General features: G+C 44.8%; 46 protein-coding genes and 2 riboswitches (1 of these 48 running past the window's edge). Of the genes, 41 read left to right on the top strand and 5 right to left on the bottom strand.

The genetic code is table 11. The annotated features are described in order from the left end of the window. Positions 1 to 249 carry the start of a methyl-accepting chemotaxis protein gene (locus KQI22_RS09885; RefSeq protein WP_216551910.1) on the bottom strand. It extends 1,527 nt beyond the left edge of the window, so the window shows 249 of its 1,776 coding nt (coding positions 1–249); its start codon is at positions 247 to 249; its stop codon lies off the left edge, out of view. Positions 250 to 411: 162 nt separating this feature from the next. On the opposite strand from KQI22_RS09885, the gene KQI22_RS09880 reads away from it, so the two are divergent. From KQI22_RS09880 to KQI22_RS09865, 4 genes are read left to right on the top strand one after another with little or no spacing between them, the layout of a single operon-like run. Then, the gene (locus KQI22_RS09880) at positions 412 to 1,770 is read left to right on the top strand and encodes an MATE family efflux transporter (protein WP_216551909.1); all 1,359 of its coding nucleotides are present in this window, start codon (positions 412 to 414) and stop codon (positions 1,768 to 1,770) included. Positions 1,771 to 1,825: 55 nt separating this feature from the next. Further along, positions 1,826 to 2,089, top strand: coding sequence for a sporulation transcriptional regulator SpoIIID (gene spoIIID, locus KQI22_RS09875; RefSeq protein WP_022003776.1), 264 nt, complete (start codon positions 1,826 to 1,828; stop codon positions 2,087 to 2,089). Beyond that, entirely contained in the window at positions 2,076 to 2,717 is a 642-nt protein-coding gene (locus KQI22_RS09870; protein WP_216551939.1) for a sce7726 family protein, read from the top strand. Before spoIIID ends, KQI22_RS09870 begins: the two co-directional genes overlap by 14 nt. Positions 2,718 to 2,738: 21 nt before the next feature. Further along, positions 2,739 to 3,626, top strand: coding sequence for an alpha/beta hydrolase (locus KQI22_RS09865; RefSeq protein WP_216551908.1), 888 nt, complete (start codon positions 2,739 to 2,741; stop codon positions 3,624 to 3,626). Between the two features lie 20 nt (positions 3,627 to 3,646). On the opposite strand, the gene KQI22_RS09860 is transcribed toward KQI22_RS09865, so the two are convergent. Beyond that, the gene (locus KQI22_RS09860; protein WP_216551907.1) at positions 3,647 to 5,023 is read right to left on the bottom strand and encodes a sodium-dependent transporter; all 1,377 of its coding nucleotides are present in this window, start codon (positions 5,021 to 5,023) and stop codon (positions 3,647 to 3,649) included. A 245-nt stretch (positions 5,024 to 5,268) separates the two neighbouring features. Between KQI22_RS09860 and KQI22_RS09855 the strand changes: the two genes are divergently transcribed. The 3 genes from KQI22_RS09855 to KQI22_RS09845 all read left to right on the top strand — a co-directional run bounded on the left by KQI22_RS09855 (position 5,269) and on the right by KQI22_RS09845 (position 9,062). Continuing rightward, positions 5,269 to 5,724 (top strand): Hsp20/alpha crystallin family protein, encoded by a 456-nt coding sequence (locus KQI22_RS09855; RefSeq protein WP_216551906.1) that lies wholly within the window; start codon positions 5,269 to 5,271, stop codon positions 5,722 to 5,724. A gap of 99 nt (positions 5,725 to 5,823) precedes the next feature. Continuing rightward, positions 5,824 to 6,819, top strand: a complete 996-nt coding sequence (locus KQI22_RS09850; protein WP_216551905.1) for a DnaJ C-terminal domain-containing protein — start codon at positions 5,824 to 5,826, stop codon at positions 6,817 to 6,819. A 341-nt stretch (positions 6,820 to 7,160) separates the two neighbouring features. Next, a complete protein-coding gene (locus KQI22_RS09845) occupies positions 7,161 to 9,062 on the top strand; it encodes an ATP-binding protein (RefSeq protein ID WP_216551904.1) in 1,902 nt (633 codons plus the stop codon). Between the two features lie 10 nt (positions 9,063 to 9,072). Here the strand turns inward: KQI22_RS09845 and KQI22_RS09840 are convergent, their stop codons facing one another. Beyond that, positions 9,073 to 9,483, bottom strand: a complete 411-nt coding sequence (locus KQI22_RS09840) for a MerR family transcriptional regulator (RefSeq protein WP_216551903.1) — start codon at positions 9,481 to 9,483, stop codon at positions 9,073 to 9,075. 161 nt (positions 9,484 to 9,644) lie between these two features. On the opposite strand from KQI22_RS09840, the gene KQI22_RS09835 reads away from it, so the two are divergent. The 18 genes from KQI22_RS09835 (at position 9,645) to galE (ending at position 30,544) form a co-directional block, all read left to right on the top strand. Beyond that, the gene (locus KQI22_RS09835; RefSeq protein ID WP_216551902.1) at positions 9,645 to 10,532 is read left to right on the top strand and encodes an aldo/keto reductase; all 888 of its coding nucleotides are present in this window, start codon (positions 9,645 to 9,647) and stop codon (positions 10,530 to 10,532) included. 19 nt (positions 10,533 to 10,551) lie between these two features. Then, positions 10,552 to 11,259: a flavodoxin gene (locus tag KQI22_RS09830; RefSeq protein ID WP_216551901.1), complete on the top strand. Its 708-nt coding sequence runs from the start codon at positions 10,552 to 10,554 to the stop codon at positions 11,257 to 11,259. 195 nt (positions 11,260 to 11,454) lie between these two features. After that, the gene (locus KQI22_RS09825; protein WP_216551900.1) at positions 11,455 to 11,916 is read left to right on the top strand and encodes an Hsp20/alpha crystallin family protein; all 462 of its coding nucleotides are present in this window, start codon (positions 11,455 to 11,457) and stop codon (positions 11,914 to 11,916) included. Between the two features lie 201 nt (positions 11,917 to 12,117). Then, positions 12,118 to 12,193: riboswitch (cyclic di-GMP riboswitch) on the top strand. Between the two features lie 103 nt (positions 12,194 to 12,296). Next, positions 12,297 to 15,131: a hybrid sensor histidine kinase/response regulator gene (locus KQI22_RS09820; RefSeq protein WP_253293594.1), complete on the top strand. Its 2,835-nt coding sequence runs from the start codon at positions 12,297 to 12,299 to the stop codon at positions 15,129 to 15,131. Between the two features lie 311 nt (positions 15,132 to 15,442). Further along, positions 15,443 to 16,351, top strand: coding sequence for a transporter substrate-binding domain-containing protein (locus tag KQI22_RS09815; RefSeq protein WP_216551899.1), 909 nt, complete (start codon positions 15,443 to 15,445; stop codon positions 16,349 to 16,351). Between the two features lie 39 nt (positions 16,352 to 16,390). Beyond that, positions 16,391 to 17,164, top strand: coding sequence for an amino acid ABC transporter permease (locus tag KQI22_RS09810; RefSeq protein ID WP_253293593.1), 774 nt, complete (start codon positions 16,391 to 16,393; stop codon positions 17,162 to 17,164). Next, positions 17,164 to 17,910 (top strand): amino acid ABC transporter ATP-binding protein, encoded by a 747-nt coding sequence (locus KQI22_RS09805; RefSeq protein WP_216551897.1) that lies wholly within the window; start codon positions 17,164 to 17,166, stop codon positions 17,908 to 17,910. The genes KQI22_RS09810 and KQI22_RS09805 overlap by 1 nt, the downstream gene beginning before the upstream one ends. 183 nt (positions 17,911 to 18,093) lie before the next feature. Continuing rightward, positions 18,094 to 18,849 carry a sugar phosphate isomerase/epimerase family protein gene (locus tag KQI22_RS09800; protein WP_330623339.1) on the top strand — a complete coding sequence of 252 codons (756 nt, stop codon included), beginning with the start codon at positions 18,094 to 18,096 and terminating at the stop codon, positions 18,847 to 18,849. Position 18,850: 1 nt separating this feature from the next. Then, complete coding sequence (locus KQI22_RS09795; RefSeq protein WP_216551895.1) at positions 18,851 to 19,837, top strand: sensor domain-containing diguanylate cyclase; 987 nt, start codon at positions 18,851 to 18,853, stop codon at positions 19,835 to 19,837. A gap of 16 nt (positions 19,838 to 19,853) precedes the next feature. Then, positions 19,854 to 20,783, top strand: a complete 930-nt coding sequence (locus KQI22_RS09790; protein ID WP_216551894.1) for a TIR domain-containing protein — start codon at positions 19,854 to 19,856, stop codon at positions 20,781 to 20,783. Beyond that, entirely contained in the window at positions 20,783 to 22,270 is a 1,488-nt protein-coding gene (locus tag KQI22_RS09785; protein ID WP_216551893.1) for an adenylate/guanylate cyclase domain-containing protein, read from the top strand. The genes KQI22_RS09790 and KQI22_RS09785 overlap by 1 nt, the downstream gene beginning before the upstream one ends. A gap of 8 nt (positions 22,271 to 22,278) precedes the next feature. Next, the gene (locus tag KQI22_RS09780; protein WP_216551892.1) at positions 22,279 to 23,241 is read left to right on the top strand and encodes a hypothetical protein; all 963 of its coding nucleotides are present in this window, start codon (positions 22,279 to 22,281) and stop codon (positions 23,239 to 23,241) included. 1 nt (position 23,242) lies between these two features. Then, complete coding sequence (locus tag KQI22_RS09775) at positions 23,243 to 24,271, top strand: PIN domain-containing protein (RefSeq protein WP_216551891.1); 1,029 nt, start codon at positions 23,243 to 23,245, stop codon at positions 24,269 to 24,271. Between the two features lie 174 nt (positions 24,272 to 24,445). Continuing rightward, a complete protein-coding gene (asnS, locus tag KQI22_RS09770; protein WP_216551890.1) occupies positions 24,446 to 25,837 on the top strand; it encodes an asparagine--tRNA ligase in 1,392 nt (463 codons plus the stop codon). A 430-nt stretch (positions 25,838 to 26,267) separates the two neighbouring features. After that, complete coding sequence (gene asnA, locus KQI22_RS09765) at positions 26,268 to 27,275, top strand: aspartate--ammonia ligase (RefSeq protein ID WP_216551889.1); 1,008 nt, start codon at positions 26,268 to 26,270, stop codon at positions 27,273 to 27,275. A 48-nt stretch (positions 27,276 to 27,323) separates the two neighbouring features. Next, complete coding sequence (locus KQI22_RS09760; RefSeq protein WP_216551888.1) at positions 27,324 to 28,223, top strand: metallophosphoesterase; 900 nt, start codon at positions 27,324 to 27,326, stop codon at positions 28,221 to 28,223. Positions 28,224 to 28,251: 28 nt separating this feature from the next. Next, complete coding sequence (locus tag KQI22_RS09755) at positions 28,252 to 29,475, top strand: UTP--glucose-1-phosphate uridylyltransferase (RefSeq protein WP_216551887.1); 1,224 nt, start codon at positions 28,252 to 28,254, stop codon at positions 29,473 to 29,475. Positions 29,476 to 29,527: 52 nt separating this feature from the next. Further along, entirely contained in the window at positions 29,528 to 30,544 is a 1,017-nt protein-coding gene (gene galE, locus KQI22_RS09750) for a UDP-glucose 4-epimerase GalE (RefSeq protein WP_216551886.1), read from the top strand. Here galE and trhA read toward each other — a convergent pair. After that, a complete protein-coding gene (gene trhA / locus KQI22_RS09745; RefSeq protein ID WP_216551885.1) occupies positions 30,541 to 31,197 on the bottom strand; it encodes a PAQR family membrane homeostasis protein TrhA in 657 nt (218 codons plus the stop codon). The genes galE and trhA overlap by 4 nt on opposite strands. Positions 31,198 to 31,341: 144 nt before the next feature. Between trhA and KQI22_RS09740 the strand changes: the two genes are divergently transcribed. From KQI22_RS09740 to KQI22_RS09690, 11 genes are all read left to right on the top strand, one after another. Beyond that, positions 31,342 to 31,608 carry a hypothetical protein gene (locus KQI22_RS09740; protein WP_216551884.1) on the top strand — a complete coding sequence of 89 codons (267 nt, stop codon included), beginning with the start codon at positions 31,342 to 31,344 and terminating at the stop codon, positions 31,606 to 31,608. 226 nt (positions 31,609 to 31,834) lie between these two features. Further along, positions 31,835 to 32,542 (top strand): GTP pyrophosphokinase, encoded by a 708-nt coding sequence (locus KQI22_RS09735; RefSeq protein ID WP_216551883.1) that lies wholly within the window; start codon positions 31,835 to 31,837, stop codon positions 32,540 to 32,542. A gap of 485 nt (positions 32,543 to 33,027) precedes the next feature. After that, positions 33,028 to 34,215, top strand: a complete 1,188-nt coding sequence (locus KQI22_RS09730; RefSeq protein ID WP_216551882.1) for a hypothetical protein — start codon at positions 33,028 to 33,030, stop codon at positions 34,213 to 34,215. Further along, positions 34,215 to 34,781 (top strand): flavin reductase family protein, encoded by a 567-nt coding sequence (locus KQI22_RS09725; RefSeq protein ID WP_216551881.1) that lies wholly within the window; start codon positions 34,215 to 34,217, stop codon positions 34,779 to 34,781. The genes KQI22_RS09730 and KQI22_RS09725 overlap by 1 nt, the downstream gene beginning before the upstream one ends. 171 nt (positions 34,782 to 34,952) lie before the next feature. Then, positions 34,953 to 35,504 (top strand): helix-turn-helix domain-containing protein, encoded by a 552-nt coding sequence (locus KQI22_RS09720; RefSeq protein ID WP_216551880.1) that lies wholly within the window; start codon positions 34,953 to 34,955, stop codon positions 35,502 to 35,504. Between the two features lie 39 nt (positions 35,505 to 35,543). After that, a complete protein-coding gene (locus KQI22_RS09715; protein WP_216551879.1) occupies positions 35,544 to 37,124 on the top strand; it encodes a M23 family metallopeptidase in 1,581 nt (526 codons plus the stop codon). A gap of 156 nt (positions 37,125 to 37,280) precedes the next feature. Further along, positions 37,281 to 38,573 carry a UDP-N-acetylglucosamine 1-carboxyvinyltransferase gene (locus tag KQI22_RS09710; protein WP_216551878.1) on the top strand — a complete coding sequence of 431 codons (1,293 nt, stop codon included), beginning with the start codon at positions 37,281 to 37,283 and terminating at the stop codon, positions 38,571 to 38,573. Between the two features lie 86 nt (positions 38,574 to 38,659). After that, complete coding sequence (locus KQI22_RS09705) at positions 38,660 to 39,967, top strand: sensor histidine kinase (protein WP_216551877.1); 1,308 nt, start codon at positions 38,660 to 38,662, stop codon at positions 39,965 to 39,967. Continuing rightward, the gene (locus KQI22_RS09700; protein ID WP_216551876.1) at positions 39,964 to 40,746 is read left to right on the top strand and encodes a response regulator; all 783 of its coding nucleotides are present in this window, start codon (positions 39,964 to 39,966) and stop codon (positions 40,744 to 40,746) included. Before KQI22_RS09705 ends, KQI22_RS09700 begins: the two co-directional genes overlap by 4 nt. Before the next feature lie 122 nt (positions 40,747 to 40,868). Further along, positions 40,869 to 42,212, top strand: a complete 1,344-nt coding sequence (locus KQI22_RS09695) for an ATP-binding protein (protein ID WP_216551875.1) — start codon at positions 40,869 to 40,871, stop codon at positions 42,210 to 42,212. A 148-nt stretch (positions 42,213 to 42,360) separates the two neighbouring features. Next, a complete protein-coding gene (locus KQI22_RS09690; protein ID WP_216551874.1) occupies positions 42,361 to 50,097 on the top strand; it encodes a DUF1542 domain-containing protein in 7,737 nt (2,578 codons plus the stop codon). An 84-nt stretch (positions 50,098 to 50,181) separates the two neighbouring features. Here KQI22_RS09690 and KQI22_RS09685 read toward each other — a convergent pair whose 3' ends face one another. Then, entirely contained in the window at positions 50,182 to 51,246 is a 1,065-nt protein-coding gene (locus KQI22_RS09685) for an HD-GYP domain-containing protein (RefSeq protein ID WP_216551873.1), read from the bottom strand. A 560-nt stretch (positions 51,247 to 51,806) separates the two neighbouring features. Here KQI22_RS09685 and KQI22_RS09680 point away from each other — a divergent pair. The 5 genes from KQI22_RS09680 to metK all read left to right on the top strand — a co-directional run bounded on the left by KQI22_RS09680 (position 51,807) and on the right by metK (position 57,372). Further along, positions 51,807 to 52,766 carry an Rpn family recombination-promoting nuclease/putative transposase gene (locus KQI22_RS09680; RefSeq protein ID WP_216551872.1) on the top strand — a complete coding sequence of 320 codons (960 nt, stop codon included), beginning with the start codon at positions 51,807 to 51,809 and terminating at the stop codon, positions 52,764 to 52,766. Positions 52,767 to 53,083: 317 nt separating this feature from the next. Beyond that, positions 53,084 to 53,347: a hypothetical protein gene (locus KQI22_RS09675; RefSeq protein ID WP_216551871.1), complete on the top strand. Its 264-nt coding sequence runs from the start codon at positions 53,084 to 53,086 to the stop codon at positions 53,345 to 53,347. Positions 53,348 to 53,811: 464 nt separating this feature from the next. Next, positions 53,812 to 54,615 carry a PD-(D/E)XK nuclease family transposase gene (locus KQI22_RS09670; protein ID WP_216551870.1) on the top strand — a complete coding sequence of 268 codons (804 nt, stop codon included), beginning with the start codon at positions 53,812 to 53,814 and terminating at the stop codon, positions 54,613 to 54,615. Positions 54,616 to 54,715: 100 nt separating this feature from the next. Continuing rightward, positions 54,716 to 55,924 (top strand): GNAT family N-acetyltransferase, encoded by a 1,209-nt coding sequence (locus KQI22_RS09665; protein ID WP_330623336.1) that lies wholly within the window; start codon positions 54,716 to 54,718, stop codon positions 55,922 to 55,924. 99 nt (positions 55,925 to 56,023) lie between these two features. Next, a riboswitch (SAM riboswitch) is annotated at positions 56,024 to 56,121 on the top strand. Positions 56,122 to 56,184: 63 nt separating this feature from the next. Next, positions 56,185 to 57,372: a methionine adenosyltransferase gene (gene metK / locus KQI22_RS09660; protein WP_216551869.1), complete on the top strand. Its 1,188-nt coding sequence runs from the start codon at positions 56,185 to 56,187 to the stop codon at positions 57,370 to 57,372. The last annotated feature ends 299 nt before the right edge of the window (positions 57,373 to 57,671 follow it).

Below are 57,671 nucleotides of genomic sequence, written 5' to 3'. Positions count from 1 at the left end.
TTGTGCCTCTTCCTCTGTTAGTTCCCCTGCCTGTTCCCTGTCATAATAAGACTGGACGATGGAAATACCGGATTGTACCTCGGATTTCACATTTTCGTTCAGGACATCATTATAACGGATTTCCTCTACGACAGTATTGACCTTTGTGAAGATAGTAAGAGATGTGGTAACCAAAAGCGCACAGCTCAGTACTACGATCGCAGTAAATGTCAGGGTCAATCTTGCCGCGATAGAACGCTGCTTTTTCATGATAGGCCTCCTAACGATATAGTATTTAATTGTCCGTGCATAGTATAGCATGATTTGGAAAAAACAGATACGAAATTTTTCTTAATAATAACTAAATTCACCCAGATGTGCTATAATTCGATTGTTTGCAATAAGAATATTTCTGATGGGAACGAGCTGATAATGAAACAAAAAGAAAAAAAAGCAATGGATATGACACAGGGCAGTCTGTGGAAAAATATATTTCTGTTTAGTATGCCTCTGGTGCTGGCGCAGCTTCTGGAGGTTATGTTTAATTTAAGTGATGTAGCTGTTGTAGGGCAGTTTGCGGACTACAGAGCACTGGGAGCAGTGGGTTCCACTACCATACTTGTAACATTATTTACCGGTTTTCTGATCGGAATGGGAAGCGGTGTGAATGTACAGGTGGCACTCGGACTTGGGGCAAAGGATGATAAAACGGTTGAAAAAACGATCCATACAGCACTTCTGATCTGCGCGGCGATCGGTATTGTGATCGGCGTTTTCTGTATTCTGTTTGCACGTCCGATGCTGCAGGCACTGCATACCAAAAGTGATCTGATCGATGCAGCAGTTCTTTATCTGAAGATTTACGCACTGGGTATGCCAGCCATGGCTGTTTACAACTTTGGTAATGGTGTATTGAGCGCGAAAGGAGATACCAAGAGCCCACTGATCTATCTGGCGGTCGCCGGTGTACTGAATATTATTATGAATCTGATCTTTGTGATCGGCTTTCATCTGGCAGCGGCGGGTGTTGCCATTGCAAGTGCGATCGCGCAGTATGTTTCCATGCTGCTTGTGATGCGTAATCTCTTAAAACGCAGGGATGTCTGCAGATTGCAGATTCCCAAAATAAAGTTCCATAAAGATGTGGCAAAGGGCATTTTACTTATGGGTATTCCAACGGGAATGCAGAATGCGATATTTGCACTGGCTAACTTATTTGTACAGCGCGGTGTCAACTATTTCTACACGATCATGGTTTCTGGCAATGCAGCAGCAACGAATGCGGATGCCATCATCTTCAATGTCATGTCCGCCTTTTACACGGGCTGCGCCAGTTTTATGAGCCAGAACCGCGGCGCAGGCAACAGGGAACGGATGAAGAAAACCTATCTGGTAGCACTGACTTACTCCTTCCTGATCGGACTTTTCCTTGGCGCATGTCTGTTCTTTGGCGGCAGATATTTCCTGCGGGCGTTTGCAACCGACCGTGCGGTGATCGATGCAGGCATGGAGCGGATTAAGATCATGGCATTTGCGTACAGCATTTCCGCCTTTATGGACTGCACCATTGCTGCCTCCCGCGGTCTGGGAAAGAGCATCGGTCCGATGATCATCGTCATGCTTGGCTCCTGTGTATTCCGTATCATCTGGGTATACACGATATTTGCCCATTTCCATACGATCCCGTCCCTGTATCTGCTGTATCCGTTCTCCTGGACCCTGACAGCGATTGCGGAGATTGTGTACTTTATTGTGCAGTTTCGGAAAGTGATGCCAAAGAGCCGGATCTAAGACATACTTGTGAAATCCCATGCATAAACTGTAAAAAAGTTTAAGGGGATTTCCTTTGAAAGAATATATTGAAGAAAGAGCAATCAGTATTGCAAACTATATCGTGGAGCACAATGCAACCGTCAGACAGACAGCCAAAGCGTTCGGCGTGAGCAAATCTACGGTACATAAGGACGTAACAGAAAGGTTACCCGCCATTAACCACGCACTTGCAGGGGAAGCAAGAAAGGTGCTTGACGTCAACAAGTCGGAGCGTCACATCCGTGGTGGTATGGCTACAAAGGAAAAATATGCAAGAGAACATCATACTTTACGATAAGGATATCAGAGAACCGCTGTTTTCCTTTCTGGAGCAGCAGTACGGAAAGATGCGGATCTTAGAAGAGATTCGCATTACAAAGTCACGTGCGGATATTATCATGGTGCTGCCCGACGGCGTTGTGGGGATTGAGATCAAGAGTGATGCGGATACCTATGCAAGACTTGCCGGGCAGACAAAAGACTATGACAGGTATTTTGATTACAATTATGTGGTGGTTGGTTCTTCCCATGCAGCACACATTGAGGAGCATGTACCGGCGCATTGGGGGATCATCACGGTAGAGCCGGTGGGCGATGAAATCGATTTTTACGTGCTGCGGAAACCACATCTGAACATCAAAATGGAGATGGAGAAAAAGCTGGAGCTTTTGTGGCGGCCGGAGCTTGTGCATATCCAGCAGCAGACGCAGATGCCAGCCTATAAAGAGCGGAGCAAGGCATTTGTCAGGGAAAAGATCATCGAGAAGGTGCCTGCGCCCGTTCTGCAGCAGTTGATCAGTCAGGAATTGTTTGAGCGGGACTACACAACCATACTCGAAGAGATCAATGCCTTCCGGGCAGCGAATCACCAGAAACCGCGCAGACGTACCAAAAAACGGAGAAGGAAGCTGCGCCCTTCGGAATAAGACAGAATACAGGAGAAAAAGATGTCAACATACAGTGATCAGGTAAGAAAAGAGTTTGGGCAGGCGGATGAAAAACGTGACGCGGGACTGACAACACCCGCGGATATCATGCGCTTTGACGATATTTTATATGGAACGGATGAAATATGGCAGAAGCTGGATGTGTACTGCCCGCAGAAAGCAGTAGTGGAAGGAAAGAAACTGCCCGTTATTGTCAGCGTACACGGCGGTGGCTGGGTATATGGCGACAAGGAGCGTTACCAGTATTATTGCATGGATCTGGCAAGACGTGGGTTTACGGTTGTGAATTTTACCTATCGTCTGGCACCGGAGTTTCAGTTTCCTGTACCGTTTGAAGATACCAATCTGGTATTTACATGGGTAAAGGAGCATGGCGCAGACTACTTTATGGACACGGCGCACATATTTGCAGTTGGGGATTCTGCAGGTGCAAACTGCCTTGCGGTCTATGCGGCGATCTGTACCAATCCTGCATTTGCAAAGCATTTTTCATTGCAACTGCCGGACATCACGCTGCGGGCGATCGCACTCAATAATGGGATCGCAAGCATGAAATGCGAGGAAAAGCCGGAAGATCTGACGAGCAGACTGATAGCAGATTATATGCCGGGCGGCGGAACAAAGGAAGAACTCTGGCTGATCTCGCCGGTCTATCATGTGACGGCGGATTTTCCACCGACCTATCTGATGACAGCACCGGATGATTTCTTGAAAATGGAAGCACCGGAATTTGCCGGAAAACTGACAGAAGAAAATGTACCGTTTGTTTACCGGTTTTACAAAGCTGCAGATGAACAGCTTGGACATGTGTTTCATCTGAATCTGAGATCAAAAATGGCGACAATCTGTAACGATGAAGAATGTAGATTCTTTCAAAGCTACCTCTGATTGTCGCCGGCTGATTTTTCTTACATGGAGATCCAGCCAAATGCATTGGCAATGGAACTGATCAGAATGATCACAGCAAAGATCGGACACAGATACCGGATCATAATATAAAATACTTTTTTGCGGCGGAATTTTCCGCCGTTTTCTGTTACTTCTTCTTCAACGTGTTTCAGACCGACAACCTTTGTGATGAACAGACAGGTTGCAACAGCCGCGATTGGCATCATGACAGAGTTTGTCAGGAAGTCAAAGAAATCAAGGAACTGCATACCAAGGATCTTTACACTGCTGAGCGGGCCATAGCCAAGGCAGGAAAGACTGCCAAGCAGAAGCATGATGATGCCAAGTAAAATGGTTCCCTTCTTTCGTGACCAGCCAAATTCATCCTCAAAAGTAGATACAACGCTTTCTGTCAGCGCAATGGAGCTGGTGATCGCAGCGAAAAGCACAAGCAGGAAAAATAACATGCCTGCAACAGTACCAAAGCCCATGCTGGCAAATACCTTTGGCAGTGTAATGAACATCAGGGAAGGACCTGCCTGTAGCGTATCAGGATCACCGCCCGAAAAGGCAAATACCGCAGGAATGATCATCAGTCCCGCGATCATGGCGATCGCCGTATCAAAAATTTCTACATTTTCGGTAGATTCTTCTATAGAAACATCTTTCTTCATATAAGAACCGAATGTGATCAGAATACCCATGGAAATCGAAAGCGAATAAAACATCTGTCCCATGGCCGTTACAACGGTCATCCAGGAAAAATGCCGGATGTTTGGAACAAGAAAATAGGAAACACCTTTGAGCGCGCCCGGTCTTGTGACAGAATAAATCGTAATGATGACAGATAAGATCACGAGTACAGGCATCATAAATTTGGAAACACGCTCTATGCCGTTGCGTACACCTGCAAAAATAATTGCCAGTGTGATAAAACAGAAAATGATAAAGCACAGTTCTGTTGTGAATCCGTCAGAGATAAAGGAAGAGAAATAACCGTCCGCTGCAAGCTGCTGTCCATGCCCTGTCAGATAGCTGAACAGATATTTGATGACCCATCCGCCGATCACGGAATAATAAGGAACGATCAGCAGCGGGATAATGGCATTGAGCCAGCCACCCAGGGAACGCAGGCGGGTTTGCCCAAAAGACTGAAAAGCGCCGACAGGGCTTCGCCGCGTCATACGGCCGAGTGAACTTTCTGCCACAATCATCGTATAACCGAAGGTAAGTGCCAGCAGAATATAGATCAGAAGAAAAATACCGCCGCCGTATTTGGATGCCAGATAAGGGAAACGCCAGATGTTTCCAAGCCCGACAGATGCGCCCGCAGCGGACAGTACAAAACCGATCTTTCCGGAAAAAGTGCTTCTTTTTTTGTCATTTGAATGATTCATTATAATTAAACTCCCTCTTTACAAGATAAATCTAAGCGTAGCATATACTGCACAAAAATGCAATTCCGAAGAGTTCACAAAATCTTCACAAAAAATTAGCACTCACCTCTTGACAGTGCTAATGCTAGGTGTTATAACAGTTATAGAACAAAGGAAGAGGAACAAAAGGAAAGAAAGTTCCGAAGCTTCCGGTTCTGCTCTAACTTTAAAACAAATGGTTTCAATATAGAAAGGATGGATGACTTATGTTAATGCCTAGCATTTTTAGTAATGATTTATTTGGAGATTTCTTCGAGGATCCTTGGTTTAGTAAGGATTACGACAATGTAGAAAAGAAGCTGTACGGACACAGGGCAAAAAATGTGATGAGTACAGATGTGAAAGAAGTAGAAAACGGATATGAACTTGAAATGGATCTTCCGGGATTTAAGAAAGATGAGATCAAAGCAAGCGTTGAGAACGGTTATCTGACCATCAGTGCAGCAAGAGGTCTTGATGAGGATGAGAAGGATAAGAAATCCGGCAAATACATCCGTCGTGAGCGTTATGCCGGTGCGTGCGAACGTAGCTTTTATGTGGGCGAAGGAATCAGCCAGGATGATATCAAGGCTTCTTTCCAGCATGGTATTTTGAAACTCTTCATTCCGAAAGAACCGGAAAAACCTGTTGAAGAAAAGAAATACGTTGCGATCGAAGGATAACAACAAATGCCCCGGAGTGATCCGGGGCATTTATGCATGACGAGAACCCGGTGTATAGTATGAAATAAAGCGGAATGAACGGAAAAGAAGGTGAAAAGAATGGCTGGCAAGCGTGATTATTATGAAGTGCTTGGAATTGACAGAAATGCGGATGAAGCTTCCATAAAAAAAGCCTACAGAAAAATGGCAAAAAAATACCATCCGGATATGAATAAAGATAATCCGGCTGCGGAGGAAAAATTTAAGGAAGTTACAGAAGCCTATAATGTATTAAGCGATAAAGAAAAGAAGAAATTATACGATCAGTTCGGGCATGCGGCTTTTGAAGAAGGTGGAGGCGCAGGCACCGGTGGATATGGGCAGCAGGCAGGTTCCGGCTTTGGAGGCGGTTCTTTCCACTTTGGAGGCGGTTCCGGCGGCTATCAGGAATTCCATTATACCGGAGAAGATCTGGATGATATTTTTGATGGCATTTTCGGACAGGGAAAAGGCTTTGGCGGGTTCCACTTCGGTGGAGCAGATCAGGAAGAGAATATTTTTGGCCACAGAGGACGTGCAAGGCGCAGCAGAGAAGGGGAAGATGTTCTGGCAAAGGTGGATGTTACCTTTGAGGAGGCTGCACTTGGTGCGGATAAAGTGATCAGTTTCCGCTCGCCGGACGGTTCACAGCAGTCACTGAAAGTGCACATTCCCGCAGGAATCGATTCCGGACAGAAGATACGTCTGCGCGGAAAAGGAATGCCCGGTCAGAACGGCGGGCAGGCGGGAAATATGCTCCTTGAGGTCACAGTGCAGGATAAGCCCGGATTTGAACGAAAGGGAACAGATCTCTATACAACAGTGGAAATTCCTTTTGAAACAGCGGTTCTTGGCGGTGAGGCGATCGTACCGACACTGACCGGTAAAGTAAGCTGTAAGATCAAAGAAGGTACACAGTCCGGTACAAAGATCAGATTGAAGGGCAAGGGAATCGTATCGATGAAAAATCCGTCTCAGAAAGGGGACGAATATGCTGTCATACAGATCCATGTACCAAAACATCTGACACCGGATGCAAAGCAAAAATTATCAGAATATGCAAAAGCTGCTTCATAAATTGCTCGACAAATGTACTTTCCTGTGGTAAAGTATGAAATAAGTCATGATCTTACCCATATGGACAGGGTAAGAACGAAGTACAGCACCACAGAGCGCTGTCCTGAATTATGGGGAAGCTGAGTAGAAAGTAATAAGCTATCATAGTTATGATGCTTGGAATAATCCAGAATAGGGAATCGTTCAATGTGGATATTGTACGATTCCCTAATTTTTTAGGATGTTTATTTAAATCTTGAGAATGCCACTTAATCAACAGAAAATGCACACTTTTGTCAATTTTGTGTTGGGATAGACTTGTAGAAACTGTTCACGTGCGCAAAAGCTGCGGAGGAAAAATTATGTGGCATGTAGAGACCGATTTTTTTGCATTAGCGGTTTTCCTGATCATGTTTATCAAGGAATATGGACTGCGAAAAGAACGAAAATTAACACAAAGGGCGGGGAAGATCCCGCAGGACATCCGAAGTGATGCCTTTTATCTGGTTCTGATCTTCAGTATGATAAGTGCGCTGATCGATATCATATCGTCAGTCGCCATGAATGATGCGAAGAACTGGTGGTTTTATGAGATTTCAATGACGATCTATGTGATCAGTATGCCTTTGCTGGCAGCAACCTGGGTAGGGTATGCATACGTTCTGATCCATCAGGATGATACACCCGGAAAGCTCCGAAAAGGAATATCTGTTATGCTGATCCCTTATCTGTGCTATGCCTGTCTGGCGGTCAGCAATCCGGTTACCGGTCTTTTCTTTAAACTCTCCAAAACAATAGAATATGAACGGGGCATATTATTTATGTCGGTCGGAGTTGGCTCTATCATGCTGTATTCCGGTATGGGATTACTGCTTGTGCTTGTCTACTGGAAGCGGATCACCCCTCGGTTTCATGCCATTCTGCTTACGACATTTTTTGCCATCACAGCAGCCTTTACATGGGTACAGCTCGCACATCCGGGCTGGCTCATTATCAATGCAAGTTATGCTGTCATTTACGTCTGGTGTGATGTGGCGATCGAAGATCAGTGCAGAAGAGCCTTGTATCAGGAGATCCGACAGAAGAATGAAGAACTGAAAGTGACTGCGGATAAGGCAGAAGCCGCAGCGCACGCAAAAACAGAATTTTTATCCAGAATGAGCCATGATATCCGGACACCGATGAATGCGATCATAGGACTGACACATCTGGCAAAGAGCGAAGAAAATATACAGACGATCCGGGATGATCTGAATAAAATAGATTCTTCCAGTAAATTTCTGCTGGGACTGATCAATGACATACTGGATCTGAGTAAGATTGAAAACGGTGAAATGACACTGCATGAAGGGCCGTTTACCAGAGAGGAATTCCAGGATTCCATTCAGACGGTCATCAAGCCGCTGATCGATGAGAAACAGATCAATTTTGTATTTGATATGAGATGTGGCATAGACTGCATTAAAGTGGACAGACTGCGCTTTTCACAGATTTTCTTTAATCTGCTGTCCAATGCGGCGAAGTTTACACCGACAGGCGGAACGATCGAGTTTATATCAGAACGGTTTCAGCTTGAGGGAGAAACGGACGGGAAAGTCGGAATGCGTATGTATGTCCGTGATAACGGGATCGGTATGAGCAAAGAATTCCAGAAGCATATGTATGATCCGTTTTTACAGGAGCGGTCAGAACTGGGAGACCTTGTAAGAGGAACCGGGCTGGGACTTCCGATCGTAAAAAGCCTTGTGGAAGCGATGAATGGTACGATTGAAGTAACGAGTGAGCTGGGAAAGGGAACGGAGTTTGTCATAGAAATGCCGGTAGAACTTGCCGAAAGACCGAAAAAGGAGCAGGAGGTCAGCACCGGTAAGGATGGATTGAAGGATATGCACATTCTTCTGGTGGAAGATAACGAGCTGAATATCTATGTGGCAAAAGCAATCCTGGAACAGTTTGCCTGCGTGGTATATGTAGCAAACAACGGACAGGAAGCAGTCACAAAATTTGCGGAATCCACAGAAGCCTTTTATGACATTGTGTTAATGGATGTCCATATGCCTGTCATGAATGGAATGGAGGCAACAAAGCGGATCAGGGAGCTGAACAGAAAGGATGTGGGAACGGTTCCGATCATTGCCATGACGGCGGATGCGTTTGATGAAGAAAAAGAAGAGATCCTGCATGCAGGCATGACCTGCCACCTGCCAAAACCGATCGATCCGCCGCTTTTGTATCAGACCCTTTTGCAGTATAAGAAATGCTGATTGCGGGCGGCTAATCGGTATCTTTCATCAGCTCCGGGACAAGATTGCTGTAGTATGCTGTCCTGCCGGCTAAAACATCATCATAGAAGCTTTGCTTCCAGTCTATATAAGCAACTGATTTCTGCAGTTCTTCCATAGATGAAAGCAGGGCTTCTTTTTTCTTTTCTAAAATGACCTTGCGCTGCGGGATAGAGCGTTCGCCCTGCAGACAAAGTGCAAGGTATTCTTTCATTTCTGAGATACTCATGCCACAGCCCTTCAGACAATTCAGGCTGTTGATCCATTTGATGTCATGTTCATCAAAAACGCGGTAATTACGTTTGTCACGCTTCACATTTGGGATAAGTCCTTCATTGCAGTAAAATTTCAGATTTTCATAAGTCATTCCTGTCTGCTGGCAGGCTTCTTTCATGGAATACATTTCATTACTCCTTTCTGTGATAGAATCGGAAGCAGAATGTTTCTGCCAAGTTCACATTATTTTCACAACATTATTTTCACAAAACGCTTGACCGGTAGCTACTACCGACTGATATGATCGTATCATAAAAAGTAAACAATAGCAAGTAAGGAGGACAAACAATGGAATATGTAACTTTAAACAATGGCGTAAAAATGCCGATTTTAGGATATGGTGTTTATCAGGTAACCAAAGAGGAGTGCAAAAGATGTGTTCTGGATGCTTTAAAGGTGGGATACAGAGCGATCGATACAGCGCAGAGCTATTTTAATGAAGAAGAAGTTGGAGAAGCGATCGCAGAATCCGGTATTCCGAGAGAAGAGATCTTCCTGACAACAAAAGTATGGGTAGAACACTACGGATACGAACAGGCAAAAGCATCTGTTTTGGAATCCATGAGAAAACTGAAAACAGATTATCTGGATCTGGTACTGTTACATCAGCCATTTTCAGATGCATACGGTGCATATCGTGCATTGGAAGAACTGTACGAAGCAGGTAAGATCAGAGCAATCGGTATTTCCAATTTTTATGTAGACAGAATGGTTGATTTTGCATCCTTTAACCGGATCAAACCGATGATCAATCAGGTAGAAACGCATATTTTCAATCAGCAGAAGGAAATGAAAGAATGGGCAGACAAGTATGACATCCAGTTGGAAGCATGGGCTCCGTTCGGTGAAGGCAGAGGCGGTACATTTGATAACCCGGTCATTGCAGAGATCGCAAAGAAATATGGAAAAACACCTGCACAGGTGATGCTGCGCTGGCATATCCAGAGAGGCGTTGTAGTGATTCCGAAATCCACACATATAGAAAGAATGGAAGAGAACTTTAACGTCTTTGATTTTGATTTGTCCGAGGACGATATGCAGAAGATCGCAGAGCTGGATAAGGCAGAAAGCGCATTCTTCTCTCATCAGGATCCGAATATGGTAGAGTGGTTTGTGAAGATGGTAGAAGAAAGAAAAAAGAACCATGACAGTGCAAAAGAAAAGAAAAACTGGTAAGAGAGGCAGGTAAGAAATAATGAGAAAGTGGTTATGTACAGTGTTGGCAGTGAGTATGCTCGCAGGCATATTGACAGGCTGCGGCAGTACTTCCGATCAGGCGGAAGCGGATGCACCGGCAGTAGAAAGTCAGGATACAGAAACAGTAGCAGATGCTGCAGAAGTGCCAGATGATGCCACAGATGCAGTGACGGATACGACAGATACACAGGAAACGGAGGCGCAGACTGTTTCAGAAGGAAAAACACTTGTTGTATTTTATTCTGCAACAGGCAGCACAGCAGCAGTTGCACAGACGATCGCAGATACAGCGGGAGCAGATCTGTTTGAGATCACACCGGTGGAGCCATATACAGGGGATGACCTGAACTGGTCCAATGAAGACAGCAGAGTATCCAGAGAACATGACGATGAAAGCCTCAGAAACGTGGAACTGACACAGGAAACACCGGATCACTGGGAAGACTATGATACAGTTCTGATCGGATATCCGATCTGGTGGGGAACTGCTGCATGGTCTGTAAATAATTTTGTGAAGGACAATGATTTTACAGGTAAGACCGTAATCCCATTTTGTACATCAGCTTCTTCCGGTATCGGAGACAGTGGAAAGCTGCTGGCTGAAATGGCAGGAACAGGTGACTGGCAGGACGGACAGCGATTCAGCTCGGCTGCAGACGACCAGGATGTAAAGGACTGGGTATACTCTTTAAATATCACGGAATAAAGAGTAACAAAGCGCATAGCGTTCACAAAATCTTCACAAAAAATTAGCACTCACCTATTGACAGTGCTAATGCTAGGTGTTATAACAGTTATAGAACAAAGGAAGAGGAATAAAAAGAAAGAAAGTTCCAGATCTTCCGGTTCTGATTTGACATCAAAACAAATGGTTTTTAATGATAGAAAGGATGGATGACTTATGTTGATGCCTAGTATTTTTGGAAACGATTTATTTGGAGATTTCTTCGAGGATCCTTGGTTTGACAATAAGGATTTCAAGAATATGGAGAAAAAGCTGTACGGACACAGAGCTAAAAATGTGATGAGTACAGATATTAAGGAACTGGATGACGGCTACGAGCTTGAGATAGACCTTCCGGGATTTAAGAAAGATGAGATCAAAGCGAGCGTTGAAAATGGTTATCTGACCATCAGTGCAGCAAGAGGTCTTGATGAGGACGAGGAAGATAAGAAATCCGGCAAATACATCCGCCGTGAGCGTTATGCCGGTGCTTGTGAGCGTAGCTTCTATGTTGGCGAAGAGATCAAGCAGGAAGATATCAAAGCTTCCTTCCAGCATGGTATCTTAAAGCTCTTTGTTCCAAAGAAAGAAGCAAAGCCTGCTGTAGAAAACAAAGGTTACATTGCAATTGAAGGATGATAAGTTAGCGAAAAGTGCCCCGGAGCGATCCGGGGCACTTTTTATGTGATAGAATATTCCTATCACATAAAAAGATCTGCAAGGATGCACATTCATTATATTATATTCACTGAGCAATATATTGCAAAAAGTAAGCGATATTCTGTTAAAAAGAATCTTTACAGAAAAAAAGAAATTCTGTAAAATACCCCTGTATCACAAATGAATATTGGGCAAAGCAGTCGAAAGACTGTGACGCAAAGCTATAGGGCCTGTAAGATGGCAGCCAGTTGCCTTTTATTAAAAGATATTGTGTTCGAAGATCGAGCGTGCTGCTTTGCCTTTTATATGTAAAGTAGTACGCTTATATTTTTGTAAGGGATAATGCGATGAGAAGTGAAATGTTTCAAACGGAGTTTATACCGTTCGAGGAAGAAAATCTATATTCCGGGGATATCCGCGCAGTTGGAGAGGAAAGTCTTTCGGCGATGAGCCATGCCATTGAAAATTGTTATGCGGTCGGTGTTGTGAGCGGCTATTATGATGAGAAACTCTCTATTTTATCTGCCAGCCGTTTTTTTCTGAAAAATCTGGATTATGAATTTGAAGAAATGATGGAAAAAACAGGCGGATCACTGGTGGAGCTGGTCTGTGAATCGGACAGGGAATTGTTTTCTCTGGCACATTTTATGCAGGCGCAGGAACGTGGAGAGTGTCGGATGATCGCAAAGAACGGCGATCTTCTGGATATGCAGCTCTACAAGGAGGATTCTGTTGACACAAGTGGCAGACCAATCTGGGTGCTTGCGGTCAGACTGAATTGGGAAAGCTATAACATGACGCTGGTAAACAGTGTGATAAAATCCGGTTCCTGGTATTTTGACTGCGATGAAGAAGGCAGGATTACCAGAGTCGTCTGGGGACGTCGGTTCCGGGAAATGCTCGGTTATCACAGTGTGATCGACTTCCCGAATGAACTGTCTTCCTGGTCGGATCTTCTGCATCCGGATGACAAGGAACAGACGTTAAACGCTCTGATGTGCGCTATTGAGGATAAGACGGATTTTAAGAAATATAATGTAGAATACCGTATGAAAATGCAGGACGGGAGTTATGAATGGTTCCGTGCCAATGCGGAAGTCAGCAGACGTATCGATGGCAGCGTCCGCAGAATTATAGGTATTTTTGTCAATATCAATGCGGAAAAACAGGCAGAGATAGAAAGACAGAATTATTACAGCCTGCGTGCAAAAAATGAAGAGATGGATCAGGTCATCCAGTCTCTGATCCGGCTGGTGAATCGTTTTGTGATCTGTAATCTGGACACAGATACGTACCAGTATTATGAAATGGAGCATGCAGAGACCATTTTCGAAAAAAACGGTGGTTATACAAACTGGATCAGTCAGATTTCGGAATACTGTATTCCGCTGGCTGAGGATGAAAAACTGGAAGATTATTTGTCTATGGCTAACCTGCAAAGTGAGTTGAAAACAACGGATGATGCGATCCAGTTTGAATACAGCATGCCAAAAGAAAATAAGTATAAACAGATGGTAGTGCTTCCGCATGCATGGAAGGATGGCCGCCTGACACAGGTACTTCTGGTGTCACAGGATATCACGGCAGAAAAAGAAGCGGAGATCAAATCCAGACAGGCGCTCAAGGATGCATTTGATGCAGCAACAAAAGCCAGCAGGGCAAAGACGGAGTTCCTGGCAAATATGTCCCATGATATCCGGACACCAATGAATGCCATTGTCGGGATGACTGCCATTGCAGGCGCAAATATCGATCAGAAAGAAAAGGTGATCGACTGTCTTTCCACGATCACACAGTCCAGCAGACACCTGCTTGGACTGATCAATGAAGTGCTTGATATGAGCCGGATAGAAAGCGGTAATGTTTCTCTGACGGAGGAAGAATTTAATTTGTCGGAGCTGACCGACAATCTGATCGCCATGGTAAAAGACTCACTGGCAGCGCATCATCACCGGTTTGAGATGCATCTTCGCCGGATCGAGCATGAAAATGTACGTGGTGACAGCCTGCGGATCCAGCAGGTATTTACGAATATCATGAGTAACGCCATTAAATACACACCGGATGGCGGAACGATCCTCTTCTCAATTGAGGAAAAGCAGACGGGGCATAAGGACATCGGCTGTTACGAGTTTATCGTGGAAGATAATGGAATCGGTATGAGTGAGGACTTTTTGAAAGTCATATTTGAACCGTTTACCAGGGTGGATGATAAGAGAACTTCCCGGATCCAGGGGACAGGTCTTGGCATGGCGATCACCAAAAACATCGTATCCATGATGGGCGGTAATATCAAGGTGGAAAGTAAACCGGGAAAAGGAAGCCGCTTTATTGTCGATATTTTCCTGAAACTGCAGGAAGAACAAAGCGAAAAGATCGAAGAACTGGTGGATCTCCCTGTGCTGGTGGTGGATGATGATCATGTCTGCTGCGAAGGAACTGTTGCAATCCTGCAGGATATCGGAATTAAGGGAGAATGGGTGGATTCCGGTCTTCTGGCGATCGAAAAGGTAAAGGAACGCCATACACGCATGGATGATTACTTCGCGATCATTATGGACTGGCAGATGCCCGGAATGGACGGTATTGAGGCAACCAGACGGATCCGGAAGATCGTCGGACGTGAGGTTACGATCATTGTGATGTCAGCCTATGATTACGCGGAGATCGAGGAAGAAGCAAAGGCAGCAGGTGTTGATGCCTTTATTACAAAGCCGATGTTTAAGTCGAAGATTTCCAGAGCGCTGCATGATATTGTGCGGGGAACGCACCAGAGGGCAGATACCTATCTGGATGGGATCCGCAAGAGCAATTATACGGGAAAAAGAATTTTGTTAGTTGAGGACAACGAGCTGAACAGTGAAATTGCAAAAGAGATCATCGAGATGACCGGCGCAACGGTAGAAACAGTGGCGGACGGACAGGAAGCGATCACAAGAATAGAAACAGTGGAGGATGGTTACTACGCTCTTGTATTCATGGATATCCAGATGCCAAAGATCAATGGTTATCAGGCAGCAACTGCGATCCGTTCAATGGAAAGAGAATGGACCGGAAAGCTTCCGATCATTGCCATGACGGCGAATGCGTTTACCGAAGATGTGGTTATGGCAAAAGCTGCGGGCATGAACGAGCATGTGGCAAAACCGCTTGATATGAATAAGCTTTGCGACGTGCTGAAAAGATGGATGTAAGAGGCTTGTATTTTCAGACAATATATGATACACTATGGAAACAAAAGCGCATAAAGTATAAAATGAATTTCAAAGAGGAAATTCCCTTAGGGGAGTTTCCTCTTTTTTGTAGCGAGGAAGGAAATCAAGCATTGTCGTATATTTGCGTAGCAAATGTACGGCGAAATAACCTGCGTAGCAGGTTATAGAAGTGTTCACCCGAGCGTACAACGAGAAAATCCAGAGCACGAAGTGCGGATGCTGCGAAAGCAGCATGATTTTCGAGTAGTGAGTTCATTTAGATGCAGATTTGCGCAAGAAGGAGGAAAATTATGAAAAAGAAAGTACTTGGTTTATTATTGGCTGTTATGACAGCAGCAATGCTGACAGCCTGCGGAAGCAGCAAAGAGGCAGATACGAGTGCAGCAGCAGAAAGCACAGATGCGGCAACGGATGCAGCTACAGATGCGGCAGAAGGCAGCAGCGCAGAAAAGAAAGTATTAAAGGTCGCAATGGAATGTGGTTATGCTCCATATAACTGGACACAGGCAGATGATTCCAACGGTGCGGTAAAGATCAACGACAGCTCCGATTATGCATATGGTTATGATGTCATGATGGCAAAGAAAATTGCAGATGCACTTGGTTATGAGCTTCAGATCGTCAAGCTGGACTGGGATTCTTTAGTACCGGCTGTACAGTCAGGAACAGTTGACTGCGTCATTGCAGGACAGTCTATTACATCAGAACGTCTGCAGATGGTAGATTTCTCAGAGCCATATTATTATGCTTCTATTGTCGGTCTGGTAAAGAGTGACGGACAGTATGCGGATGCCAAGGGCGTTGCAGATCTTGCAGGTGCAACCTGTACTTCGCAGCTTGGTACGGTATGGTATGATGTCTGCCTGCCACAGATCAAGGATGCCAATATCCAGCCTGCACAGGAATCTGCTCCGGCGATGCTGGTTGCACTGGAAAGCGCACGTACAGACCTTGTAGTGACAGATATGCCAACCGCAAAGGCAGCAGTCGTTGCTTATCCTGATCTGAAGCTGCTTGACTTCACGGATTCCGATGATAACTTCCAGGTTTCCGAGGAAGAGATCAACATCGGCATTTCCGTCAAGAAAGGAAACACCGAACTTTTAGATGGTATCAACTCTGTTCTTTCCACGATGACAACAGATGATTTTGATGCCATGATGAATGATGCGATTTCTGTTCAGCCATTGTCTGAATAAGGGGATCGCCTTTAAAGGAGAAATATTATGATTTCCGAAATGAACTTTTTTGAACGTATTATTTATATTTTACAAAACTATGGAATCTCCTACTTAAAAGGGGCAGGCACAACACTGCTGATCGCACTTGTTTCCACGGCGATCGGCTGTGTGATCGGCTTTGCGGTCGGTATTGTACAGACGATACCTGTGGATAAAAAACGGGATGGGATCGGCAAACGGTTTCTGCTGGGGCTTGTCAAGGTAATTCTGAAAGCCTATGTGGAGATTTTCCGAGGTACACCAATGATCGTACAGGCAGTCTTCATTTATTTCGGGCTGTCACAGATGTGCAATATCCAGCTTGGTATGTGGCAGGCAGCTTTTCTGGTTGTTTCCATCAATACCGGTGCTTACATGGCAGAATCGGTCAGAGGTGGTATTATTTCCGTTGATCCGGGACAGATGGAAGGCGCAAAGGCAATCGGTATGACACATGTGCAGGCAATGCTCAAGGTCATTCTACCGCAGGCATTTCGGAATATCATTCCGCAGATCGGCAATAACTTTATCATCAACATCAAGGATACTTCAGTCCTGTCAGTCATCAGTATTGTGGATCTGTTCTTTGTTCATAAAAGCGTGGCTGGTGCTTTATACACTTATTTTGAATCCGCTACGATCGTCATGTGTATTTATCTGACGATGACGCTTGTATCCTCCAGACTTCTGGCACTCTGGGAAAGAAAGCTGGACGGTGATGACAATTACGAGCTGGTGGATGTCATGGATATCGGAAATCAGATGCGTGTTTCAGGAAGGGGGAGAGCATAATGGATACAGAAAAAGTACTGCAGATCTCTCATCTGGAAAAATCCTTCGGAACACATGAGGTTTTGCGGGATATCGATTTTACGGTCAATAAAGGCGAGGCAATTTCCATCATAGGACCTTCCGGATCGGGAAAATCCACACTGCTGCGCTGTGTCAACCTGTTGGAAACACCGACAGGCGGCAATATTTACTACCACGGAAAAGATATCACGGATGCGAAAATGAACATACCTTCCTACAGAGAACATGTGGGAATGGTTTTTCAGAATTTTAACCTGTTTGCCAATATGACGGTGCTGGAGAACTGCATGACAGGACCTGTCACCGTTGCAAAGAAAAGCAAAAAGGAAGCCAAAGAGCTTGCAATCAAATTTCTGGAAAAGGTTGGCATGGAGCAGTACATCAATGCCAAACCAAGACAGTTATCAGGCGGACAGAAGCAGCGTGTTGCCATTGCGCGTGCGCTTGCCATGGAACCGGAAGTGCTCTTATTTGATGAGCCGACTTCTGCTCTGGATCCGCAGATGGTCGGAGAAGTGTTGTCCGTAATGTCTAAGCTCGCAAAAGAAGGCATGACGATGCTTGTTGTCACACATGAAATGGCATTTGCAAAAGAAGTTTCCGATAAGGTCATCTTTATGGCGGACGGCGTGATCGTGGAAGAAGGCTCGAGCAGTGATATTTTTGAGCATGCAAAGCAGGAACAGACAAAGGAATTTCTGAACCGTTTTCATACAACGGTCTGAATTTGCGCAAATAAAATAAAAGAGTATAAGAGAAGGAGTTTTGCCGGTACATTTATCTGCCCGGCAAAGCTCCTTTTTCATGTGCTTATCTTGTGCGTGTGCGTGTTAGGTGTTATACTGGGACTGATATATTTCGGAATTTTTCGCGTGTAGAAAGGGAAAACGATGGGGCAGTTTTTGATCGTGTCAAAGGTGGACAATCTGGCAGACTATTGTCAGATCGCGCAGTCTTATCAGGTGGGCTTTGAATACAATGACTTTTATGATCCGGTTGTGTTGTCAGACGAGGCAAGTCTTGACGGGATCTGGCAGCAGTATGATGCCTGTCAAAGACCTGCGGTCTGTACAATGCATGGTGCTTTTCTGGATGTGACGGTGTTCAGTACAGATCCGAAGATCCGGGAGGTTTCCGAGCTGCGGATGCTGCAGAGCATGCAGCAGGCAAGAAGAGGAAAGGTGGCAGGTGTGGTCTTCCATACCAATATCAATCCGTTTTTGGATGCCCCGTCTTATATACAGAATGCAGTTTCCATGACCGGGGATTATGTGGAAAAGCTGCTTTTGCAGTTTCCGGATCTGTCGATCTATATGGAAAATATGTTTGATGACAGCCCGGATATGCTAAGGATGCTCTCCGAGCGCCTTTACAAGTATCCGAACTACGGCGTCTGTCTGGATTATGCGCATGCGTCTCTTTCCCGGACAAAGATCGATACCTGGGTGGAAACACTGGCGCCTTATGTCAGGCATGTACATATCAACGATCATGACGGAAAGCATGATCTGCATCTTGCCGTTGGCAGCGGCGTGACAGACTGGAAAAAGTTTGCGGTATTTTACGAAAAATACTTCAGCAGTCTGACTGTGCTTATAGAGACAACCAGACCGGACTGGCAGAGGCAGTCCCTTGATTATCTGATACAGCTTGGAGTGAAATAATATGAAGAATCAGAATGCAGATGCATTATTGGAAAGCATCTTTTATTATATGAACCAGCTCTTTGAAAAAAGAGATTTTACAAGTACGATTGAGATCCTCACAAACCTGGGACGTACGCTTGTGCAGTCGGACAGAGCCTCTTTCTGGTTCTGGGACCGCAAATCGCACCAGTACTGGACGCTTGCCGCAGTCGGAAATGAGAGGATCGTTGTACCGGAAAATACCGGAATTGTCGGCGTCACAATGCAGGAAAACCGCCCGGTCGTACTGAATGAGCCTTATGAGGATTCCCGCTTTAATCCGGCAGTAGATATGGAAACGGGCTATCGCACAAAGTCGATCCTGTGCATTCCGGTCACAAGTGAGCACGGCGAAATGCTGGGTGCTTATCAGGCACTCAATAAGCAGGGAGAGGACGGCGACTGCGCCTTTGATGAGAAGGATGTCAAGAGACTGTCACTCGTTGCTGTTTTCGGTGCCAAGACACTGGAATCGTATCTGCTGCACAATAAAGCTTTTTTCGATCAGCTTACCGGACTGAAAAACAGAAGCGGGCTGTATGAGGCGTTCCACACACGGATCCTCTCCGGGCAGAAGAAGACGTATTCCATTGTCATGGGAGATATCGATTATTTTAAGAAAGTAAACGACACCTATGGACATAATGCGGGAGATGCGGTGCTTGGGCATGTGGCAGAAGTCCTGAAAGAAAGTGTCGGTCTGGATGATGAGACTGTCCGCTGGGGCGGCGAAGAATTTATCCTGCTTCTGTGCGGTAAAGACCGCGGGCAGGCAAGAGAAGTGGCAGAAGAGATCCGCCGGAAAATGCTGCAGGAGGTCTGTCGTTATGAAGGGCAGGAGATCCGGGTGACCATGTCGTTCGGCGTGGAAGAGATCGACGAGATGCTCTCTGTGGAAGAAAATGTCAGACGTGCGGATGAAAAGCTGTACGAGGCGAAAAAGACAGGAAGAAATAAAGTAATTTGATCGGAGGCCCTGGAAAGTGAAGGAATCGGTTTTTATCAGTTACAGTTCCAAAGACAGTAAAATAGTGGAAAAGATCGTTGCGATGCTGAAGGAAGCCGGTATCAGCTACTGGAAAGCACCGGAAATGATCCCGGCAGGCTCCAATTATGCCCGTGAAATCCCGCGTGCGATCGCGCAGTGTCAGGTATTTCTGCTCGTGATCTCCCCGTATTCCCAGGAATCCATCTGGGTGGAAAAGGAGATCGACTGTGCGATCAATGACAGAAAGACGATCGTTCCACTGAAGCTGACAGAGGATGACCTGAGCGATATGTTCCGTTTTTATCTGAATAATGTGCAGACGATCTCCTATGCAGAAAACCCGGAGCAGGCATTCAGAATGACGAGGGAACGGCTGAATACGCTGTTATCGCTGCAGGCAGATCAGGCAGACACGGCGGCAGAAAAGCAGGCTGATCAGTCCGAAAAGCAGGAGCAGAAGAAACCTGTCAGCAGACAGAAAAGACCGGTGCAGGAGGGGCTTGCTCCACATCTGAAGCAGGCAATGCGGGGGAACGCCCTGAAGATGAATAAGACCCCTGTGGTATGCGAAAACTGTGGGGGAGAGCTTGTCATGGTATCGCGCGGAACCTATAAGTGCAGAACGTGCGGCACATACTGCTATGACACCTATCAGACGATTCGTAATTTTCTGGATGAGAACGGGCCGAGCCAGATCACGACGATTGCAAGAGAAACCGGTATTCCCCGGAAAACGATCGAATATTTCCTCTGGGATGACAGACTGGAAGTACCGCTTGGATCGTCTTTCCGACTGAAATGTGAGAAATGCGGAATGCCGATCCGTTCCGGGCATTTATGTGAGGCGTGCAAGGAGCAGCAGAGAAAAGAGAAAAGCACCGATCAGAAATACCATTATTTCGGATCACCGGAGAGAAAAGGGTAATGAAGAAGAATATCTGGGTATTGTCCGGCAACAGAACAGTTTTGGTACAGGTACAGAGGCAGATCAATCAGGGCGGGGGTATGCGTGCGGTCTGTCTGCTTTCTGATGCGGCAGTAGAGAAAGCAATGGAGCATCTCGGCGGCGAAGATGCTGTGGAAATGCCGTCTCTTCTTCTGGTCGATTATGAAGATGGCAAAAAAAACGGTTTTACGTCACTTTCCCGCATCAAAAATGCGCCTGCCTTTGCAGGTATTCCGGTCTTTTTCCTTTGCGGGAGCAGAACACAGGAAAAGGATGAGGAATGCTATGAGCTTGGTGGGACGGTCGTTCTGGTGCTTCCGTTTTCCGATGCAGCACTGCTCCGTATGGAAAAGGCAGCATGGCAGCACGAAATGACCAGAAATTATGAAAAGCTTCTGCAGAAGCAGGCAGTAGAGCTTGCCACGGCAAAAGAGATCAAGCGGCTGAACGAACAGCTTGCAGCCAGAAATGAGCTGCTACATCAGGTCTTCGGCAAATATTTTTCCGATGAAGTGGTGCAGGTGATCCTGGAACATCCCGAGGGTGCGGCGATCGGTGGACAGAAGCGGTATCTTACCGTCATGATGGCGGATCTGCGCGGCTTTACTTCATTATCAGACAGACTCCCTGCGGAAGTTGTCATTGAAATGATCAACCGTTTTCTGGGGGAAATGACCGAGGTCATCCAGAGCTATCGCGGAACAGTCATTGAGTTTATCGGCGATGCGATTCTGGCAGTATTTGGTGCGCCACTGGCTTCGGAATGCCCACAGGCAGATGCCATTGCTGCAGCAATCTGTATGCAGAATAAAATGCACGATGTCAATGCTTTCAATCAGGGAAAGGGATATCCCGCGATCGAAATGGGAATCGGTATTCACGCAGGAGAGGTGTTTATCGGCAATATCGGTTCGGAAAGCCTGATGCGCTATAATGTGATCGGGCAGGCGGTTAATCTGTGCTCCCGTGTGGAAAGCTACAGCGTTGGCGGGCAGATTCTGGCATCGATGGAAACGCTCAGACCGATCGAGCAGATCGTTACCTTCCATCGCAGCTTTGAGATCGCCATGAAAGGGATCCGGGAGAAAATTCCGGTCTGTGAGATCGCGGGCATTGCAGGTACTTATGGCTGCAGTCTGGTGCAGGAGCAGGAAACTCCGATGACGCTTCTGGAGGACAGATGCATTCTCAGTATGTATGTGCTTTTGGATAAGCAGATACTGGGCAGTGCCATTGGGGCAAGCGTGCATGCTATTTCTGACAAAGAAATTGTATTGCAGATCCTGCCACAGGAAAATGCGGAATACCCCAATGTATTCACAGATGTGGAGCTGGTACTTGATACGCAGGAAAATGCATATGCCAAGATCGTGGAAGCGGAGGGTAACAGATACAGACTGCACTTTACGTTCCTTTCCAAAGATTTCTTGCAGCTTGTAACAAAAGAAAATGCAGACAAAGGATGAGATGTGGCATGGGAAAATATGTACTGGTACAGGAAAATATACCGCAAAACGGAATCAACCGCATCTATCTGGAAACGGAGAACAGCGTGTTGATCGTGGATGCGATCAGAGGATTTTGCTGGGAGCGTGAGCAGATGGAAACATTGCTCCAGACATTTGATAAAAAAGTGCTCCTGATCGTGAGCAGACTGACCGACTGCGTACATGTGTGGTGCAGGAGCCGGGCAGAGCAGATCAGAGCACTGGAATTTCTGGATGCCCTGTTTGCAGATTACGGAATGCTGCGCGGGGATGCGGTATATGCAGAGGGGGAAATGTCGCAGGTCATTCTGGATGTGAGCATGACCGAGCAGGGCACGACAGATCTTCTTTCTTATTTCATGGAACAGACAGATGCGTATTTTGCTAAAACTGCGGTTATCTATGCGGACAAAGAGGCGGCGCAGGAAGAACAGATCAGACAGCTTCCCGTTTACTGCAAGAAGCAGATCCCATGGGCGGTTGTCGAAACACTGGATATTGCAAAGCCGGGAGAAGAGATCTGTATCAAAACGCTGGAAAACGATACCGGATTGACGATACGGGCAGACGCGGATCTGCTGATCATGATCGGCTGTCTGGGCGAAGTGTACGAGATCACCAGACAAAAGTTTGAAAACAGCTATGAGAAAAGCGATGAGCAGCTTGATATTTTTTCGCAGCTTCTGGACTTTATCCCGGCAGTGGAGCTCCCGCGGACGGGAGAATATAAAACGATCGATGAACTGGCGTATCTGTGCACGCCAAAGCCGGGCGGTATTTATGCAAAACAGCTTCAGGTGCGCACAAAGGTATTCGGAAAGGGAAGAGAGGATTATTTTATTGGAAAGGCGGGAGATTATCTGGCAATTCGTTTAGATGATCTGCAGGATATGTACATCATCCGCCGGGAAGTATTTGAACGGACTTATGAACTGAAAACAGGAGAATAATATGGCAACCTATTTAATTGATTATGAAAACACAGGTGTCAAGGGTCTGCTCGGGATCGAACAACTGAAAGAAGATGATCTGATCATCATTTTCTATGGACCGAAAACAGGAGCAGTTCCGTTTGACGAGCATGTGAAGATCTGTCAGGCAGCTTCACAGGTAAAATATATCAAAACAACAAAAACGGCAAAGAACTATCTGGATTTCCAGCTGACGACCTACTTAGGCTATCTGGTCGGACAGACTGATGTAAAAGAATATTATGTGATCAGCAAGGACAGCGGCTATGACAGCGTGATCGATTTCTGGAAGAAGTGGGGCATCCGCATTGTCAGAAAGGAAAATATCGCGGGACAGAAAATAGCTGCAAAGACTGCGGCGGGAAAGGCAGCAGGTAAGCAGAAGACAACTGCTAAGGCGACAAAGCAGGCTTCCAGAACGACAGGCGGAAAGAACCAGACAGCGCAGCCTGATAAGCAGGAAATGCAGGAAAACAGTCAGGCAGAAAATCAGATCGTACAGGATGAGAAACAGGCTGGATTTGAGAATGCGCAAAATATAGATGCGGTAACCACACATACTGCGGACAATGTAGCAGATAACAACACAGCAGATAACAGTGAGACAGATAAAAATGAGGCTGCTTTCGTACAAAAGGAACAGGTGAAGGTTGCGGTGCAAAATGTAGATACCGCAGAGCAACCTGATCAAGAAGTTAGTACTGGACAACCAAAAACAAGGCAGGAAAACAGTCGGAAAACAGATAAAGAAATCGCCCAAGCAAGCGTTGCACCGGAAAAACCTGTCCGCACGAATGTACCGGAATCCGTGAAAAAGAAAGTGCGCCAGAAGCTGAAAGGCGAAAGCCTGCACGCGGGCGTATACAGACAGATCTATGGCTGTATGCTGCAGGCACAGGACAAGCAGACACTGAATATGGCACTTGTCAAAACCTTTAAACAGGAAAACGGCAATCACTTTTATAAGCTGATCCAGCCGGTGTTTACGGAGTGGCTTAAAGCACTGTAAAGATCAATGCAGGCAATATAGCACACGAAAGGTGCGTTATGCTATTGCGAACGCGGCTGAAATGGAGTAAAATTAATATGTTTGTGGTCTGTGCGGCAAAGAATGTGAACTGCCGGATGCGCAGATGCAGGATCTATAGGATCTTACAGGAAAAGATATAAGGAGTAAACTATCATGGATTTAGTAAATATCAGAGATTTATACCGGGAGCAGAAGGAATATCTGGAAAAGGAAGTTACGATCGGCGGATGGCTGAGAAGCAAACGTGACAGCAAGAGCTTTGGCTTCCTTGTGATCAATGACGGTACATTTTTTGAACCGCTGCAGGTTGTATATTCCGACCAGCTTTCCAATTTTGAAGCGATCAGCAAGTTAAATGTAGGTGCTGCCCTGATCGTAAAAGGCGTTGTAACACCGACACCACAGGCAAAGCAGCCGTTTGAGATCCAGGCAACAGAAGTTGTGATCGAAGGACAGTCCGCACCGGATTATCCACTGCAGAAAAAGAGACATACTTTTGAATATCTGCGTACGATCTCTCATCTGCGTCCGCGTACCAATACATTTGAAGCTGTATTCCGCGTTCGTTCCCTGATCGCATATGCGATCCACAAGTTCTTCCAGGAGCGCGATTTTGTCTATGTGCATACACCACTGATCACAGGCAGCGACTGTGAAGGTGCGGGAGAAATGTTCCAGGTTACGACAATGGATCTGGCAAACGTACCGAAAAAGGAAGACGGCAGTATTGATTATCAGCAGGATTTCTTCGGAAAACCGACCAACCTGACAGTCAGTGGCCAGTTAAATGGCGAAACGTATGCCATGGCATTTAAGAATATTTATACATTCGGACCGACTTTCCGTGCAGAAAATTCCAATACCACAAGACATGCGGCAGAATTCTGGATGATCGAGCCGGAGATCGCTTTTGCAGATCTGAAGGACGATATGGTACTGGCAGAAAGCATGATCAAATACATTATCAGCTATGTACTGGAAAATGCGCCGGAAGAAATGAATTTCTTCAATCAGTTTGTGGATAAAGGTCTGATCGAAAGACTGGAGCATGTCCTTCATTCAGAATTTGGTCATGTGACATACACAGAAGCCATAAAGATATTAGAGAAGCACAATGATGAATTTGATTATAAAGTATCCTGGGGTTGCGATCTGCAGACAGAGCATGAACGCTATCTGACAGAAAAAGAATTTGGCAGACCGGTATTTGTAACAGATTATCCGAAGGAGATCAAAGCTTTCTATATGAAACTGAACGAGGATGGCAAGACTGTTGCTGCCATGGACTGCCTTGTACCGGGTATCGGCGAGATTATCGGCGGAAGCCAGAGAGAGGACAACTACGAAGTCCTTCTGCAGAGAATGCAGGAATGCGGTCTGAAACCGGAAGATTACCAGTTCTATCTGGATCTGCGTAAATACGGTTCTGCAAGACATGCAGGCTTCGGACTTGGCTTTGAACGCTGCGTCATGTACCTGACAGGTATGGGCAATATCCGCGACGTCATCCCATTCCCACGAACTGTGAAAAATTGTGACTTGTAGTATATGTAGTAAGGAGGGACCCACGAAGTGGGAGGATGCCTTACTACCCTGTGCAGCCCCATTCGAGCGGAGCGAGAATTTGAAATGGCTGCACATCCCGTGAGAGGGACCCACGAAGTGGGAGGATGCCTTACTACCCTGTGCAGCCCCATTCGAGCGGAGCGAGAATTTGAAATGGCTGCACATCCCGTGAGAGGGACCCACGAAGTGGGAGGATGCCTTACTACCCTGTGCAGCCCCATTCGAGCGGAGCGAGAATTTGAAATGGCTGCACATCCCGTGAGAGGGACCCACGAAGTGGGAGGATGCCTTACTACCCTGTGCAGCCCCATTCGAGCGGAGCGAGAATTTGAAATGGCTGCACATCCCGTGAGAGGGACCCACGAAGTGGGAGGATGCCTGTTAAGAAAGTAAAGAAGAGGAGCTGCACATGAGCATAATCATTCCGGAGGGTTACAAATCCGCCCTCAACATCAAAGACACCGAAAAAGCGATCAAACGCGTCAAAGACTTCTTCCAGCGTGAGCTGATCACACAGCTTAACTTGAGCCGTGTATCCGCACCGCTGTTTGTAGATGCATCTTCCGGTCTGAATGACAACTTAAACGGCGTGGAACGCCCGGTTGCATTCGATCTGAAAGAACAGAAAAACAGAGAAATGGAGATCGTACATTCTCTGGCAAAGTGGAAACGTATGGCACTCGGACAGTATGGCTTTTCCGTCGGAGAAGGACTGTACACCGACATGAATGCGATCCGCAGAGATGAAGATACCGATAATATCCATTCCATTTATGTCGATCAGTGGGACTGGGAAAAGATCATTGCCAAAGAGGACAGAACCGAAGAAACACTGCGTGATACGGTAAAATCCGTATACGAAGCACTTCGTGTGACTGAAAAGTTTATGGCAAACGAATATGATTATATTGAATGCATCCTGCCTGAGGAGATCACCTTTGTGACAACACAGGAGCTGGAGGATCGTTACCCTGAGCTTACTGCAAAAGAGAGAGAAAACAAAGCTGCAAAGGAATACGGTGCAATCTTCCTTGAACAGATCGGAGATAAACTGACAAGCGGTAAGCCGCATGATGGCAGAGCACCTGACTATGATGACTGGAAGCTGAACGGTGATATCATCGTTTACTATCCGGTCCTGGATATGGCACTGGAATTATCTTCCATGGGTATCCGCGTAGATGAGGATTCCTTAAAGGAACAGCTGAAAAAGGCAGGCTGCGAAGAACGTATGGAGCTTCCGTTCCAGAAAGCACTTTTAAATAAAGAGCTTCCGTATACGATCGGCGGCGGAATCGGACAGTCCAGAATCTGCATGTTCTTCCTCAGAAAAGCACATCTGGGAGAGGTGCAGGCGTCTGTATGGCTTCCGGAAGATCTGCGGAAAGCAGAAGAAAAAGGCGTTGTATTCTTATAAGGCCGGCAGTTATCACAGGAACAGAAAACAGAACAGGCAGGTGGAATTATGAAGTTTTCCTTTACATCCAAAGCTGACAGATCGCAAAGAAAAGTAGATGGACGAAAGAAAAAAGCATGCTTCTGCCTGCTTTTTTTCTGTCTGCTGGCGGCATTTTTATACTGGCAGAACAATGGCTTGACGGTCACGGAATATGATATTGTAAATAAAGATTTGCCACAAAGCTTTAATGGGTGTACAATAGTGCAAATATCAGATTTGCACAATAAATCCTTTGGCAGGGAGCAGAAAAAACTTGTCCGCAGGATCAGGGCGTGTAAGCCGGACGTGATCGTGCTCACGGGAGATCTGGTAGACAGTAACCGCCCGGATGTCGATACGGCACTGGAGCTTGCTTCTGCCATAGCGGCTCTGGCTCCTGTCTATTTTGTGACCGGCAATCATGACAACTGGCTGTCCGCAGAGAATACGGATCGCCTGATGCAGGGACTTGAGAATGCAGGTGTTCATATATTAAAGGATGAAGTGCGTATCCTGACGATGGGTAAGCCAAAGGAAACGATTTATATGGCAGGGATCGATGATGCATCGCTTGCTTCTACGGCGGAATGTGATAAGGCGCTGCAAAAGCTGACAGCCCGGAAAAAGCCGGATGATTTTATGATCCTTCTGGCACATGAGCCGCAGAGGCTGGAACAATATGCAGCATACGGGATCAGTCTGGTGTTGAGCGGGCACGCGCACGGCGGACAGTTCCGCATTCCGTTCATCGGCGGATTTGTGGCACCGGATCAGGGCTTTCTGCCTGCTTATACAGAAGGAGTTTTTCACGAAAAAGATACGGATCTTGTGATCAGCCGGGGACTTGGAAACAGTGTGATACCGATCCGGCTTCTGAACAGACCGGAACTGGTAAAAGTGACTTTATATCAGAAAAATGAGAAATAGCAATAAAGAAAGGGAAAGGGAAACGTATATGAATTATGAACAGGCGCTGGATAAACTGACAAAATACGGACAACAGCACTTGCTGCATTTTTATGGGGAATTAAATGAGGAACAGAAACAGATGCTTCTCTCACAGATAGAGGCAACAGATTTTGAAGTGCTTTCTTCCATGGATGCCACACATAAAATGGAACGTGGTAAGATCGCGCCGCTGGCTGCCATGCAGCTTCCGGAAATTGAGAAAAAGAAGGAAGAATTTCGCAGAACCGGACTGGATGCGATCCGTGCTGATAAAGTCGGTGCGGTTTTACTTGCCGGTGGAATGGGGACAAGACTTGGCTCCGATGCACCGAAAGGTGTATACAATATCGGTGTGACGAAGGATCTGTATATTTTTGAATGCCTGATCCATAATCTGCTGCAGGTAACAACACAGGCAGAGCATATGATCTATTTATATGTGATGACAAGTGATAAAAACCATGATCAGACAGTGGCATTTTTTAAGGAACATCAGTATTTCGGATATCCGCAGGATCATATTTTCTTCTTTATGCAGGAGATGGCGCCTGCTGTAGATCATAACGGCAAAGTCTATCTGGAGGAAAAAGGCAAGATTGCGACTTCCCCAAACGGAAACGGCGGATGGTTTGTTTCCATGGCAAGAAGCGGTATTCTGGATCAGATTCGCAAAACGGGTATCGAATGGCTGAATGTATTTGCTGTAGATAACGTATTACAGAAGATCGCCGATCCGGTTTTTGTAGGAGCCTGTATCGAAGAACAGTGCAATGTAGGCGCCAAAGTGGTAGCTAAGGCTAATCCGGATGAAAAGGTCGGTGTGATGTGTCTGGAAGACGGTAAGCCGTCGATCATTGAATATTATGAGCTGACAGAAGAAATGCGGCAGGAAAAAAATGACAGGGGAGAATACGCCTATAATTACGGCGTGATCCTGAATTATCTGTTCCGTGTCAGCGAACTGGAACGTACGATGTCCCACAAGCTTCCGCATCATAAAGTAGAAAAGAAGATCGCACATATCGATGAGACAGGTACAAAGGTAAATCCGCAGGAGCCAAACGGCTATAAGTTTGAGCAGCTTGTGCTGGATATGATCCATGATATGGATAAGTGTCTGCCATTTGAGGTCGTGCGGGAGCATGAGTTTGCACCGATCAAGAACAAAGAAGGTGTGGACAGCGTGGACACAGCAAGGGCGCTGCTTGTCCAAAATGGGATACAGATATAAGTTTTGTAAGAAAATAAAGAAATGAACCAACAGACAACAGGAGGAAATGAAAATGGCAATTTTAGTGACAGGTGGAGCAGGTTTCATCGGAAGCCATACAGTTGTGGAACTGCAGAATGCCGGATATGACGTAGTTGTTGTGGACAATCTGGTCAATGCAAGCAAAGAATCTCTGCGCCGTGTAGAGGAGATCACAGGAAAACCGGTTACTTTTTATGAAGCGGACATTCTGGACAGAGAAGCGCTGGAAAAAGTATTTACAGAAAACGAGATCGAGTGTGTGATCCATTTCGCAGGACTGAAAGCAGTCGGAGAATCCGTACAGAAACCATGGCTGTACTATTACAATAATATTTCAGGTTCTCTGATCTTATTTGATGTTATGAGTAAGCATGGGGTAAAAAATATTATCTTCTCTTCTTCAGCAACCGTATACGGAAAACCGGAAAAAGTACCGGTAACGGAAGATTGCCCGAAGGGTGAGATCACCAATCCATACGGACAGACAAAGGGCATGTTGGAGCAGATCCTGACAGATATCCAGAAAGCGGATCCCGAGTGGAATGTGATCCTGCTTCGTTACTTCAATCCGATCGGTGCACATAAGAGCGGTAAGATCGGTGAAAATCCGAATGGTATTCCGAATAACCTGATGCCATATATCACTCAGGTTGCTGTCGGCAAACTGAAATGCCTTGGTGTATTTGGTGATGATTACGACACACCGGACGGAACAGGTGTGAGAGATTATATCCACGTTGTGGATCTGGCGATCGGTCATGTGAAAGCGATCGCAAAGATCAAAGAAAATCCGGGACTGAAGATCTATAATTTAGGAACCGGAAAAGGTTACAGCGTTCTGGATATTGTCAAGAATTTTGAAGCTGCGACCGGTATTAAAATCCCGTACGAGATCAAGCCGCGCCGCGCAGGAGACATTGCAACCAATTATGCAGATGCCTCCCTTGCAAAGAAAGAGCTTGGCTGGGTCGCTCAGCGTGATATCAAAGAAATGTGTGAAGATTCCTGGAGATGGCAGCGCATGAATCCAAACGGATTCGCTGATTAGGAAAGTCCGATCACATACTGGTACATAAAGATGAAATGACAGAAGCTTCCGCCCATGACGAACAGATGAAATATTTCATGAGAACCAAAATATTGATGTCTGGCGTTAAAAAGCGGGAGCTTTAATGCATATATGATCCCACCGACCGTATAGATAATTCCGCCTGCGAGCAGCCAGCCAAAGGCAGCAGAGGGCAGACGATGGACGATCGGACTGAATACAAAGACGCAGATCCATCCCATGGCGATATAGATCACGGATGAAAACCATTTCGGGCAAGTGATCCATAGGAACTTAATGCCAATTCCGATCAGTGCAAGCGACCAGACTGCGATCAGCAGCGGATAGCCTCTTTTCGGATCGAGGACGAGCAGACAGACCGGAGTATAGGAGCCTGCGATCAGGACGAAGATCATGGAATGGTCGATCTTGCGGAATATTTTGATTACAGCCGCCGGTAAATTAATGGAATGATAAGTGGCACTTGCGCCATATAATAAGATCATGCTGATGATGAAAACAAGCATGGCGAGCAGGCAGACAGAGCCGTAAGATGCAGCTTTTAACAATAACGGAACAGCTGCGCCGACTGCCATAACCATGGCGATAAAATGTGTCAATGCACTTCCGGGTTCTCGTAATGTGATTTGCATAATAACAACCTCCTCAACACGTAGTTTTGAAAACTACTTACTACAATACAAATACTACATCAAGTATATGCAAAAGTCAACAGATTGATACAGACGATCTGAGACAAAAACCGGCAGAATGTACGGCAGAAAAGGAGAATTTCTATGTTTCGAATGTGGGCAAAGATTTGGAAAAACAATCATATGATCAAAGATACCGTTGTGGAGGATGCTTCTGATGCGGGCAGAACCCAGAAAGTGTTCCATGCAATGGATGAGATCATTTATACCTTTGATCTCGGAAAACCGATCTGGCTGGACAAAACGGTCAAGGAGTTTCAGGATCACAGCAGAGCCCGTTTTTACCAGGATAATTTTATTGAATCTATAGATTTCGACTATCTGGAGATCCAGATGATTGAGGAAGACTGATCTTTGAAATCTATTTCTTAAATATTAGTAAAATTCCACAAAAAATTAAAAAATGTGATATAATATATGTCATGAATTGCTAAATTCATGATGTAGCCCCGAGCCTTGTCGCATGTTTGCGAAGCAAATGTGCGATCAAATAAAAATGCGAGGGGTTCCCGAATGTCGTGATTTGACAAAATCACGATGCAGCAGGGATGTAGTAAAAAGGAAAGTTGGGGAATTTATGGAATTTGTACCAAATACGAGAAATGACATTGACAGCTGGAAGGAAGTCCAGCTTGTATATAATTCTGCGCTGAAGGAGATCGGGACAAAGCTGGAGATCTTAAATGATGAGTTCCAGCATGTGCACCAGTACAATCCGATCGAACATATCAAATCGCGTATCAAATCACCGGAAAGTATTGTCAAGAAGCTGAAAAAGCATGGCTATGAATCCAGCATCCAGAATATGGTAAAGTATGTCAATGATATTGCGGGAATCCGTGTTATCTGCTCTTTTACATCCGATATTTACAGGATTGCGGAAATGCTGATCAACCAGAATGACATCCGCGTGCTTTCCGTGAAGGACTATATTCTGAATCCGAAGCCGAGCGGATATAAGAGCTATCATCTGATCGTGACAGTACCGATCTTCTTATCGGATCGTATTGTGGATGCCAAGGTAGAGATCCAGATCAGAACGGTTGCGATGGATTTCTGGGCGAGTCTGGAGCATAAGATCCATTACAAATTTGAAGGCAATGCACCGGAGCATATTAAGAAAGAACTGGTGGAATGTGCCATGATGGTATCGGATCTGGATGCCAGAATGCTTTCCCTGAATGAGGAAGTACAGGAACTGATCGCCAAACAGAAGGCGGAGGAAGCGGCGAAAACAGAAGCTGCCAAAGCAGAGTCTGCTAAAACAGAAGAAGCGATTGTATAAAGGAATATATAAAAGAAAAGTGTTGCCAAATGGCAGCACTTTTTTGCTCTATAGGGCTACGAAATCCTTCCGGCAAAATAAAAAGTCCCCATAAAATGAGGAGTGCCGCGAAACCTTTCGGCCCCGCGGCTATTATGAAAAAATTTATCTTTCGGTAGATGTCTTTTGATGATAAAGAATTGTTTCCTTTGATTTAAGAAAAGTATACCAATCAAATATGAACAAATTATGAACGGCATATGAAATATAAGTGAATTTACACAAAGCATAAAAATGATGTATGTAAAATCTATGCAAAATGCACAAAAAATGTGCAACCACAATACGACCGGCGAGTGTTGTAAAAGGGCGAAAACAATGCTAAAATAGTAGTGAATCAGAGTTATTGCATCAAAAGAATACATTGGAGATGCGATTTTGCGAATGAGGTCTTAGTAATTAATTACGCATAAGTGCACGGATAATCAGGATGACGGAGGGTAAGCATGGATAATTTTATGGACAGGCTGACGAAGCGGTTTAATGCCGGTGAACTCATACAGGCAAACGGCGAAGCGGAAGCACGCGAAAACGAGAGACTGCGGAAACAGACTGCGGAATATGAAAAAATGATGCAGGAGATCCGGCGTCTGAATTTAAAAACAGTTGAAGTTTCCGAGCAGGTATCCCAGATGCTTTCCTGTGGGATCGAGCAGCTGGAAGAGTATGAGGCAAAACTTCATGCACTTGTGACGGAGGAAGCAGAAAATGATACGGAAGCCGCAGATGCACAGCAGCTGAATCTGGTGGTAACGCAGGAACTTGCGGAGCAGAAAAAGGCTCTGGATCTGCAGATTGCGGGAATGCAGGAGCTGATGGATGCACAACTGAAAAACATGCGGGACAGCATGGGCGTGCAGCTTTCCGATGCAGATGACAAGCTCGCAGGTATGAGTGACCGACTTTCCGATGTAGATGAGAAAATCACCGGTTTTGACGACCGACTTTCCGGTGTGGATGATAAGCTTACGGGCGTAGGCGACAGGATTTCGGTTGTAGATGAGAAACTCACGGGTGTTGACGGACAGATTTCCGCGGCGGTAGAGAAGCTTCTTGCAGAAAATGCACAGAGCCTAGCAATGCTCAGGGAGTGGGATGAGCAGAAGCAACAAGGCAATCAGACAGAAACGCTTGATACGGTCAGAGCAGTAGAGGAAAAGCTGGAACAGCTTTCCGGGAATATCGCAGATAATGCCATCAGACAGCACAGCCTTCTGCAGGATATGGCGGTCAATACGGAAAATGCATTGCAGGATCTGACACGGACAACAGAGGATGCGCTCCAGAATCTGCAAAATAAACTGGAACAGCAAAAGCCGGCAGACAATGCAGAGTTGATCGAAGCGACCAGTCAGATCAAGGAAATGATCGTCAACATCCGGTTATATCTGGATGATGTGCAGAAGCACATTGAAGACTATGTGCATAAAGAAGATGTTAAGGTATATCGAAATGTACAGGCTGTATTGATGGAGCAGCTCAGTAATAAAACAAGAGATTTGAACGATCATATGGATTCGCTTGAAAAATCCGTACAGAAAAGTAAAGGAACAAAGCCTCTGCTCGTATTTGCGATCCTGCTTTCAGCAGCGTCTCTTACGATCCAGATCCTGCAGATGCTGGGAATTTTATAATGGCTAAAATAGATTTTAAACCGGGTAATATGCTGTATCCGCTGCCTGCAGTACTTGTGACTGTGGCAGATAAGCAGGGAAAACCGAATATTTTTACAGTTGCCTGGGCGGGAACGGTCTGCACCAATCCGCCTATGGTAAGCATTTCCGTGAGAAAAGAACGTTTCTCACACGCGATGCTTTTGGAAACAGGAGAATTTGTTATCAATCTGACTACAGAGAAACTGGCATATGCGACCGATTATTGCGGTGTCAGGAGTGGCAGGGATGTGAACAAATGTAAAGAACTGGGATTGCATCTGATCCCCGGAAAGGAAGTAAAAGTACCGCGCCTTTCGGAAAGCCCGGTCAACATTGAATGCCGTGTCACAGAAGTAAAAGAGCTTGGCTCCCATGATATGTTCCTTGCCGAGGTAGTAGCGGTCAGCGTGGATGATGCCTATATGGATGAGAAGAATTCCTTCCATCTGGAGCAGGCGGATCCGATCGTCTATTCGCATGGCACGTATTATGCCATGGGAAAAGAACTGGGACGTTTTGGTTACAGTGTGAGAAAAAAGTCTTGACGAAGCAGATGAAAATCAGTATGATGATGACAAGAACAAAATAAAGCACAAGATAATTACTATAATAGAATAAACAGTAATTGCCACGAAGACGTAGCATCAGGATTTTTCCTGATGCTATTTTTTGTTAGCGGGAAGAAAACCAAGCACATGCGGAGGAAGGAAACGCTTATGGATACGATCGACAAAAACATTTCGATTAATTTAAGAAAGATCCGGAAAGAACAGAATATGAGTCTGGATATGCTTTCGGAGCGGACACTTGTCAGCAAGAGTATGCTCGGGCAGATTGAAAGAGGCGAATCCAATCCGACGATCACGACGGTTGCCAAAATCTGCGAAGGACTGAAGATCGGTATAGAAGATCTGCTTTACCGGGAAAAAGATCCGATCTCACTTGTGAAAAAGGATCAATGCCGCGTGACAAGAAGCGCACAGAGCCGCTATGCGGTCAGACTTGTTTTTCCGTTTGACAAAGACCGGAATTTTGAAATTTATACGATCAGTATTGAACCGGGAGCACAAATGCAGCTTCCGTCACATGGAGCGCATACGACGGAATATGTTACGGTCACACAGGGTACACTGATACTGCACCATGAAAATAAAGAACTGGAGCTGACCAGCGGAGACTCTGCATGCCTGTGTGCGGGCGGAGAATATACATGGAAGAATATGGGAGACGGACAGGCGCAGATGAGCGTTGTTATGACGGTGTCCTGACTTTACAATTAAACAAATAGCTGATAAAATAGACCTGTTATGAAAATTACGAAATACTACAGACATGTGAAAACCACATATTGGAAGACGGCTTTTCTGATCGCATTAGCAGGTCTTTTTTTGTTGCCTTCTTATACAAAGGTAGAAAAGACGGGAAATAATGTCTTTGAGATCACTTTGAATGGAGAGCAGGTCGGAATTGTTTCAGATACAAAAGAGGCGGAATCCCTCTTATGGCAGGCGAGGAAAGAAATCGCCCGGAGCGAAGATACACTGTTTTTGACAGATGCGGAGCTTTCCGTGACAGGACATGAAGCATATTTTGCCCGGTTTACGGGTGAGGATGAGATCGTTGCGAATATGAAAGAGGTGCTGACAGCATCCCAGATCAAGACGATCCAGCCGGCATTTACGATCAAGATCAATCAGCTTATGATCAATTTATCCAGTGTGCAGGAGGTTTCGGAAGCCCTGCAGGCTGCGCTTGACCAGTATCAGGAAGGGCAGCAGTTTGTTGCACAGCTCGGTCCGGATCAGACGAGAGAACTGAATGTACTGACAGTAGAGGCAAAGAGCGCGGTAGAGAAAAAAGCAGAAGAGGCTGAAGAACAGGACAGACCATTGATGGCAGGCTGTGCAAAGGCACTTGCCGATATGGTAAAAGATACACAGGCAGCAAAAGAACTGACCTTTGATGACTTCGATTACGGCCTGACCCGGCTTTCCTATGCGGATAATGTGGAGATCGTAGAATCCTATCTCCCGACAGATCAGATCCAGTCGCTGGCAGATGCGAAGGATCTTCTGACAAAAGAGCAGGATCAGCAGCAGATCTATGAGGTACAGCAAGGAGATACTCTTTCCGAGATTGCGATAAACTGTAATATCCCGCTGGACAAGATGATCGAGCTTAATGACAGCCTTGAGGATGAGAATTCCATGATCCGTGTCGGAGAAGAACTGGTGATCACTTCGCCGGAGCCGGCGCTTTCCATTGACAGGCAGGAAGAAGTTTATTACGAAGAAGATTATGAAGCGGATATCCAGTATGTTTACAATGACGATTGGTACACGACAGATACACAGGTTCTGCAGCAGCCATCTGCCGGCCATCGAAAAGTGGCGGCGCTGAAGTCTTACCATAATAAAAAGGAAACAGAGACGGAAATCTTAAAAGAAGAAGTCACAGTCGCCGCGGTTCCGAAGATCATTGAAAAAGGAACGAAGATTCCGCCGACTTATATCAAACCGATCTCCGGAGGTCGCTTATCTTCCCAGTTTGGCAGAAGAAAAGCCCCGACTAGAGGTGCTTCCACATACCATAAGGGAATTGACTGGGCAACACCGGTTGGCACCAAGGTTGTGGCATCCAGCGCAGGAACGGTTGTCAGAGCAGGCTGGGGAAGCGGTTATGGCTATGTAGTTTATATCAATCATGCGGATGGCAGACAGACAAGATACGGGCATCTGAGCAAGGTACTTGTACGCGTGGGAGATCAGGTTTCGCAGGGGCAGAAGATCGCGCTGTCCGGTAATACCGGCAGAAGTACAGGAGCGCATCTGCATTTTGAAATTCTGATCGGTGGTGCGCAGGTAAATCCGCTGAATTATTTAAACTAAGCAATTTTCTCCAATTTATGGAAGCGAATGCAATGGATTTACCGAATTTTGCGGGTAGAAATGCGTAAATCTGTATCAAAATAGACAATTTACAAACCTATATATTGTGTTATATAATTAGTAGATAAACAGGATACACTAAATTTGAGGTGTGACATGGAACAATATGTAATCAAAGGTGGAAATCCGCTGGTTGGCGAGGTGGAGATCGGCGGTGCGAAAAATGCGGCGCTGGCGATTCTGGCAGCAGCAACGATGACGGATGAGACCGTTACGATAGAAAATTTACCGGATGTCAGAGATACGAATGTGCTGATGCAGGCGATGGAAGAGATCGGTGTGCATATTGACAGGATCGACAGACATACCGTCAAGATCAACGCAGGCAATATCAATGACCTGGTTGTAGATAATGAATATATCAAAAAGATCAGAGCTTCTTACTATTTGCTGGGAGCTCTGCTCGGTAAATATAAAAAAGCAGAAGTGGCGCTTCCGGGCGGCTGTAATATCGGCAGCAGACCGATCGACCAGCATTTAAAAGGATTCCGCGCACTGGGCGCCAAGGCAGATATTTCGCACGGTCATATCTGTGTAGAGACAGAAAAGCTTGTCGGCAATCATATTTATATGGATGTGGTCACGGTAGGTGCAACCATCAACATCATTATGGCAGCAGCACTTGCCGAAGGGCAGACGATCATTGAAAATGCTGCGAAGGAGCCGCACGTAGTTGATGTGGCAAACTTCTTAAACAGCATGGGAGCCAATATCAAAGGCGCAGGAACGGATGTCATCCGTATCCGCGGCGTGGAAAAGCTTCATAAAACAGAATATTCCGTTATTCCGGATCAGATCGAAGCAGGAACATTCATGTTTGCTGCAGCAGCCACAAAGGGTGATGTGACAGTCAAAAATGTCATTCCGAAGCATCTGGAATCCATCAGTGCGAAGCTGATCGAGATCGGCTGTGAGATCAAAGAGTCTGACGATGCGGTTCGTGTGGTATCTTCCAAGCCACTGACCCATACCCATGTCAAGACACTTGCCTATCCCGGCTTCCCGACCGATATGCAGCCACAGATCGCTGTGACGCTGGCGCTTTCGGAAGGAACCAGTATCGTAACGGAAAGCATTTTTGAAAATCGTTTCCGTTATGTGGACGAGCTGACAAAGATGGGAGCCAACATCAAGGTAGAAGGCAACACAGCCATTATTGAAGGCGTTAAGAAATACACCGGAGCCCATATCGATGCACCGGATCTCCGTGCGGGCGCGGCGCTTGTGATCGCAGGTCTTGCGGCGGAAGGCATCACGGTTGTGGATGATATCCTGTATATAGAGCGTGGATATGAAGATTTCGATGCCAAGCTCAGAGGACTTGGAGCGCAGATCGAAAAAGCGACCGATGAGAATGAAGTACAGAAGTTGAAACTGAAGATTGGATGATACAAGGGCCTGTCCGGTCAACCTGGACAGGCTTTTTTTGAAATGTTATGCAGCTTTCAGGCATGATACGGTGAGGATGAGAGAACATGTTTAACCGACAGGGATTACACATTGCAATGCTGCTTTGGGGGAGTATTTTTTCACTGATCGCAGCAATTTGTATGTTTTTGAGCAAAAATTTTGAAAAAACAAAAAGAAGAGATATGCTGCATCTTTTGTTATGCAGCAGCTGTCTGTTATTCAGTGATGCTGTGGCGTGGGGGTATCGCGGTATCTCCGGCAGAACGGCCGGTTATGTTGTATTGGTCAGCAATTTTCTTGTGTTTTTTCTGAGCGATGTGATGTTGTTTTTATATCATGATTATTTATGCTATACCCTGTTCGGCAAAGATGACCGCCACGATAAAAGAATCCTGCTGGGCTATGGTATCGCCGTATTTGCCATGCTGCTCGTGATACTTTCGCAGTTTACACATTTGTACTATAACATTGATTCCAATAACCTGTATTATCGGAGACCGGGATATTTTCTTTCTGTTCTGCTGCCTCTTTTTGTGACGATACTGGATGTGACACTACTGGTTCAATACAGAAAACGTCTGGGCGTGCGGACCTTTGTTGCAATGCTTTCTTATATTGTATTGCCCATTCTGGCTATGATCGGGCTTTTGTTTTATTACGGTATTTCCCTGACCAATATTGCGATCAGTATTTCCATGATCCTGCTGTTCGCCGAGGCTGTGATGGAGCAAAATGAAAATCTGGCACAAAAAGAAAAACAGCTCTGGGAAAGTCAGATCGCCCTGACGATCAGCCAGATACAGCCTCACTTCTTATATAATACGCTGTCAACGATCGCGGAGCTTTGCCGAAAGGATCCGGAAATGGCAGAAGAGGTAACAAACCGGTTCGCCGGATATTTGCGCATGAATCTGGAGCATATGGGAGATCGGACTCCTGTTTCATTTCAGAAAGAACTGGCACATGTCAGAACTTATCTGTGGATTGAGAAGATCAGATTTCAGGATGCCATCCGGGTTGTCTATGATATCCGGACAGAAAATTTCAGACTGCCTGCACTTTCTGTACAGCCTCTGGTGGAAAATGCAGTCAAGCATGGTATGATGGGAAGCGAAAAAGTATGTACGATCACGATCATGGCAAGTCAGACAAAAACAGGATATCAGGTCGTGATACGGGATGACGGCTGCGGCTTTGATGTGACGCAGCGTATCAAAAATGACGGTAGAGACCACGTGGGGATAGACAGTGTCAGAAGCAGACTGGAAATGATGGTGAACGGAACATTGACGATCACAAGTGAAATAGGAAAAGGAACTACAGTGGTGATTGACATACCGGATGAGGAAGAAACAGGAAAGGAAGCAGTATGAGAATAATAGCGGTAGATGATGAAGCCCTGATGCTGGAGCGGCTTTGCAGGTGCATCAGAGAGGCAGCGCCACAGGCAGAGCTGATCTCATTTAACAAAGCATCGGATTGCCTTGCCTGCGTAAAAGAACAAAGGGTGGATGTGATATTTCTGGATATTCATATGCGGGGGATGGATGGCATGGAGCTGGCAAGACAGCTGAAGCTGCTCAGACCGCAGATCAATATTATTTTTACCACGGGCTACAGCGAGTATCTGTACGATGCGATTTCACAGATCCGCTGCAGTGGTTATATTTTAAAGCCTGTGACGACAGAGCAGGTTGCAAGGGAACTGGAGAATCTTCGTCATCCTGTTTTGGAAAATCGACAGGATTCTGTATATATACAGTGCTTTGGTAATTTTGAAGTATTCGTGGAGGGAAAGGCACTGTTTTTTGAAGTGGCAAAATCGAAGGAACTTCTGGCATATCTCGTGGACAGAAACGGTGCTGTATGTACAAACGGAGAGATTGTGGCTGCACTTTGGGAGGATGATGCAGATCATTACTCCTACCTGAAAAAATGTAAGAAAGCGCTTCTTTCCACACTTGCCGATGCAGGCTGCTCAGAAGTGATCAACAGCCACTGGGGTGGAATGGGCGTCAATAAGGAAGCATTTCAATGCGACTATTACGAATGGCTTGCCGGTACAGCCCGGGGTATCAATGCCTACCATGGGCAGTACATGGCACAGTACAGCTGGGGAGAAGTGACGAATGCATCTCTGAGTATGAAATGACAGTTGTAATTTGGGGCGTTTCCTCATATAATATAATAAAAATGTGATTTTTTACACACAAATACATATAAAAATGTGATTATTTTCACATAAATATGTATAAAAATGTGATGGAGGAACAGATGGAACGATCCGTATTAAAAAAACTGCTGGACTGGAAAGACTCTCCTTATCGGAAACCTCTGATTTTAAAAGGGGTACGTCAGGTGGGAAAGACCTGGATACTGAAGGAATTTGGTAAGCGTTATTACGAAAATACCGCGTATTTTAACTTTGACGAAAATGAAGAATATAAGCAATTCTTTGAAACGACGAAAGATGTTGAACGTATTTTGCAAAATCTGATGTTGGTCAGTGGTCAAAAAATATTGCCTGAAAAAACACTTATCATTTTTGATGAGGTACAGGATTGCCCGAAGGTCATTAATTCGATGAAATATTTCTGCGAAAATGCACCGCAGTATCACATTGCCTGCGCAGGTTCGTTGTTGGGCATCGCACTGGCAAAGCCATCTTCTTTTCCGGTAGGCAAGGTTAACTTTATGCAGATCAATCCGATGACTTTTTCGGAATTTCTACTTGCAAATGGGGATGAAAACATGGTTTCTTATCTGAAAAGTGTAAATGTGATCGAGCCGATTCCTGATGCTTTTTTCAATCCCCTATATGAAAAGTTGAAAATGTACTATATTACGGGAGGTATGCCTGAATCTGTGCGAATGTGGACAGAGGCAAGAGACGTTTCAGCTATGCAGGAAGCACTGTCTGATATTATCAGTGCTTATGAGCGTGATTTTGCAAAACATCCAAATACCAGTGAGTTTCCTAAAATTTCCATGATCTGGAAATCAATTCCTTCTCAGCTGGCGAGAGAAAATAAGAAGTTCCTCTATAAAGTTGTCAAGACAGGAGCAAGAGCCCGCGAATATGAAGATGCCCTGCAGTGGCTGGTAGATGCGGGGCTGGTTCATAAGATTTATAGGAGTACAGCACCGGGGTTGCCAATGGCAGCTTATGATGATTTGTCAGCTTTTAAAATATATCTGGCAGATGTGGGATTGCTCCGCCGTCTGGCGCAGCTGGCACCTACTGCATTTGGAGAGGGTAATCGGTTGTTTACGGAATTTAAAGGTGCATTGACAGAAAATTATGTGCTGCAAACACTGATGACGCAGTTTGAAGTGACACCCCGTTACTGGACACAGGCAAATCCGCCTTATGAAGTAGATTTCCTGATCCAGCGGGAAAATGATATATTCCCTATTGAAGTAAAATCTGAAGCAAATACGACCAGCAGGAGCATAAAGAAATTTAAGGAGCTGTTTCCGGATAAGGTCAGACTTCGTATACGCTTCTCGCTGGATAATCTGAAACTGGATGATGATATGTTGAATATCCCATTATTTATGGCTGATCAGACAGACCGTCTGATCGGACTGGCACTGGAGAAACGTCTTACCGAATAAAATTCGGTAAGGCGTTTTTTTATATGGGAGTATCCAAATCGTGCCCATTTATTTGTTATACTATAGCGGAATTTGACAAAATATATCATATTATTTGGCAATTTGGGAATAGAGAGAAATACAAATAGTTATCAAAGGAGGTATTCAGATGAATAAAAAAATAGGCAAAGAAAGGATAATGAAACGTCTGCTCAGCAGTGTGCTGGCATTAGTAATGGTATTTACATTGATACCGGTAGGTAGCATGACAACATATGCAGCAGATGAAAATACCTATATTTGGGGAGAAATTACACAAGCATCCGATTTAGTTAATGGTGAAATGTATGTTTTTACTACGGATACTTATTCTATAGGACAAACAGTGACGAATTTATCGGCGGGAGCTGCAAAAATGCAGATCCTTTCTACGATAGATAGAAATGGAACTGCAACAAATTCGCAGAATTATGGGGACCATAAGGCAAGACTCGTAGGCCTATCTAGCACAGATCATGCTATCTTATATGATGCAAACGGTACATATAAGTTGACCACAAAAGGAGCCGGTGCGCAGGCAATAGTTAGTATTATCGCTAAAGGAGCCGGATTTGACAACTGTAATGAAGGTGCAATTAAATATATTAATAATGAGACATATCCGATCAGTAATAAGAAAACTCATGCAGCAGCGACAGGATGGATTTATAGTTGTTATTATGACTGGTGTGAGAACTTTTTCTTAAGCGAACCAATGCATATTTATCTGGTAAAAAGTGAAAAACCACATACGCATACAAACCATTATGATGTTACAACAACACATACAGCAAATGATACGTTGATCTGGTATTGTGGCGAAACAGGTTGTACCTTATCAGTAACAAAGGATAACCCGATTAAGCTGTCTCTTTCTGCCAGCTCACAGGAATATACCGGCAATGTAGTAACAGCATCCTATGGAAGTGATGAGGCAGCTGCGTGGGAAGCTACAACGGAAAATGCTGCGCCTGCAATTACCTATTATAAAGACGAGGCATGCACAACAAAAACAACAACTGCTGATGGTGCATCCGGTGAAGGTGCTGCACCAGCAAATGTAGGTGTTTACTATGCGGCAATTACAGCTGGCGGCGTTACTGCAAAGAAGATGTTCGAGATCACAAAGGCAGATGCCAGTGCAAACCTTGGCGATGCACCGGGACTTGTATATGACGGAACAGAAAAAACGCTTGTTACGGCAAGTCCGAACGGTGGAACCGTGTATTATAAACTGGGTAAAGATGGCACATGGAGCACAGAGCCGCCAAAGGGTGTCAGCGCAGAAGAGTCCTATACAGTTTATTATTACGTGAAGGCGGACAGCAATCACAATGATCTGGGATCGGAAGAGAATCCATTATCCTATGATGTAACGATCGAAAAAGCAATCATTCCGGAGGATGCTGTGAAGGCAACACCGGTTGATGTGACTTATAATAAGAAGGCACATACAGTTGCAGATGTACAGGTTTCAGGTTTGGCTGAGGGTGCGACTGTGACGTACTCTGCTACGGAAAACGGAACATACACAGCTGAAAAACCTGTCTTTACGGATGTAAAGGCAGATGGAGATGCATATACGGTATATTATAAGGTTTCAAAACCGGAATATGCAGATAAATACGGAACAGTCAGCGTCATGATCAGACCGAAGAGAGTCGGTGTGACATGGGGCGAGACAGCATTTACTTATAATGGAGAAGAACAGGTTCCTTCCGTATCAGCCAATGATCTGATCGAAGGAGATGCCTGTGAGGTGACTGTTTCCGGTGCGGAGAAAGATGCTAACCAAGAGGGCGGTTCCTATACCGCACAGGTAACAGGATTTTCCAATAAGAATTATACCTTCGATGCTGAGACGGCAAAGACAGAATATACGATCGCGCAGAAAGAGATCGGTATTGAATGGGGAAGCACAGAGTTTGTTTATAATGCAAAGGCGCAGAAGCCGGAAGCAACAGCAACCGGAGTATACGATAACGATGTATGCAATATCACAGTGTCCGGAGAGCAGACAAATGCAGGCAGCTATCATGCAACAGCAAGTGCGCTTGACAATGATAATTATAAGCTGCCGGCTGATATATCCATTGATTTTGTGATCAGTCCCAAGACATTCAAAGGCAATGTTACAATTACACTGACTGCAAAAGACGGTCAGACGATCGAACAGGATGAAAACGGTAATTACTACTATACCTGGGACGACACAGACAAAGAGCCGGTTGTCAGAGTTATTGATAATGATACACAGGAAGAATTGATCCGTGGTAAAGATTACACGGTAACGGGAGATCAGATCAACAATCTGCTCGGAGATCATAAGATCCGTATTCAGGGAATCGGCAATTATGGAACGAATCGTCTGGATCGTATCGATATGAAGTGGAGCATTGTAAAATCTACCATCACTCCCGTACTGGCATTAGAGAACTGGACTTATGGAGACAGCCCGAAGAAACCGGTACTTTCCGGCGCAACCATTAACGGTGATGTCACATATACTTATTATACAAAAGAAACCTGTGAAGAAAGCGAAAAGACCACGGAAGCAGATGGTGCGGATGAAGTGGGCGGTGTTCCGAAGAATGCAGGTATTTACTGGGTACAGGCAGATATTGCGGAAACAGAATATTATCAGGCTGCAAAGATAAAGACATCATTCACGATTGAAAGAAAACCGGTTACGGTAGTACCGCTTGCCGGACAGAGCAAGATTTACGGAGAAGCTGATCCGGAGATCGCATACGAAGCAGATGTTGTCGGTAACGACAAACTGACAGGTGCTTTAAAACGCCGTGCGACCGGAGAAGATGTCGGAAATTACGAAATTACGGAAGATGCAGCGCATCCGTTCAGTGAGGAAGCAAATCCGAATTATAAGATTACGGTACAGAGTGGTGTTACATTTGCGATCGAGCGTAAAACGATCACTGCTGATATGATCACAATTTCACCGCTGAATTATGCTTATGATAAAACAGAGCACACACCGGAACTGTTCCTGAATGACAAAGATCTGGTGGCAGGGGCTGAACTGACAGAAAATGATATTTATGTGACAGGAGATACATCCGCTTCTGACTACGGTGTTTATACGATCCGTGTGAGTGGCCGGAATAATTATAAAGGTGTGGCACTGAAAAAATGGTGTGTATCACCGGTAAAAGATACAACCGTGCCATATAATGGAAAGGAACAGACACTTTCTGTTATGGATGCATTGAAAGATGGCGTAACAGTATTGTTCCGTGATGAAAATGGTGCCTATACTTTAACGGAGGCACAGGCTTATGTGGAACCGGGCAAATATACTTATGAGTATCAGATGACCATAGATGAAGGCGAGGAAGAACCGGTTGTTGCAGAAGGACAGGCAATCCTGACGATCGAGAAACTGGAAGCAAAGCCGGAGATCGTACTGGAGGATTCTTATGTATACGGCGATTCTTATGAACCTGCTGTAGAGAACAATCTGGAAAACGGAGAGGTTGTATATGAGTATTTCGTAAAAGACGGAGACAGATATACATCTCTTGGCGGCGCAGACAGCAAACCTGTTGATACAGGAAGTTATATGATACGTGCAACAGTCGGAGAAACAGCGCATTATAAGGAAGCGGTCGTTGAAAAAGAATTTAAGATCACAAAGAAACCGCTTGCTGCCATTGATCCTGCAGACGCGTATTATGCAAAAGACGATACAACGGAAAAGACGGTAGAACTGGATTATTCTTACAGAGATCTGGAGGATGTACAGTATCGGATCGGAGATGTGCAGGATTCGCAGAATATGCTTGCGCATGGCAGTGTAACGGTAACGGATCAGGGCGTCCTTTCTTATACATTGTCCGGCGCTGCAGACGGTGATGCAGATGCAGTGATCCCGGTTCTGATCACAAGCAGAAACTACCAGGATGTGACAGTCAATGTCAGAGTACACATTGATGTGACAGCACCGGATGCTGAGATCACGATTGCAGATGAGACATGGAAAAATGTACTGAATAAGATCACATTTGGCATGTTCTTCAAGGAAAGTAAAGAGGTTACGATCCGGGCAAATGACAGCGGTATTGGTCTGGGCAGTGTACAGTATTATGTAGCAAATGCGGAAATGACTGAAGAACAGCTTCGACAGCTGGAATCTGCAGCATGGACAGACTATACGAAAGCGTTCAGCATCAATCCGGACAGCGTTAATGTTGTTTATGCGAAAGTTTCCGATCTTGCGGGAAATACAAGAATCATTGGTTCTGACGGTGTAGTAATCTATACAGATTCCGAGCAGGATACGGATAGCATTACTTATACAAGAACTGCCAAAAATGATGTAACGGCAAAGGTTATTTTAAACGGAAATACAGTAAAGAGCATTGCAAACGGAGAGACTGTACTGATACCTGATACAGATTATACGGTAGCGGAAAATGGTGAGATTACATTTAAAAACAGTTATTTATCCGGTTTAAAGGCGCAGGACTATACGCTGACGGTTTCTTATAATCCGCAGGGTAAGGAATATGTACAGGCAGTTTCCGAAAACGGTATGGATAAAAACGATGCGCCTGCCACAACAGAAATTGCTTTACATGTATTAAAAGCGGAAGGCATCGTAGCAGATATAGAGGATCTGTCAAAAGAATATGATGCAAAACCTGTCAATACGCCACAGTTTTCGACAACAAACGACTGCGGAACAGAGCAGGCAGATGTATCGATCGAATATAAAGCAGCAGATGCGGAAGATGCGGATTATACAACGGAAAAACCGGTTGATGCAGGAAAGTACAGAGTCCGTATCACGGTAAAGGCAGACGATGATTATCTGGAAGCGGTCGGAACCTCAGATTTTGAGATCCTGCCAAAACAGGTTTTCGCAAGAGTAATAGCTGAGAATAAGGTTTATGACGGAACAGTCAAGGCAAATGTCACAGCAACCGTAGAGACAGGCATTGCAGGACAGGAACTGAAGATCAGTGATGTGGCAGCAACTTTCGCAGATGCGGATGCAGCTGTGAAGAAGGCAGTAAGGATCAATAACAGCGAAACGATCGTAACAGCGGCAAACGGAGATACAAAGGCTGAAAACTACAACGTCTACTATCCGGGAACTGTATATGCCGATATCACTGCAAGAAAATTAACAGCTGTTAAATGGGGCAGTACAACACTTGTTTACAGCGGAAGACCACAGGCGCCTGCAGCGACGGCAGAAGGATTGCTGGAAGGAGATGTCTGTGATCTGCAGATAGAAGGCGCACAGACTGATACCAATGAAGTATCCGGACAAAGCGTGTATACAGCAATAGTCACAGGAGTGGAAAATACAAACTATGAGCTTCCGGATAACGGATTGACCTGTGAATTTACAATTATAAATGCAGAGCAGGAAGCACCTGAACTCTCAGTAGCAGATGAAACGATTCTGAATAAGAAAGACGGACAGATAAAAGGTTTATCCGCTGAAATGGAATATCGCAAAGCCGGTAGTGAGGCAGACGCTGCATTCACAAAGATAACGGATGCAGATATGCTCTTTGCAGCAGGCACTTATGAAGTCCGTATGGCAGAAAAGCCGAATTACAATGCTTCACCGGTAACAAGCGTTGAGATCAAAGAAGGTCGTAAGCTGACGGTAACGCTTCCGGCAAAGGAGGAGCAGATTGGCTACAGTCTGACGAGTAATGCAAGTGAAGTTGCTTGGCAGGAAAATGCAAAGCTGACATTAAAGGTAGCAGAAGGCTACAGCAAGACAGAAAACTTTGCAGTAGTCGCAACAGATGTATCTGGAAAATCTGTAGCTGTTAAGGCAAACGAGGATGATTCATTTGAGATAAGCGGTATTGAAAGTGATCTTACGATCCGTGTAATCGGTATTGCGGATATAACGGCTCCTACAGGTGAGATCACAGTTGCAGCCAATAAGTGGAGCAGTTTCCTTGAAACGATTACATTCGGTAAGTTCTTCAAGGAAAAACAGGATGTTGTGATTACAGCAGAAGATGCAGGATCAGGTGTGAAATCTGTCCGGTATTATCTTGCAGATCAGGCAATGACAGAAGAGGCTGTTAATGCTCTGGAGAAAGAGCAGTGGAAGACATATGAGAAATTCAGCCTTGCACCGGATCAGAAGGCAGTTGTATATGCAAGGTTAGAAGATCAGGCAGGCAATGTGAAGTATCTTTCATCTGATGGAATGGTATTTGATGCTGTAAAGCCTGTAATCAGTGGAGTAGAAGAAGGAGCTGAACTTTATACAGAAAATCAGTATGTTGTAACTGTTACAGATGATAATCTGGATCGGGTATATGTCACAGATGGTTCTGACAGCTATACAGAGAGTGATGCAGTAACCGTAACAGATGGTGCATTTGCACTTACTTGTGATAGCGAAAAAGTACAGAAGATCATTGCGGTCGATAAGGCCGGAAACAGCAGTGCTGTCTCAGTCAGCTTTGTATCACTTACCAAGATAAAGAGTGCTGCAAAGGAGGCAATTGATCAGAAAGCGGAAGAAGCAAAACAGGCCATTGATGCACTTCCTGACCTGACAGAACAGGAAAAGAAGGATGCAAAAGAGGCAGTTGATCAGAAGGCACAGAATGCTAAGCAGGCAGTTGAAAAAGCAGAGGACAGAAATGCTGCAGCAGATAAGCAGCAGGAAGCTGAAGCAGAAATTAACGGAGAAGCCGAAGGGGCAAAGCAGACAGATCTTGCAAATGCCAAAGCTAAAGCAATCGCAGAGGTAGAGAAGAAGGCAGAGGAAGCAAAGCAGACGATCGATGCACTGCCAGATCTGACAGAGGAACAGAAGAAGGCTGCAAAGGCAGAAGTGGCTGCAAAAGCAGCAGAAGCAAAGGAAGCAATCGAAGCAGTCGATGATCCATCTAGGAAAGCAGAAGTAGCAGAGCAGGAGAAGAGTGCAGAAGCCGAAATCGGCGAGAAGACCGAAGGGGCAAAGCAGACAGATCTTGCAAATGCCAAAGCTAAAGCAATCGCAGAGGTAGATGCAAAGGCAACAGAAGCAAAGAAAGCAATCGATGCACTTACATATCTGACAGAGGCGGAAAAAGAAGCTGCCAAGGCTGAGATCGATAAGCAGGCAGAGGCTGCAAAGAAAGAAATCAATGCGGCTACAGACAGAGCAGCAGTGACAACCAAAGTGACAGATATAGAAAAGACATTGACGGCAAAGGCAGAAGAAGCCGGAAAGTCAGATGCTGCTAAAAAAGAAAACAGTGCTGTAACGCCTGCAAAACAGGAAAAAAATGCACTTGCTATGAACGCAGGTCTGAAAGTCAGTCAGAAGGGTAAAAAAGTAAATATCGAATGGGGCCGCGTAAAAGATGCTGACGGCTATCGTGTATATGTACAGTATTGTGGTAAAAAGTTCACCTCAGACTCTGCTATAGCAGTAACCGGAGATAAAAATACAAAGGTTGTTGTAAAGAAGGTTAATGGTGCAAAACTGGATCTGAAGAAGAATTATAAGATTTATGTGGAAGCATATAAAACTGTTGGAAGTGAGCAGGTAGTATTAGGCAAGACCATTACTGCACATATTGTGGGACGGAAAAATGCAAAAGCCACAAATGTAAAGCAGGTAAAGGTAGAAAAGAGTAAGGTAACGCTTAAGGTTGGTAAGAAATCGAAGATCAAAGGCAGTACCGTACTTGTGGATAAGAACAAGAAACCACTTTCTAATGCCCACGCAAAAGAACTGAGATATGCAACGAGCAACAAACGCGTAGCAACCGTAACAAGAAGCGGAAAGATCAAGGCAGTCGGAAAAGGAAGCTGTACCATCTATGTATATGCACGAAACGGTTATGCGAAAAAAGTAAAAGTAACAGTAAAATAAGAAATGAGTTATAAGAAAGAGGATCACAATATCGTGATCCTCTTTAAAAATGCAAGTTTTTATAATGTCATGATATAAGTCATATCACAGCAAACGTTCGATCGCAATATCCTTCTGCTTGGAAAGATCAACAAAGGTATCTCCACATTTGATCATGGGCCGTGAAAATTGTTGAGGATTGATGAAAACGACATCCCCTTCCTGCCCGTTTGTTAAGCGGACACGTTGCCCGATGTAGGTAAGAACAACATTTTTCAGAAAACAGAGAATATATTCGGATTCATACTTCTGCAGCCCTTCTTTTTCAAAGATATCAATGACGGTAAATGGGCAGAGTGGTCCACGGTAAACACGCGCAGCCGTCATGGCATCATAAACATCTGCAATGCTGACAATCTTGGCAAATTTATCAATGCGGTTTCCGGTCAGTCCGAAAGGATATCCACTGCCGTCACAGCGCTCGTGATGCATGAGAGCGGCATTTTTGATGTGATCGTTGACAGGCTGGTTTTGCAGAAGCTTGTAGCCCTCGATCGTGTGCGTTTTGATCACATCATATTCTTCGTTCGTCAGACGATCCGGTTTCTTGATAATGGAATCGGGAATACAAAGCTTCCCAATATCATGAAACAGTCCGCAAAGCGTCGCCAGCTCGGTATCTTCCTGTGAAAAATGCAGCCAGCCGGCAAAAACATTGCAGATCAGGGCAACATTCAGGCAATGTGCGTAGGTAAGATCATCATAAGCACGCATATTGTGGAGCATATTAAAGAAATTGACACTTCCGCCGTCTGCCTGCAAAAGCTCGAGCGTATCATCCAGCATCGCAGAAACATCGATCGGAGCGCCTTTTTCCACGATATCGTTGATCTGATCCTTGAAATCGACGACCGTTGTATCGAAAGTTTCCTTAAATTTAAGGAACTCCGGGCTTGCCTGAATACGTGCAGAATAAGGATCGGATATGGATGGTTCCTGCACATCGTTTTCCATAATGCGGATGCTCGGAACAGAATAAAACTCAAGCCGGGTAATGATCTTATCCGTCAGCTTGGTGCCTTTTGAAACAATCAGCTGATTGTTGTAAGAATAGACATCCTCACCGGTGACCATGCCCGGTATTAAATTGGCTATGAAAGTTCTTTTCATCCTATCAGCCCCTCGATCATAAACAATTAAAATTAGTTAAATTATACGTTTTGCAGGTTTATCTGTCAATTCATGGGTGGATAAGAAAACAGAAGGGTGTAGGGAAAAGAATAAAATAAACGATAAAAAGTTGATATAAAAACAGAAACATCATATAGACGCAATCACGTTTGGCTACCTTGCGAAATGTAATGAATTTGTATAACAAATTCATTATGCAGCCACCACACATCGGCGAAGCCGATTTTATATGTGTGGTGGTTCACGTATATTTTGCTCGTATTTTACCCGGCTCTGGTCGAAAAAGAGCGTTTCGATCTCGCCGCCGGGTAAACGAGCGATAAATCTCAGTCGCCTGCACTATCGATTGCTTGCTATATGATGTTCCTGTTTTATTATCTACACTTCTACAGTTGACTTCAAGGTTCTCCTCTGCTATCATAACCATATTCATCGTGCCTTTCAGGCAGCGAGTATCTCAGAGCTTCGGCTCATCTTAAAAGGGCATTTCGCCCGGATTTTCAATTATTATTCTATCAATTATACAAGGAGGACAAAGTATGTCACAAAAAGAAAAGACAGTTATTTCAGATGTACTGAAAATGGAAGGGGTATCGGAAGCACTGAAAAATGCAACGGGCATAATCCCGTATACGTTTTTAAATGATTACATGTTTCGGGTGATCTTACAGAAGCATAAAAATGTATTACGTTCCATTGTATGTGCTTGCCTGAAGCTGGATGCTGGAGATGTGCAAGATATTGTTGTGCAAAATCCGATTGAACCTGGGAAAGCAATTGATGACAAAACGTTTATTCTGGATATCCATGTACTTCTCAACAATAATACGATTATCAATCTGGAAATGCAGGTGCTTGATCTGAAAGACTGGCCGGAAAGGTCTTTGTCTTATCTTGCCAGAAGCTATGATAACGTAGCAAAAGGAGATGAATACATCAATGTCAAACCGGTATATCATATCGGATTTTTAAACTATACACTTTTCCCGGAATATCCGGAATTTTTTGCTAAATACCGGATGCTGAACATCAAAAATCACAATGTATATACTACAAAATTTAACCTGTATGTGATAGACTTAACACAAACAAAACTGGCAACGCAAGAAGATGTAGATACGGGACTGGTCTACTGGACACAGGTTTTTAAAGCGAAAACGTGGGAGGAGCTGAAACAGATGGCAGAAAGAAATCAGGAATTACAGGAAGCCACTGAGGCATTATATATTTACAATCAGGATGAAATAGTAAAAGAACAATGCCGTGCAAGGCAGGACTACTACAATCACGAGCGGGGAATCCAGAAGCGGCTGGAAGAGGCAAGGCTTGCGCTTGAGGAAAGTAAGGCAGTAATAGAAAACCAAAAAGAGATATTGAATAAAGATAAAGAATTATTGAGAAAATCTGTACAATTACTTGCAGAAAGCCAACATATATCCGAAGAGGAAGCGTGCAAACAAATTGGAATCAATAGAGACGATTACGAGAATATGATTTAACCAGCACAGGAATACTATGACACGTTTGCCAAGCAACCGGTATAAAAGAAATACAGAAGAGGGCTTGACCTGTCTGCAGGTGAAAGATATACTAAAAAGAGATTTATCTAAAAAGGGGTTGCAGGGATTATGAGAAATGGGATAATTTTGACAGACAGACGTAGTATGTCTTAATGTTAGTATTATAAATAAGGATAGAAAGCAGTACAGATATCAGCTTTGCTGATACCTGTACTGCTTTTTTTGTAATGTTAAATAGTTGATTTCTGAAAGCTAAAACACTTTCAGTGTCATATAAGAAAGAAATCAGGATACATATGAAAAAGAAACATATACAAAAATGGATGACCGTTTTACTGTCTACAACACTGCTCTTCAGTTCTATACCGGTAATGGCAGAAACGGTTTCAGAGAATGAAACATCTGTGATTGTAGATGAGTCAGTAGAGCAGGAGGCTGTAGAAGAAGCAGGGGAGTCTATAAAAGAAGTAGATATAGCAGATATTGAGACAGATCAGGAAAAGGCGCATTTACAGGTATCAATAAGAACTGTGTCATTAAAGTACCAAAGAAGCAGTTGAAGTCTTACAAGAGCCTGTTCAAGGGAAAAGGACAGAAGAAGTCTGTAAAGATTACAAAATAACTTATAAAAAGATGATATAAAAACATGAACAACATATAGCAAGCAATCGATAGTGTAGGCTACTTAAGGTAGCCAAACGTGATTGCGGCTATATGCTGTTCTTGTTTTATTTTCTGCGTTTCTACAGTTGACTTCAAGATTTTCCTCTGCTATCATAACCATATTCATCGCGCCTTTCAGGCAACGAGTATCTCAGAGCTTTAGCTCATCATGAAAGGGTATTTCGCCCGGGTTTTCAATTTAAAATATAACAGAGAAATCAACGGTAAATGCCACAAATGGGTTTAAATTGTTATGTTGATAAGAGCATTCGAATGACATATAATAAAGCTATCCATAATGCAATGCTTTCTCTGTTTTTATATAGAGGTAACTATAAACAGACAGAGAAAGGAAAGAGGAATGGATCAGAAAAAAACAAGAAAAACCGAGAAAAGACAGTTGGAAATTGTCAGGCAGCTTCGACCGATAGATGATTGTTTTTTTGAAGTGATGATGGAAGATCCGGATGCCTGTGAGGAATTATTGCAGGTTGTTTTGGAAAATCCGTTGTTAAGAATAAAGAAAGAAACTGTTTCAGGTCAGAAGAGTATCAGGATCATCGGAAAGCGTTCTATTCGAGTGGATGCTTATGCGGAGGGCAATGAGGATACTGTATTTAATATTGAAATCCAAAGGGCTGATAATGAAAACCATGTGAAGAGAGTAAGGTACAATGCTTCCGTGATAACGGTAAACCGTTCGGAACCGGGAGATTTGTTTGAACAGGTGCAGGAACTGTTTGTTATTTATATTGCGGATTTCGATGTATTACACAATGGAAGGACGATCAGTCATGCGGAAATGACATGTATTGAAACAGGTGTAGCATTGAATGACGGACTTCATGAGATATTCGTTACAACCGTTGGAAAAGATAACAGCAAGATTGCAAGGCTGATGAAGGAATATAAGAATCCGGATATGAATAATCCGGAGTTCCCGAAACAATCCAAAAGGGTACAGGAAATGAAACATGATTCTGAGGAGGTTGAGAAGATGTGCAAGTTAGTTGAAGATTACAAATTGGAAGGTAAAATCCAAGAAGCTGTAGAATCAGCTGTTGAATATAACAGACCAAAGGAAGAAACAATTGCCAGACTTGTAAATAAGTTCAGTTTATCAGAAGAAAAAGCACAGGAATACTATGACACGTTTGCCAAGTAGCCGGTATAAAAGGAAAGCATCGTAAGATGCGATTTTGTGAATGGGGTTCTGAATAGTTACAGGAAAACAAATTATATGTAAAGCAGGTAGGAGAACGAAAGTGAACGCAGTAGAAAATTACGGAATGCGCTATTTGGAAACAAAGGATCTGGATCAATATAATGCATTGCTCCGCTATACCTTTCAGGTAACGGAGGACGAGCTGACGGCGACAGGCTGGAAAGACGAAGAGATCAAGCAATCGAAGTTCCCGGTGCTGGAGCGTGCAGATGTGCTGGGCTGTTTTGATGGGGATACCCTGATTTCACAGTTTGCGGTCTATCCGCTGAAAATGAATATTTACGGAGAGGTTTTTCCGGTCGGATTTGTAACGAGTGTCTGTACCTATCCGGAATACACCGGACAGGGCATCATGAAGAAGCTGATGTTTGAAAGCCTTTCTCATATGAAGAAACAGGGACGGTCGTTTGCGCTTCTCTATCCGTATTCGATCCCGCTGTATCATCATCTGGGTTGGGAGATCATTTCCAACAAGATCTCCTTTAACATCAAAGACCGGCAGATCCCGACCAAGGTAAAAGCACCGGGCTATGTGCGCCGTGTGGATTGGGAAAGCACGGATTTCCATGAGCTGCATTCCCATTTTGCGTCGATCACGCATGGCTGCCTGTTCCGAAATGCGCTTGCATGGGAAGAATACTGGCGTTGGGATGAGGATGATACCAATGTGGCAGTTTATTATAATACGAAGGATAAGCCTTGCGGCTTTATGGTGTATCTGATCAAAAATGATATCATGCATATCAAGGAAATGATTTATCTGAACAGGGAAGCGAAAAAGGGACTTTGGGAATATATCCATGCACATGATTCCATGATCGATGAGGTACATGGCAATACGTATTTCAGCGAGCCGATCGCTTTTGAAATGGATGACGGGGATATTAAGGAAACGATCCGCCCCTATGCCATGGGAAGGCTCATCGACATCGAGGGTTTCCTGGAAAATTATCCATGTGATCCGGATGGAGGTACTTTGTACATAGAACTGGAGATTGAAGATAAGCTCCTGCCATGGAATAACCGTTCCTTCAGGCTTTGCTTTTCGGAAGGGGCCTGTCATCTGACACAGGAAGAACCGGAATACAAGCTCAGTATGGAGATTGGAACGTTGACAACTCTTCTTTTGGGCTATAAAACCGCAGAGCGTCTGTATGCACTGGAGCGTATTGAGGGAAAGCCGGAAGCAGTAGACCGTCTCGATGATGTTCTTTTCCACAAAATACCGTACATTTCAGACTATATATAGAATTGCTTATTTGATAAAAATTTCACTTGACGGCTTTTATATTCTGCCGTATAGTAGCTATAGCAATGTAGTTACGTAGAACTTCATATTGGTAAATTTCTCTTATTCAGAGTGGTGGAGGTACAGAGGACCTGTGAAGCCACGGCAACCCCCGGTCGGGAAGGTGCCAACCTGAGCGAGCTATCGAACAATAAGAGGACTTCTATGTTTATTGGTCCGCTTGTTTCAAGCGGACTTTCTTAATGTCAAAGGAGGACAAAATGGACAAACGTTTATTTACTTCAGAATCTGTTACAGAAGGACATCCAGACAAAGTCTGCGATGCCATTTCCGATGCCATTCTGGATGCATGCATGGAGCAGGATCCGATGAGCCGTGTGGCATGTGAAACATGCTGCTGTACAGGTTTTGTACTGGTAACAGGTGAGATTACAACAAAGGCACATCTGGATGTACAGAAGATCGTACGTGAAACTGTAGATGAGATCGGTTATAACCGTGGTAAGATCGGCTTTGATGCAGATACCTGTGCAGTTATGGTAGCACTGGATCAGCAGTCTGCAGATATCGCTATGGGTGTTGACAAAGCGCTCGAAGCAAAGGAAAACAAAATGTCAGACGAGGAACTGGAAGCCATCGGTGCAGGCGATCAGGGTATGATGTTTGGTTATGCAACAAACGAAACAGAAGAGTATATGCCATATCCGATCAGTCTGGCACACAAGCTGGCGCGTCAGCTTGCAAAGGTTCGTAAGGATAGCACACTGCCTTATCTTCGCCCGGATGGCAAGAGCCAGGTTTCCGTAGAATATGATGAAAACGGAAAGCCGCTCCGTCTGGAAGCAGTTGTACTTTCCACACAGCATGACCCGGATGTCACACAGGAACAGATCCATGAAGATATCAAGAAATATGTATTTGATCCGATCCTGCCAAAGGAACTTCTGGATGCAGATACGAAATATTTCATTAACCCGACAGGCCGTTTCGTGATCGGTGGACCACACGGTGATGCGGGTCTGACAGGACGTAAGATCATCGTAGATACTTACGGCGGATATGCAAGACACGGCGGCGGCGCATTCTCCGGTAAGGACTGTACAAAGGTTGACAGAAGTGCAGCCTATGCAGCAAGATATGCGGCAAAGAATATCGTGGCAGCAGGCCTGGCAGAAAAATGTGAGATCCAGCTTTCTTATGCGATCGGTGTTGCACAGCCGACATCCGTAATGGTTGATACATTCGGAACAGGCAAGCTTTCCGATGAGAAGCTTGTAGAGATCATCCGTGAGAACTTTGATCTCAGACCGGCAGGTATCATCAAGATGCTTGACCTGAGACGTCCGATCTACAAACAGACAGCAGCTTACGGACACTTTGGCAGACATGATCTGGATCTGCCTTGGGAGAAGCTGGACAAGGTTGATACGCTGAAAGCATATTTATAAGATGCGATTTTGCGTATGTGATTTTAAATCGTTACTACTATATAAAATGGTGGAAGCAATTTCGGTTGCTTCCATTTTTTTGTGTAATAGGAAACTTCGTTCCTATTACAAAAAAATGCTCCGCGAGGATGCGCACTGCGGCGCACAATGTAGATGTCGCATGCGACCGCCGCAGGCGCAAGGGGCTGTAAAAAAACTCCCCTGACAGAAAAATCGCCCGGACCGTGAGGTCTGAGCGATTTTTTGGTATAATTAATTATGCTACTAAATAACAATACCAATAGTAATTATACTATGCG

It is taken from the genome of Kineothrix sp. MSJ-39 (genome assembly GCF_018917935.1).
Classification (GTDB): domain Bacteria; phylum Bacillota; class Clostridia; order Lachnospirales; family Lachnospiraceae; genus CAG-194.
This window is presented reverse-complemented; position numbering and strand designations above follow the sequence as displayed.

What these genes read in the sequence shown, in the direction of transcription:
- KQI22_RS09880 (WP_216551909.1), top strand. Translation starts at nt 412, where the DNA reads ATGAAACAAAAAGAAAAAAAAGCAATGGATATGACACAGGGCAGTCTG.
- KQI22_RS09865 (WP_216551908.1), top strand. Translation starts at nt 2,739, where the DNA reads ATGTCAACATACAGTGATCAGGTAAGAAAAGAGTTTGGGCAGGCGGAT.
- KQI22_RS09860 (WP_216551907.1), bottom strand. Translation starts at nt 5,023, where the DNA reads ATGAATCATTCAAATGACAAAAAAAGAAGCACTTTTTCCGGAAAGATC.
- KQI22_RS09855 (WP_216551906.1), top strand. Translation starts at nt 5,269, where the DNA reads ATGTTAATGCCTAGCATTTTTAGTAATGATTTATTTGGAGATTTCTTC.
- KQI22_RS09850 (WP_216551905.1), top strand. Translation starts at nt 5,824, where the DNA reads ATGGCTGGCAAGCGTGATTATTATGAAGTGCTTGGAATTGACAGAAAT.
- KQI22_RS09845 (WP_216551904.1), top strand. Translation starts at nt 7,161, where the DNA reads ATGTGGCATGTAGAGACCGATTTTTTTGCATTAGCGGTTTTCCTGATC.
- KQI22_RS09840 (WP_216551903.1), bottom strand. Translation starts at nt 9,483, where the DNA reads ATGTATTCCATGAAAGAAGCCTGCCAGCAGACAGGAATGACTTATGAA.
- KQI22_RS09835 (WP_216551902.1), top strand. Translation starts at nt 9,645, where the DNA reads ATGGAATATGTAACTTTAAACAATGGCGTAAAAATGCCGATTTTAGGA.
- KQI22_RS09830 (WP_216551901.1), top strand. Translation starts at nt 10,552, where the DNA reads ATGAGAAAGTGGTTATGTACAGTGTTGGCAGTGAGTATGCTCGCAGGC.
- KQI22_RS09825 (WP_216551900.1), top strand. Translation starts at nt 11,455, where the DNA reads ATGTTGATGCCTAGTATTTTTGGAAACGATTTATTTGGAGATTTCTTC.
- KQI22_RS09820 (WP_253293594.1), top strand. Translation starts at nt 12,297, where the DNA reads ATGTTTCAAACGGAGTTTATACCGTTCGAGGAAGAAAATCTATATTCC.
- KQI22_RS09815 (WP_216551899.1), top strand. Translation starts at nt 15,443, where the DNA reads ATGAAAAAGAAAGTACTTGGTTTATTATTGGCTGTTATGACAGCAGCA.
- KQI22_RS09810 (WP_253293593.1), top strand. Translation starts at nt 16,391, where the DNA reads ATGAACTTTTTTGAACGTATTATTTATATTTTACAAAACTATGGAATC.
- KQI22_RS09805 (WP_216551897.1), top strand. Translation starts at nt 17,164, where the DNA reads ATGGATACAGAAAAAGTACTGCAGATCTCTCATCTGGAAAAATCCTTC.
- KQI22_RS09795 (WP_216551895.1), top strand. Translation starts at nt 18,851, where the DNA reads ATGAAGAATCAGAATGCAGATGCATTATTGGAAAGCATCTTTTATTAT.
- KQI22_RS09785 (WP_216551893.1), top strand. Translation starts at nt 20,783, where the DNA reads ATGAAGAAGAATATCTGGGTATTGTCCGGCAACAGAACAGTTTTGGTA.
- KQI22_RS09780 (WP_216551892.1), top strand. Translation starts at nt 22,279, where the DNA reads ATGGGAAAATATGTACTGGTACAGGAAAATATACCGCAAAACGGAATC.
- KQI22_RS09775 (WP_216551891.1), top strand. Translation starts at nt 23,243, where the DNA reads ATGGCAACCTATTTAATTGATTATGAAAACACAGGTGTCAAGGGTCTG.
- asnS (WP_216551890.1), top strand. Translation starts at nt 24,446, where the DNA reads ATGGATTTAGTAAATATCAGAGATTTATACCGGGAGCAGAAGGAATAT.
- asnA (WP_216551889.1), top strand. Translation starts at nt 26,268, where the DNA reads ATGAGCATAATCATTCCGGAGGGTTACAAATCCGCCCTCAACATCAAA.
- KQI22_RS09760 (WP_216551888.1), top strand. Translation starts at nt 27,324, where the DNA reads ATGAAGTTTTCCTTTACATCCAAAGCTGACAGATCGCAAAGAAAAGTA.
- KQI22_RS09755 (WP_216551887.1), top strand. Translation starts at nt 28,252, where the DNA reads ATGAATTATGAACAGGCGCTGGATAAACTGACAAAATACGGACAACAG.
- galE (WP_216551886.1), top strand. Translation starts at nt 29,528, where the DNA reads ATGGCAATTTTAGTGACAGGTGGAGCAGGTTTCATCGGAAGCCATACA.
- trhA (WP_216551885.1), bottom strand. Translation starts at nt 31,197, where the DNA reads ATGCAAATCACATTACGAGAACCCGGAAGTGCATTGACACATTTTATC.
- KQI22_RS09740 (WP_216551884.1), top strand. Translation starts at nt 31,342, where the DNA reads ATGTTTCGAATGTGGGCAAAGATTTGGAAAAACAATCATATGATCAAA.
- KQI22_RS09735 (WP_216551883.1), top strand. Translation starts at nt 31,835, where the DNA reads ATGGAATTTGTACCAAATACGAGAAATGACATTGACAGCTGGAAGGAA.
- KQI22_RS09730 (WP_216551882.1), top strand. Translation starts at nt 33,028, where the DNA reads ATGGATAATTTTATGGACAGGCTGACGAAGCGGTTTAATGCCGGTGAA.
- KQI22_RS09725 (WP_216551881.1), top strand. Translation starts at nt 34,215, where the DNA reads ATGGCTAAAATAGATTTTAAACCGGGTAATATGCTGTATCCGCTGCCT.
- KQI22_RS09720 (WP_216551880.1), top strand. Translation starts at nt 34,953, where the DNA reads ATGGATACGATCGACAAAAACATTTCGATTAATTTAAGAAAGATCCGG.
- KQI22_RS09715 (WP_216551879.1), top strand. Translation starts at nt 35,544, where the DNA reads ATGAAAATTACGAAATACTACAGACATGTGAAAACCACATATTGGAAG.
- KQI22_RS09710 (WP_216551878.1), top strand. Translation starts at nt 37,281, where the DNA reads ATGGAACAATATGTAATCAAAGGTGGAAATCCGCTGGTTGGCGAGGTG.
- KQI22_RS09705 (WP_216551877.1), top strand. Translation starts at nt 38,660, where the DNA reads ATGTTTAACCGACAGGGATTACACATTGCAATGCTGCTTTGGGGGAGT.
- KQI22_RS09700 (WP_216551876.1), top strand. Translation starts at nt 39,964, where the DNA reads ATGAGAATAATAGCGGTAGATGATGAAGCCCTGATGCTGGAGCGGCTT.
- KQI22_RS09695 (WP_216551875.1), top strand. Translation starts at nt 40,869, where the DNA reads ATGGAACGATCCGTATTAAAAAAACTGCTGGACTGGAAAGACTCTCCT.
- KQI22_RS09690 (WP_216551874.1), top strand. Translation starts at nt 42,361, where the DNA reads ATGAATAAAAAAATAGGCAAAGAAAGGATAATGAAACGTCTGCTCAGC.
- KQI22_RS09685 (WP_216551873.1), bottom strand. Translation starts at nt 51,246, where the DNA reads ATGAAAAGAACTTTCATAGCCAATTTAATACCGGGCATGGTCACCGGT.
- KQI22_RS09680 (WP_216551872.1), top strand. Translation starts at nt 51,807, where the DNA reads ATGTCACAAAAAGAAAAGACAGTTATTTCAGATGTACTGAAAATGGAA.
- KQI22_RS09675 (WP_216551871.1), top strand. Translation starts at nt 53,084, where the DNA reads ATGAAAAAGAAACATATACAAAAATGGATGACCGTTTTACTGTCTACA.
- KQI22_RS09670 (WP_216551870.1), top strand. Translation starts at nt 53,812, where the DNA reads ATGGATCAGAAAAAAACAAGAAAAACCGAGAAAAGACAGTTGGAAATT.
- metK (WP_216551869.1), top strand. Translation starts at nt 56,185, where the DNA reads ATGGACAAACGTTTATTTACTTCAGAATCTGTTACAGAAGGACATCCA.